This is a genomic window from Moorena sp., from assembly GCF_982860115.1.
On record NZ_CEYLVT010000009.1, the window covers coordinates 25,274 to 78,916 of the forward strand.

The window sequence follows — 53,643 nt, forward strand, 5'->3', positions numbered from 1 at the left end:
TGAAGGTTGGGAGGTTGAAGGTTGGGAGGTTGAAGGTTGGGAGGTTGAAGGTTGGGAGGTTGAAGGTTGGAAGGTTGAAGGTTGTTCGCCTTTAGCGTTCGAGTAGGGTAGGTTATCTGGGGAAGTTTGAAGCTGGAACCTGTCAACATTAAACCCTTTTGATTTTTCTCGGATCACCTCTTCTCCATTAGGAGTAGTTACCACCTCCATGAAGTCAGAAACAGTTGGTAGGTATGTTATAGTTTGGTCGAGAGTTGGGCGACAGGCTAATAATCCCTTGGTGTAGGGATGGTTTGGTTCAGAGAAAATTTTCCAGACATCACCCCTTTCCACAATTTTCCCTTGGTACATCACCGCTACGCTGTCAGCAATTTCCGCAATTACCCCTAAGTCGTGGGTAATAAAAATCATGGACATCCCTCGGGTATCCCGTAACTCCCTGAGCAAATCCAGAATGGTTGCCTGTACGGTAACATCCAGAGCAGTAGTGGGTTCATCAGCAATTAACACATCAGGGTTACAAGAAATTGCGATCGCAATCATGACCCGCTGCAATTGACCACCAGACAGTTCATGGGGATAGCGCTTTAATATTTCCCGTTTTTGCTGGTTAATGTGGCGATTAATTAGCCGTTCCCCTGGTATAGCTTGACCAGGGTTCTCCCGACGGAATTCCTCTAGAAAAGTCTCCCTCAATTGTTGATCGCTAGGGAGTAGCTTCACCTCTTGAAGACGAGCCATGGCTTGACGCCTTGCTTCTTTTTGGGAAACATCCTGGTGTTGCAGAATCGCTTCTGTCAGTTGAAACCCACAGGTATACACTGGGTTAAGGGAAGTCATCGGTTCTTGGAAAATCATCGAGATTTGACCACCCCGGTAGGACTGCTTTTGATCACGACTCAGCCCTAGTAAATCTACCTCTTTTTCATGAACTGAGGGTCGGAAGTAAATCTCGCCATTGGTCACTTTACCAGGATAGGGTATCAAACCCATGATGGCCAAAGACGTGACCGATTTCCCAGAGCCTGACTCCCCTACAATCCCTAAGGTTTGTCCTCGACGCAGTTGAAAGTCAATGCTGTCAACGGCTGTGACCTGTTTTACATCGGTTTGGAATTGGACTTTCAGATTACGGACGTCAAGAACAGTGTCAGTCATGGCATTCAAGAGGATTAAGTCAACAGAGTTAACTTAAATGATACAAAACTTGACTCTAGGGTTTACTGCCTACTCCCTACTGCCCTTCTTGATGCAGTCGCTCATGGGGGAAACCCCCAAGACCGCGCTGCATCGCTGATTAAGCCATGAGCCTGATTGACCTTTGTTTCTGGCCAAATTCATAGCAAAATAGAGCGGATTCAACAACCCCTTAACTACAGCCTTGAACCCATATATCACACGACCTCTTAGACCAGCTTTGACAACCACGACATGATTGAATGGACTCACTGGTAACTTCCTAATTAGCTCTTGAGCCAAAGCTTTCTTTTGGCCTGGTCCTCGCAAACGAAACTGGGTACCTTGGGTCGGACCATATACCATAGTAAGCCAGAGCCGAGGATGTAAGAAAAAGTATTTCCACAAGGGCGGTTTGCACCCAATTAAATCAGCTAGTTCATCGATATAAATATGATAATCAAGCAAGCTTCGGATGCGAGCAGCATTATGTTCAAACTGTTCTAAATATTTGGTTTTATCGATAGATGCCACCTTTTCCATTTCCTCAGAAGCCGGAAGAGTTCGTTGGCCAGTGCAAATCAAGGCAAAAAATCTCGCTTGCATTTCCGTAAGAGGAAACTGACTGCCAATGGCAGGACGTGCCCAGCCAATCCAAGCGATTTTGTCCCGATACTGGGGATGAAAGATATGTTTGTAAAGACTCCGGGGGTCAGTTTTTCTCAAGTGCTCAGGTAGGAAAGACACATAGTTTTTGTAGCCCGTACAAAATACCACCGCATCCACGTTTTCAAGGGTTTCCCCATCAGCCGCGATCAATGTCGAGCCACCATCTTTTACCTTTACTATTTCGCCGACCACTTGACAGCCGTGATAGACAATTGCCTTGGGTAAGGAGAAATTTTTAGTTCCATAGCTTCCCCAGAGCCCTTTTTTAGCTTTAACTTTCTGATTGAGTTTAACAGCAATGTCGTAAGTTGGCTCATTTTGGCTCAACCACTTTTTAAAGAGCAATTGGGTCAAAGTATGTCCATAGTCCCTTGGTAGACCGTATACACCCCGATGACTAGCATTATCGAGAGCAAAGGAACCCCTCTTCCTGGGTATTATCCACCCAGCTGAATTGCGAAGGCTGATCCAGCACTTGTTGGCGACACGAGATATTTCTAGGGCTATGTCTGAAGCTGACTCACCTCCCCCAACCACTAATACGGTTTTGCCCGCAAAGTTATTGGCATTACGATAGTCCTTGGAATGGGAAAACTCCACCTCAGTTAATAAGTCTTTCCACTCTGGATAATTTGATATACTGTTGTTACCAATTGCCAAAGCTACCCGTTTTGAGTGCAAAATCTCTCCAGAGGCTAATTTAATTTCCCACCCTTGATTTTCTTCAGGAGTGAGTGCTACAACTTTGGAATTGAAACGAATTTTCTCTAAAACGCCAAAATGTTTGGCATAGCTTTTCCAATAGTCAACTGCTTCGTTCTTTGTCCAGAATTTGTGCTGATTGCCATCACCTATCCAGAAGTCCGAAAACATACTAAATGCGCAAGAGGTAGTCAGCACTAAATTGTCGTAGGCATGGGCATAAACCCCGCCCACATCCTCTGCTTGCTCTAAACAGACTACCTCGCCTACTCCTTGCTCCAGTAATTCTTTGGTAGTAACTATACCAGCTGGCCCTGCTCCAATCACGATGCAATCTAACATACTATAGCAATTCTGATACTGATGAGCGACATTGCTTATCATTTTAAGGCAATAGGCAAAAGGCAATAGGCAATATTAAAGATTATCTTAAGGGAATAATCCTCAACTAGTACTGTACCTGATTACTGGATAAACGCGCTTATTTAACTTCCGATGTCCGGAGTAAGGGCAAAAACAAATGAATCCGCGAGTATAGATTCGGCAACAGCAGGATTAATCCCCAACGGTTGCAAGCAAGTTAGTTGGTCTAATACATTGAGCATACTATACCGCTGAACCTGAAACCCTTGCTCCGTTAAAAACTGCCTAACCTGATCGAAATTGTCAAAGATAGTATCTGTGTCTGAGGTGGCCGTCATCCCTCTGACTGTCTGGCTGAATTTTTGCAAACCTGGGCTATTTCCTCGGATCCTACCCAAATCTTCTTTTGTATTTAAATCAGGGGTTATCCACACACCACCATAAACCTGAAGCAACTCCCGGACATTAGCAAATACCTGCTCTTTTTGATGTAAGGTCAAGTACAGCAGTAGTCCCTCACATATTACAGTAATGGGCTTTTGGGAATCTAGATAATCTACATCGAGAGGGAATTGGCTGGGTTGACTAGTGGCATCAAGCCCAACAAAGTGCTAGTTTGAGCGATCGCCAACTAGCGGTTTCACCAGTTGCTGTTTGCGCGTTATCATCCCTGGCAAATCACTCTCGATAAACGTTGTAGAAGGGTCCCGAGACATTACCATACCCCGTGGCAGCAAGCCCGAGGCTAGTTCAATGATTTGAGTTGTTTGAAATTGAGCCATCACTTGATTGATAGCTTTATACCGACCTTCAAATAAAACGGCTACTTCAAAGGAGTTATCGGACTGTTGTTTTTGTAACTGCTCTACGAAAGCTTGAGCATTAACCAATTGCGCTAATTCTTGGGCATAAGGAATATCGGTAAACTGTCTGGCATAAGCCACTAGTAAAGCTGTGGGGCTGATTTTGTCGAAGGAACTAGTTGGCACCTGCATGATTATGAATTGGGAATTGGGAATTTAGGGAGTAGGAAAAAGGGAAAAATTGCTTTAGCAAAGGGAACAGGGAACAGCGGATCTAGGAACAGCGGATCTGGGAGTAGGGAGGTGCATCTCACTTACAAAAGTTAGATGCACGCAGTTATATCTACCCTTGACCAAATAGAAAATTACCAGGTGCTTCAGGATCTTCACTATAGAAAAATTGATCAATTAACTCGATATGTTTTTCTTTAGTAATGGAGTCATCATCCTTGAAATTGAGCCGTTTAAATACCTCATTAGCCAAATTTTCATCATGTCCTCTGGCGCGATAAAACTGTCTGTATTCCTCCAAATCTAGTTGGTCATCCCCATTACTATCAAATACGCTAAAGACGAAACCGGCGATGCCCCGTATTTCCGCTTCATAAGCGCCTTGGTCTTTAAGGATATTCTCGATATATACCAACCATTCCTCCAAAGATATCCTATTGTCACGATTGGTGTCTGCAAACTTTTGCATACTCTCCCAACGAGACATTAACTTCGATTGCAAAGAATTGTAGTTGGGTGAGCCTGGTTCCCAGCTGCCAACCTGAGAGTAGGTTTCTAGGAAGCGCTCAAAATCCGCTTGCTCAATGAAACCGTTATTGTCGGCATCATATATTGTAAATAATCTTGGTAATTTCTGCTTTTGAAATTCAGTTAACATAATTATTTTCTCCAGGGAGTAATAAATTCAAGTTTACACTATGTTTTCCGTAGGATAACTAGTGGGACACAATTAATACACCCTTGGTTACAGCAACAGCTGATGGTCAGGGTAAAAACAGCTAATCTATCCTTGCTGACAATTTCATAAACAATACTCTTTGTCAAGTCTTTGTTGATAATTTTTAATCAAATCACCAAGGTCTTGCTGTGATTTTTATTTGGGGATTTACCTTTCTCTAACAGAGGTAAAATTAACCTTGCTTAATAATGGAATGATTTTAAGAGTAAGGTGGAATGGGCATCTTGCTTGGAACTGGCATCTTGCCAGTTTAAATATATTTTCGGGCGGGCAGGATGCCCACTCCACTCATATTCATTCTAAGATTCAGCAATACCCAACATATCGACGAGATCCGAACTTGATCATAATATCAAACTCACATAGCACAATCTCAGAGCAGCATGTATACTTCATGATATACTCTGATTAAATAAAATTAGCGAGATTACATTATGTCTAATCTAGAGCAGGATGGTAAAGTTTGGCTACTAAATCACTTTTATGGGGTGGAAACTACTCCACCGGATCAAGACTATGAAGCTTTTATCAAAGCTCTTCTTATTTGTGCAAAAGGAGACGGAATTATAGAACCAGAAGAAAGAAACTGGATTGCTGGTCGTGCTGCTGTATTTGGAAAGACCGGCTACGAATTGGCAAAAACTTACCCAGCTGATGAAGATATCCTTGACGTTCTAGCTGATTCGCCTATTGCCAACAAACATAGTCGTCGTATAATTCTTTATACTGCTATTCAGGCTTGTTCTGCTGACCGAGAATATCATGAAGAGGAGCGGGCAGCAGTTTACAAAATGGCAAAACGTCTTGGGGTGGAAGAAGAGGTTGTTAAACAGATTGAGCAACTTTGTATTGAGGAAGCCCAAAGCAGAGAAAAACGTATTTCTCTCCTCTTTCCGGAAGGCATTCCTTCTTTTAAGTAACATCAACCTGATTTAAACATTTTTCCACAAGTAGCCAAGTAGGTTGGTATTTGTGGTTATTTCTATTGGTTCACCTAGTAAGTGTTCTTGATAAATGACAGAAGAGCTCATGCCAATGGTAGTCATGAAGCAAATGCTTTATGGAGGAATAATTGCTAAGTCCATACAGGCTGTAGCAGAACTTGGAATTGCTGATCTAGTTGCTCAACAACCTAAGCATGTTCAAGAATTGGCAGAAGCTACGGGAACCGATGTCTCATCACTATACCGCCTGCTGCGAGGTCTGGCTATGCTTGGGGTATTTAGGAAAATTGTAACAGGAGAGTTTACCAATACTCCTCTATCTGACTGCCTGCGCTCTGACTTTCCCGGTTCACTGCACGATCTTGCCCTTTATCTTCCTCATGATGGTAATTGGCGAGCATGGATGCACCTGATGGATGTGCTAAAAACAGGCAAAGCTTCCTTTAAACAAGCTAACGGATTAGAACTGTTTGAATACCTTAATACCCATCCAACAACTGCTGAACAGTTTAACAACTCAATGACCTCATTGTCTGTCTCTGTTGCGGCAGAATTTCCTCAGGTGTATAACTTTAAGGATTTGGGCTCAGTTGTCGATGTAGGGGGAGGTCATGGTCTTTTGCTTGCATCAATTCTCCAAGCTAATCCCAAGTTACGGGGGGTACTTTTTGATCTTCCCTCAGTTATTGAAGGAGCGCTGCCGTTTCTAGCAGAAAAAGGTGTGAGCAAGCAATGCGATCTGGTTTCAGGTAGCTTTTTTGAATCGATTCCAGCTGGTCATGATATTTACCTAATGAAGCATATTCTGCACAACTGGAGCGACGAGCAGGCAACAGAACTATTAAGTTGTTGCCGAAAAGCCATCCCTCCACATGGTAAGCTTCTCATTCTGGAAATGCTGATCCCTGCCGGTAACGATTTCCACCCTGCCAAATGGTTTGACATATCAATGATGGTATCTGTAGGAGGTAAAGAACGGACTGAGCGGGAGTTTCGCCGACTTTTGGCTCAGTCTGACTTCAAGTTGCAGCGAATTTTACCGATGGAGTCTCCAGTTGTGATCCTTGAAGCCAACCCTGGTATAACCTGACTTTTCACGGAATATTTTTTATTCAAGGAGTCAGTAAAAATATCATTAAGCTTCGCTGCACTGTATGCGATCGCTAACTAAATAACGCCGTTGCTAAAATCATAAAAGTCTCAAACGTTAGCATTAGCAAACCATTAGAGATGTGATCATGATTTGTCACTAGATTGGTGATAAGTTTTTATGATATAATTGGAAATTATATAGTAAATATGGGGTAGGGTGCTTTAGGGACGGACTCACCGTGATTTTATTAGTAGCCAGTATTGAGACAGTGCCTCCGGAAATTGTAACGGGCAAGATGCCCATTCCACCAAGATGGCCGTTCCACCCACAGGGTCAAACTGGTAGAGCTGACGGCTGATACGCGACACGCTGATAGCTGTTCGCGCAGCGTGCGCGTAGCGCATATGCTTACAAAGTACTTCACCCAATTAATAACTGCTACATCTCAAGTTTTACAATAATAATCCCTAGTTCCTTTAGCATCCAGGGAGTCTCCCAGGCGATTCAAAGCATGAACATAAGCAGCTGTGCGCATGGAAACCGCTAGTTCCTGAGAAAGTGACCAAATTGTTTCGGTTTCTTCCACCATTTTCTCTTTCAGACGCTGATGGACTTCATCGAGCTTCCAATAATGTCCACTGCGGTTTTGTAACCATTCAAAATAGCTAACAGTGACTCCTCCAGCATTAACCAATATGTCAGGAAAAACATAGATGCCTTTTTCTTCCAAACGATTGTCAGCGGTAGAGGTTACTGGTCCATTTGCTACTTCAAAGATATAGTTAGCTCTGATATTATCAACGTTTTCTTCGGTAATTTGATTTTCCAAGGCAGCAGGAATCAGCACATCCACATCTAAGGCTAAAAGGTCTTGATTAGTAATGACTTCATGCTCAACAATATTGCAAACGCTACCTCGACAGTAAACGGCTTTAATGCCTTGACTCGATGTTTTGTATTGCCGAATACTAGGAATATCTAAGCCTTTTTTGGCATAAATACCCCCTTGAGAATCACTGACAGCCACAACTTTATAACCTGCTTTAGCTAACAGTTGCGCTATCACAGCACCAGCATTACCAAATCCTTGCACCGCTACGGTGGTATTTTGAGGCAGTTGGTCAAATTTGGGCAAAATGGATTCAATCACAAAAAACGCGCCAGTAGCGGTAGCGGTATCGCGACCAATACTTCCTCCCAAGGCCAAGGGTTTACCTGTGACGACCCCTGGACTGATTTGACGGCGAATGACGCTGTATTGATCCATCATCCAACCCATAATCATGGAGTTGGTGTAAACGTCGGGAGCGAGAATATCAATATCAGGTCCAATGAAATCTGCGATCGCATCGATGTAACCACGACTTAACCGTTCCAATTCCAGCTTCGATAAGGCTTTAGGATTGAGAGTAATTCCCCCTTTACCACCCCCGAAGGGCAAATTTAAGGTGGCACATTTAAAGGTCATCCAAAAGGCTAAGGATTGGACTTCATCTAAGGAAACATTGGGATGATACCGTACTCCCCCTTTTGCTGGTCCCCTGGTGGTGTCATAGCGAACTCGATAGCCCTGAAACATCTGTAACGAGCCATCATCCATGCGGACTGGGATGGAAACGCTCAAACTAGATTTGGGATATTTTAAGCGTGCGATCGCATCTTCGGAAATTGACACATATTTCAATGATTTTTGCAATCGTTTACTGGCATCAGCAAATAATGACTCAGACATGCCCTTATTTCTCCAGCTAACTGTATTTACCATTTACCCAGTCCTGGTTATTTAATTTAATCACAAAAAAAGTGTATATTTTGTTACATTATGCTAAGCTTTACTGGTTTAGACTAAACCTCTTGCCAAACTCACGACGCTCATGATTGCACTCCTCGCCGCCCTCTCAGCTTCCGCTGCGGCAGGAATGAGAATTGCCCTGCCCCTGTTGGTGATTGGTTTACTCCACAGTGACCAACTCTGGTCGAAAGTACCGTTACTGTCACAGATTCATCCCCCAGTCTTGCTGACTATCTTGACAACTTGGTCATTGGTGGAGCTATTTGCCTCGAAAAAGCTCTTAGGACAGCGAATCTTACAACTTGTTCAGCTAGTCTTGAGTCCTCTAGTGGGGGCAATTCTTGGTATTGCTGTGACTCAGTTTGCTGAAGAACTAACGGGATTTGTCTGGGTAGTGGGTATTGTCGGCGGCTTATTAGCCTTCGTACTCCAGTTAGTTCAGGTGGGATGGTTCTACCGTTTGCGTGGCTTACCTCTGTGGGTAGTATTTCTTCAGGATTTTCTGTGCGTAGTTTTGATAATCTTAGCTTTTGATGCTCCTGAACAAGGAGGATTAATTGCTTTGCTGCTACTGTGGTTAGCGATTCGCAGTGCTAAGCATTGGTATCGTTGGTATGTTCGAGGGAAGCGTTCCCGTATAAGTGATCAAAGCCATGACCACAATCCTGACTGAAGCGGATAACTTTTAGGTGAGAATTGCTGCCCTATACTCGTGGTTGGTGAGGGTCTCTTGGGAGAGCCGTTAACTTTTTCTCACCCTCTGTTGCAAAAGCAAGACAGGCTTTAATGTCTTCGGAGGTTAGTTCAGAAAAATCGTCTATAATTTCTGCTTCTGTCATTCCCCCGGCCAGATATTCTAAAATGTCGTAGACCTTAATGCGCATGCCTCTTATGCAGGGTTTACCACTGCGTTTACCAGGCTCGATGGTGATGATGTGGCGATAGTCCATAGTTTGTTATTCTTGTGTTATTTAACTCAATGTTAAAAGAAGCGCCACAGGTCCGGTACTGATAGCTGATAGCACCTCAAGTAGCCCCTCAAGTAGCGCATATGCTTACACCTTTTTTTATAACAAAAAGCTATGAAGCCGCAATTCTAAACCCAGCATGTTGGTAGAAGTAGGGACGGAACCAGTTACGATAGAATGTCGATGCCTCTGTTCCAGTAGTCACCCAAGCACCACCAAGCATCATGTTATGTTGGGTATCAAAAAAGGGAGCAGAATAATCTTCATAGAGGCGATGGGACTTGAATCCTGGTAGCGGCTTGAAGTCATCACTCAGCCACTCCCATACATTCCCCCGCAGGTCATAGAGTCCAGCAGGACTTTTAGCAGTTTCTAACATACCCACTGGGCTAGGTGAGCCAAACTTGAGATTTAGATTGTAATCCTGTATCGCAAAGGGGTCTTGTTGGAAATTTGTGCTACTTTCATCCCTGCCAGCAGTGGCAAGATTCCACTCCGCTTCACTCATTAAACGAATTCCTTGCCCTTGAGCGCGACAGTAAGCCATGGCTTCATGGTGATTAACTTCAACGGGCCAATCGAGAGGAAGGTCAATCTCATCAAACAGCGCTCGATACTTGTAACCACTATTAGTAGGTATCCAGAATTTAGGGTGCTTGATATTATAGGTTGTCTTCCAAATCCAGGATTCTTTATCCCAGTAATCTGGATTATCGTAGCCATTATCATTAATAAACTCCAGAAATTCTCCATTGGTAATCAGATACTGACTGGCAAAAAACGGTTTAACCTCTACCGAACGATTGCCATATTCACTATCCCAGCCATAGATAGGATAATCTTCTGGTTTACCAAGTGCTACCGAACCCCCAGAAACTTGGAGCATTTCATTCTTGGAAACCTTGCCATTAGAAACAGCATAATTCCAGCTCTCAGGACGTTTAAGCCGCTCTACAGGCAGTTGTCGGATCAGCATGGAAGAGGTTTCAAAGTGGATGCGACTGTGTTCAATTCCCATCATCAGCGCCCAGAGAGGATGATTTTGATGAATTGGCAGAGTCAGAGGAGTCTTTTCGATAGTTTCTATAACCACGCTATACACTTGATCTCGATAGCGCCAAACCTCTTCCACTTTCGGCCAGTGGATATCTTTGGTTGCTTGATCGAGTTCTTCAGGAGTTTCCGGGTCCACACCAATCTCAAACAGGATTTCATAGTTAGGATTAATGGGTTTATCTAATAACCCAACCCCAAGGAATTTATTGATGTAGAAAACAGCCGAGTGACCCAAATAGAAAATCAGACGGTTTCTTAATGGGTCGGGACTGATATAGAATGTTTCTTCCCCAACCAGACTTTTCATCAGAACATCTTCGAGTTCCCATGAATTCTTAAAGTAATTGAGAATAGTTTCACGACTGCAGCTGTCAAGGCGAGGGAATTGAGTAGATTGGAGAGTATCCATGGTTTGAGTTTCAAATACTATTCTTAAACTTAGGGGTGTCTATATTCAGCAGTCAGCGGTCAGTGGTCAAGGGTCAGCGATCAGCCGTCAGCGGTCAGCGGTCAGCGGTCAGTGGTCAGCGGTCAGCGGTCAGTGGTCAGCGGTCAGCCTTTAGCTGATAACTGAGAGCTGAGAGCTGATAACTGATAACTGAGAGCTGAGAGCTGATAACTGATAACTGAGAGCTGATAGCTGATCGCTTACACGTCGATTACAAACCCTGTATCTGACACAGGAGTAAACCAAACCATTGCTTGGTATCACTCCAAGCCTGAACTGTGTTTAGTCCCCGACCTTTGAGATAGTGCTGCATCTGCTCTACATTGAATTTGCGAGAAATTTCTGTAAGGATGCTTTCTCTTGCTTGGAACTCAACCGTTAAATCCAGGCTGGCTAAGCGCACAACATGGGTTTCCTGGCAATGTAAATACATCTCAATCTGACTTTCCGATTGATTATAAATCGCCTGATGGGTAAAGCGATCGAGGTCAAAATTTCCTTGGAAACGCCAGTTCAGATGTGCTAACATATTCAGGTTAAATGCCGCAGTCACCCCCTGACGATCATTATAGGCAGCTTCCAGAATCTCCTTCGGTTTTTGTAAGTCAATGCCCAGCAAAAAGTAATCTCCTGGTGCTAGTAAACCTATCATTTTCTCAAAAAAGCGATCGCACTGTTCAGGAGCAAAATTTCCCAAGCTACTACCCAAAAAGAAAACCATCCGTCTAGGTAATGGTGTTGGAGTTAATTGGCCCAGGGCGTGTTCATAAGTTCCCACCTGACCCTGAACCTTTAACTTGGGATAATCCAGCAACAGCTGCTTGGCACTCTCCTCAAGAATCTCCCCACTGACATCAATAGGAACATAGCGCAACGGATATCCCTGACTTTCATAGGCATCCAACAACAAGCGAGTCTTGGTAGAACTGCCACTACCCAGCTCCACCAATTCGCAAGCTCCCGTCAATTGAGCCACCTCTACAGCATACTGTTGTAATATTTCTGCCTCTGTGCGGGTGGGATAATATTCCGGTAACTCGCAGATTTGCTCAAATAATTGGGAGCCTTTTTCATCGTAAAAGTAACGAGGTGGCAAAGATTTCGGCCTTTGGGTTAATCCTCGAATGATATCTTTGCCATCATCTGTTGCAGTAGGCAGGTTGGCACTCCCGAGATAGTTAATTCCTAGGCGATCCTCACTGAATCTCAGATTCTCTGTGGTCTCTTGAAAAGTGGTTGACATAATACTCTTTTAAATTTTGTTTTCCAAAAACAGTACATTTATACTGCTTAAGACATGTTCTAATTAGCACCGGTTAAGAGTACCATAATTTTTACCAGTTTTGAATCGCTCTTACTTTGGACAGCGAACCCAGGGAGCTATACTTTGTCGATTGTTCCTGAGGGCAGGGCAAACCCATCTAAAATTAATCTAAATTATTTTGACAAATAACTTATAGTGTGATAATAGCAATCCAGGTTAACTTTAGCACCAAATATGAGATAATGAATTGATAACTAATTTTTAGAAGTTGAGTTGTCTGACAAATGAAAAACGGCGTCTTAATGCAAAGCGCGAGTGGGTGAAACCCCCGTAAGACATAACCGCATAATGGGGGAACCTTGTATTGATGCACTTCAAATTAGATAGATTAATCACGAAAAATAAAAATAGATGACATTAACAAATGATAGTTTTACCGATGGTTTTTATGATTCATTAGGCACCCTGGAGAGACTGCAAAAATCTGCGATCGCATACTTATTCTCAGATCCAAGACTACAGATAGTCAAACTCAACGACCAAGAATATAGGGATGGCCAAATTGCCTATCGCAGTCAGCAGAACGAACAAGAGATGATGCTTGACGCGACACTTCAGGCTATAGACGAGAAGATGTCTTCACAAGAAGATTACAGCATCCTTAGCATCGGTTGTGGGAGTGGATTGTTTGAAAAACCTTTTTTGGAAAAACTTCTTTCTCTAAACAAAACTATCCATTTCGTCGGCATTGATCCCAACGAAACAGAATGTGTGAAAGCACAAGAATGGTGTGGTCAAATCAGGATATATAACATCCATAAATTTAATTTTACAATTAATAATGTTGGATTTGAAGATTTTAAATCACGTCAAAAATTTGATATCATACTGTTAATTCATTCCCTTTACTACTTTTCTGACATTAAAACCTTATTTCGGAAAATTTACGAACTTATCCGGGAAGGAGGCATGGGAATTTTAGGGGTAGCTAAAAGACAGTTACTGAATGAACTTTTTACCATGCAAATCAGCGATTATACGGAAATTATCCCTGGTTTAGCGATGATGTAAAGCAACTACTAACTGAATGCAATTTACCGTTTTTCCAAGAAAAAAATGATTTTACAATAAACATTACAGAATGTTTTCAAAAAGAGTCTGAATTCGGGAAACAGTTACTGAATTTTATAGTTGGTGCCAACACAGCATACTTTTCCCCCTTACAATTGCGACTGCTGCTAGACTACTTCGGCACTTGTGCGCAAAAAATGGAGGGGGGAGAAATAATGCTTCCACACTCCGGAATTTTATTTTATCTTGAAAAAGAAAGAGTATCCGCTTAAAGTGGTAAAATTCTAACGAGACGGTGTGCCGCTCCACCATCCCGCCTTAAGTTAGTTAGTAGCCAAAATAAAACATATCCTACATCTGAAACAGCCATGAAACAAAACAGTGACAATCTGAATCCTTCTCAAGACTACTATCAAAAAAGTAATCTAGATCTAGACGCTTGGTTTAAAACTACTTTGATAGATTACGAAGAGCTTGTTAATAATCCTCGTTTTTTACAAATAATCGATTCATTTGGAATTGATACAATAAAACTTTTGGATATAGGTTGTGGAACAGGAGTTTTTCCTAATTTATTAGATAAAAGAATTGATAGTGAACTCAAGCTATCATCTGATTTGCTAGATGTTTCAGACTATTGTCTGAATCAATGTAGTTCAGTATTTAATCAATTAAAACACTTCGAGGCAAAGGGCACGTTTGCATCATCTACAGAAACTATTCAAACAGCAATTCCAAAAACTAGCTACTACGATCTTGTTTGGGCAATTCATTCATTTTATACTGTAGACATTAATAAAATTCAGGATATCCTACAGCATATTAGGACATTGCTCAAACCCAGTGGTGTTTTTTTGATGTATCAAGCAAGTTCAGATTCTTGTTACAATCAATTCTATGATTTTTATATAGAAAATTACGAACATCCGAATAATTGTCAAAGATTTGTAACAGCAGAAGATATCCAAAAAGCCTTAGATGTAATTGAAGTAAAGTATGATGTAATTGATTTTTATTATCACCATAAAATTGATGGTGAAGATCGGGATTTGCTAGAAGTTTATTTAAAAAAATGTATTCTTAATAGTTCGGTTGATGTTCTTTCTTTATTTAAAGAAAAAATCCTAGAGTATTTTAAGCCAGAAACTAATCAATTTAGCTTTAAACAAAAAACAAATTTGATCATTTTTCAAAAACCATAATTCATTATTGGATTGTGCAAAAATTTTTTTTAACAAAATTAAAATCATGAAAATTGAAACCATTAAAATTCATCAATTAACCATTCACGAGCATCATTTGGACATTATCTATGGTGCAGATAACTTCAACTTTTCAACTAAAGTTTTTTACCATGATGTATCCTTCAGTTTACTGGCCAGCAAATATTCTCAAGCAGTAATTAATCAAATCGCTGCTTATATTGCCTTATTCGAGGGGATGAAACTGAGTTCACTATTTCCCAAATACTATGATATTAACCTTGTCGCTGAAAATTTAAGTCAGCCAGTGTTAGAGCTATTTGCCAAGATATATCAAGGAGTCTTTGGTCAACATTGGTATGAAAACAATATAACCGACTACCCTGGTCCTGAACTTATCTATTCACAAGCTAGCTTAAGCAATAGCAAACCCACCTCTATATTTGGCGATAACTCTACCGTACTTGCAGGCTGTGGTGGTGGTAAAGATAGTATTGTAGCGATGAAAATGCTACAAGAAGCAGATGTTGCCTTTGCTTCCATGCAATACTCCCACAGTGTTTATGGCAAAGCCGATATCCAACACAATTTAATTTCTGGAGTCCTAGAACATGTAACCCCCATTAAAAAGCATAAAATTTCTATCTACGATGACTTTATTGACTATCCCTTTCTTCAGCTATATTGCCCAGATAATTCAGGAATTACCGTTCCAGAAACTCCTGTCTCTATCTTTGAATCCTTACCTCTAATGCTGAATGAGGGATATAAGTACTTGGCACTAGCCCATGAAAAAAGTGCCAATACTGGTAATTTATTCTGGGAAAAACTAGGTAAAGAAGTTAACCATCAATGGGGCAAAGGCTACGAAGCCGAAAAAGAGTTGAATGAATTCATTCAAGCAAATCTCTTATCTAATTTTTCGTATTTCGGTATTTTGCAGCCCATCTATGACTTCCGCATCTTCAAAAATCTAGCCAAATATCCCGAGGTGCTGCCTAAAATCCACTCCTGCAATATTCAAAAACCTTGGTGTAAGAAATGTCCCAAGTGTGCTTATGTATGGCTAGGTTTGATGGCTGTCTTCGAGCCAGCATCTGTAGATGCAGTCTTTGGCTCCAATTTGTTTGATGATGATGACTTACTACCTATTTTCAGAGAAATGATCGGACTAGCTGAACATACACCCTTTGAATGTATTGGTGAAATAGATGAAAGTCGATTAGCAATGAAACAGTGTTTAGAAAAAGGTTTGTCTGGCAAAGCCCTAGAGATATTCAAACATGAAGTTTTAGTAGACAGTTCAATTGATTGGCAAAAACTTGAACAAAAGTATGACCGAGTATATGACACGGAACATGCTATTCCCGATTGGATATTTAGTAAGATTAGAGGGCAACTTTAAGTTTAAAAGCCAAGGAGCAACTGATCAGACCAACTCCTATTGGGAGCAGTCGAGGGGGACGATTACTTGCCTCCCCCTCAATTAAATCTGGACTTGCCGGTTGCCCTTGTAACCTGAAGAAATTTACAACAACCCAGCAAAATGTAGCGGTCCAGTACCACTAATCAACTCCAACAGTAAAGCAATAAACCCAATCATAGCCAGACGACCATTCCAAACTTCTGCTGCTGTAGTCATGCCCCACTCCCACCGCTCGGGAGGGTAAATTTTTACTGTCTCTGGGGGACGAATCACTTCGGAGAGTTCACGGCTGGGTGATTCGAGAGCGTCAACTACCAAATTTGTCAAAGACTCAATAAACAGGGGATGGGTATTGAGGGCTGGTACCCGCTCAAACTGCTTAATCCCTGATTCTTCTGCTATTTCTCGATACTCAATGTCGATTTCCTGGAGGGTTTCGATATGTTCCGAGACAAAACTAATCGGGACTACCAGCAAATCTTGAGTATTCTTAGCTCCGAGTTCTTGCAACGCATCCTCGGTGTAGGGTTGGAGCCATTCTACCGGACCAACCCGACTTTGATAGGCCAGAGTATGGGGATTGGAGCGGTTGAGGGTTTTCATAATTAAGGCAGTGCAATCCTCAATTTCTCGCTGGTAGGGGTCTCCAGCTTCTGTAACGTAGCTGATGGGTACACCGTGAGCACTGAAAAAGATATGAACTTGATCGGGATTGGAAAACTTATCGAGTTCCTGAGTAATTAAGTCAGCCATGGCTTGGAGGTATTGTGGCTGCTGGTACCAGGAGGGAATGACTGTGTGTTCAATCTTGCTCAGGTCTGGGTCTTCTGTCCACAGATTTTCTAGCAGACGGAAGCTAGAACCACTGGTGCTGATGGAAAACTGGGGATAAAGCGGTAAAATGACTAAGCGTTCGATCCCATCGGCTTTGATGGTTGCGATCGCTTCTTCTGTGAAAGGATGCCAGTAACGCATTCCTACATAGACACTGACCTCTTGCCCTTTCGTTTGCAAATGTTCCTGGAGGGCTTGAGCCTGGGCGTCTGTAATCTTCCGTAGAGGGGAACCACCGCCAATTTGCTTGTAGTTCTCCTGGGAGATCTTAGCACGCTTAGTGGAGATTAGCCAAGCCAGGGGTTTTTGCAGCCACGGAAAAGGCAGGCGAATAATTTCCGGGTCAGAAAACAGGTTGAATAGAAAGGGACGAACATCCTTTAACTGATCTGGCCCACCTAGATTAAGCAATAATACCCCAACACGACCCATAGTTAACACAGCTTCCCATAACTTTCATATTTGTTACTGATTTTAACAATATATTTTTTAACTTAAATTTGCAACAAGAAACACAGATCTTTACTAAGGAGTGAGTAGTGGCAACAGTTCTTAGAGCTTGGAGTTATCAGTACCAATGGCTGTATGATAGTATTTCTCGGATCGCGGCTTTGAGCGTCGGTGGAGAGAGACGATTCCGCCAGCTACCGTTACAGGGCTTAACAATTCATTCAGGAACCAAAGTGCTAGATCTCTGTTGCGGTAGTGGTCAGGCTACCCAGTTCTTGGTGGAATTGTCTGAGCATGTCACAGGCTTAGATATTTCTCCACTATCCCTAGAGCGAGCACAACGGAATGTTCCCCAAGCCAACTATGTAGAGGGGTTGGCTGAACAGATGCCCTTTCCAGATGCTCAATTTGATCTAGTTCACACCAGCGCCGCACTCCATGAAATGACCCCTGAGGTGTTGCAGCAGATTATTCAGGAGGTTCACCGGGTGCTTAAACCAGGAGGAGTGTTTACCCTGGTGGATTTGCACAAGCCAACTAATGTTTTGTTTTGGCCAGGGTTAGCGGTATTTATGTGGTTGTTTGAGACCCAGACAGCTTGGCAATTACTGGAGACTGACTTGGTCAAGGGGCTTGAGCAAGTGGGGTTTAAGGTATGTGATCGCTCTTTGCACGCAGGTGGTAGTTTACAGGTGATTCAGGTGACGAAAGGGTAAAGGCCTAAGGAAACGCCAAGGACGAACAATTTTAAACTTTTAACCTTCAACCTTCAACCTTAAACCTTCAACTTTAAACCTTCAACCTTGGCCTTAAGGCCGTAGGCCACGCTGCGCGAACGGCCACGCTACGCGAACAACCTGCCCTACACCCAACGCCAAAGGCGAACAACCAAATAACCTTCAACCATACAGCCCAGCTACATATTCCCCATAACCGTTGTAAGGTAGGGTGGGTCGTTTTTCCCAGGATAAGTTGGGACCGCTACTGATGAATTTTTCTGTAGCTTGTGACCATCTTGGGTGAGGCTTATTGGGGTTAACATTTGCCTCAAAGTCATATTCATAGGAATTGATAGTATTCCAGTAGGTAGCTGGCTGATTAGCTAAAAACTCGACTTTGACTATAGATTTTGCTCCTTTAAAACCATATTTCCAGGGCACTACCATGCGAATAGGAGCACCATGCTGCTTGGGTAATAGATGACCGTAAATGCCAATAGCAAAAAATGCTAGTTCGTTAGCCATTTCCTCAACACTTAGACCTTCCGTATAAGGCCAAGGTAAGGAACCAAGGTGTATACCTGGACCAGTAGTAATTTTGCGGTCATAATAGGAGGTAAATCGCACAAATTTAGCCTCTGAAGTAGGTTCTACTGCTTTCATGAGCGCTTTCATGGGAAATCCGATCCACGGTAGCACCATTGACCAAGCTTCTACACAGCGGAAGCGATAGATCCGCTCTTCGATCGGAAATTTAGTTTGCAGATCATCTAGGTCATAGGTTTGGGGATTTTTGACTAATCCCGTCACCTCTAGCTTCCAGTCTTTGGTTGGTAAATTTTGGGCTGCTTGCCAGATCGATTTACTGCCGCCAAATTCATAAAAATTGTTGTACTGTCCAGCAAGCTCCTGATCAGTGATGGGTCTGTCAACACTGGCAAAAGCTGGATTGGTTGCTAAGGATTTGAACTTGGGTTGATTTAGGGTTTCCGAAAGAGCTTTGTCTGAGGCAGAAGAGGAAGCTTGACAACCAACAATTGAGAGCATTCCAGTGCCTAGGCTAGCACCAACTAAATTTTTGAGAAAGCGACGTCGGTTAGAATAAGCCGTTTCTGAGGTGACTTGTTGCTCTGGCAGTTCCCAGGACTTTGGTACACGAATGATGGTCATAAAGTAAGTGATATTGTTTACGGTGAACTTTTAGCAGTCAGCCTAAACAGGCTAGTCGAGCTTATAGTTGACAAGGTAGCTTTTCAAGTAGTGCCTTGACTGATAGCGTGGGTTAAAACCTTAATTTATGCTTCTGCCAAGTATCGTTAATAACTAGAGTTAAAATTACTACCACTTATTTTTTTTTCTAAGGATGTATTCGGATGCCAGATTAATGTCAAGACTACTAAAATAAAAATAAATAAATAAAATAAGGTAAATAAAAAACCAGGAGAAAGCTGATGATCCGTAAAACACTAGTTATAGTAGGAATCGGCTGGATAGTTGTGGGATTGGTACCTCTTGCCTATGCTCAGTCAGGAGCGCAGTCTAGTGAGCCAAGCGGTTCAGTAACCCTGTCTGGTGACACCCTCCGCCAAGTTAATGGTCGCACGGTCTCAGACGATTATGGCACCTTTTTCCCAACATCACTAGAGCTGGAGGAAAAGGAAGGCTTAGGTAACAATTTACAGCCTAAGTTCAAGGTTGGCTCAAGTGACAATGTAGACATAGTTTTTGGGGATACCATCCAGCAAGAAGAACTGGATGTGTTTCCTCAATCCCCAACTAATCGCAATACTCAAAAAGTCCAGTTGGCGGTTCCACTTAGAGAATAAAGGTTGACTAAAGGTTTGTTCTAAGCACTGATAGCTAAACGGTTACTCAACCTCTGGTTCACCAGTTCAGTAGCCAGGCTAATTGCAGCCTTCATGCTAGTAGCGTTAGCAATGCCAAGACCAGCAATATCAAACGCTGTGCCATGATCAGGAGAAGTGCGCACAAACGGTAAACCGATGGTAGTATTGATCGCTCGGTCAAATGCCATAAGTTTGACAGGAATTAAGCCCTGGTCATGATACAGTGCCAAATAAGCATCATGAGCATCATCAGCGTACTGCTGGTGGTTGCCGTACCAAGCCTGACCAGGTTTTACCCAAAGCGTGTCAGGAGGTATTGGTCCATCTAATTGGATAGTCGGGCGTTGCTGGCGCTCTTTCTCTAGCCAGGGAATCAGCCAATCTTGTTCTTCACAACCTAGCTGACCCTGCTCACCACTATGAGGATTTAACCCAGAAATCCCGATTCGAGGTTTCTTGATACCAAAATCACTAGCCAAGCAGGCGATTAGTAAGTCTAGTTTACTCCCCATCAATAATGGCGTTAAGGTGTTTGGTACTTGACTTAAGGGAATATGTGTGGTAGCTAAAAGTGTACGTAGCACCCAACCGCTATGGGGCGATCGCGCTACGAACAACATCCCAAATTGTTTGACACCAGAGTAGTGGGCTAGCACTTCAGTTTGACCAGGATAATCATGTCCTGCGGCTTTCCAGAGAGACTTGGCAATGGGTGCGGTCACAATACCATCAAACTCACCACGTTGGGTGAGTGCGATCGCATTTTCGAGATACACAAAACTAAGAGCACCACTAGCAGCATTACCAACACCTGGGGTTATTTGAGGCCGTTGTCCATAATCCAACTCAATGTCAATTATTGATAATGTCTCTGGGGAAGCTAAAGTAGCTACATCTTCAATGCCCTGCTGACGTAGTTGGGTGTAAGCCGCATTTAAGAGGTACCGACTGCCAATCACCGTTATCTCACAATTCCTAGTGACTTGGTAATCTGCCAATGCCTTGAGGACAACTTCTGGTCCAATGCCTGCCGGATCTCCCAAGGTCACCGCTAACCGAGGAAGCCTTGGTGGTGAGTTAAGTTTTCCTGTCAAAGACATGTTCTGATGGTTTGTTGACAAGTCTGACATCATTCCTGAACACTCCCGGATCCTAACCCCTTTGCTGAAATAGTCTTGCTCAGGATTTCCATAGGATTGCTATATTCTGGCACCCTAGTCATGATACCTTGTAACAAAAGTACATAGGAGATCATAAAACAATGGGTACAGAAATTTTCAATGCAGCATTTTTGTCCTTCACCCTGATTCTGGTGGGTTTGGGCTTAGGCTTCTTATTACTCAAAATCCAGGGAGTGTCAGAATAGTTTCTAGTGAATGGGTTATGGGGTAACTGCTATGGGGTTTGCTCAAGAATTCTTTCACAGTTTTCTTCCAAATCCATGACTGATGCTGTCGCCCGCCTCAACCCATTCTCCCACACCCCTCACCGTGGGCAAAGCCTATTGAATACCAGAAACATGAGAGATAGACAAAATTTCTGATAGAATCTTATAGAAACTTAAAGATTCCTTACTAAAATTACTATAATGAACTTGTTGGTCGTCGGTGCAACTGGCACCTTAGGAAGACAGGTGGTTCGTCGTGCACTGGACGAGGATCATCAGGTACGCTGTCTTGTACGCAGTCCACGAAAAGCCTCTTTCCTTAAAGAATGGGGAGCTGAACTAGTACAAGGGGACCTTTGTGTTCCAGAAACCCTGCCAAAAGCTCTGGAAGGGATCACAGCTGTCATTGATGCGGCAACATCGAGACCAACAGATTCTCTGACCATCAGACAGGTAGACTGGGAAGGTAAAGTTGCCCTAATTCAAGCTTCTGTGGCTGCTGGTATAGAAAGATATGTCTTTTTCTCAATTCTGGGAAGTGAGAATTTTCCTCATGTCCCACTGATGGAAATAAAGCACTGTACAGAACTATTTCTGGCAGAATCAGGATTGCCACACACAATCTTGAAAGCAAGTGGCTTTATGCAAGGCTTAATTGGTCAGTATGCGATCCCGATTTTGGATGGACAGGCGGTTTGGATAACTGGAGAAACCTCTCCCATCGCCTATATGAACACCCAGGATATTGCTAAGTTTGGCATTCGTGCTCTTGAAGTTCCAGAAACAGTAAATCAGACATTCCCGGTTGTGGGAACCAGAGCCTTTAGTACCTACGAAATAATTAACCTGTGTGAGCGGTTGTCCGGTAAAGATGCTAAAATAGCCCGACTCCCAATAAATTTTTTGCGGGGTATGCGGCGATTCGTAAGATTTTTTCAGTGGGGCTGGAATGTGGCAGATCGGCTTGCCTTTACTGAGGTGCTAGTGAGCGGGAAACCTCTGGATGCACCGATGGAGAAGGTATACGAGGTCTTTGGCCTAGATCCTAAGGAAACCACAACTTTGGAAGAATATCTACAAGAATACTTTAACCGGATTATGAATAAGCTCAAAGAAATCGATTACGAGAAGGCTAAAAAGAAGTCTAAGAAGAGGACTCCTTTTAAATCTAAATCCTAGATATTTCCTGGAAAATCGATAAGCGCGAGGTTTTGGGGAGCCAGTGCAGCAAAAGTGCTTCTCTACCGGGCTTCCAAGGTGCGGATGCCAGCCTGAGCACACAGCCGGTCCCCATAGCGCGACTGGATCAAGACAGTACCTGATTAAATCACAATTGTCCATGATGTTCGGTGATAATTTAATCCAAGTAGTTCAAGACGGGGACTGGTGAGTATACCAAAAGCAGGCATTATCTACAACGACCTTAAACCAATGGCTTGTAGCGTTGCTGAAGAGTTGCACAACCAATTGAGGACTGCGGGTTGGGAAGTGTGTATGGCTACAGGGGTTGGGGGAATTCTGGGTTATTCGAGTCCTGAATCACCAGTGTGTCATACACCAATGGACAAACTAGCCCCCCCTGGTTTTGATGACCAGATGGCTTTCGCTATTGTATTGGGGGGAGATGGTACAGTACTAGCGGCTTTTCGCCAAGTGGCTCCCCAAGGGATCCCTGTGCTAACCGTGAATACAGGTCACATGGGTTTCTTGACAGAGACCTATGTCAATCAGTTGCCTTCTGTCTTGGAACAGGTCATGGCACAAGAGTATGTTATAGAAGAACGGTCGATGCTTTCTGTGCAGATCCTGCGAGATGAGAGGATTTGGTGGGAGGCACTTTGTTTAAATGAAATGGTATTGCACCGGGAACCGTTGACGAGTATGTGCCATTTTGAGGTACAAATAGGACATCACGCACCAGTGGATATTGCCGCTGATGGTATAATTGTATCAACACCCACTGGCTCTACTGCCTATTCTCTAAGTGCTGGAGGACCAGTATTAACTCCTGAGGTGCCGGTGTTGCAACTGTTGCCCATCTGTCCCCATTCTTTGGCATCTCGGGCATTAGTCTTTGCCGACACAGAACAATTAACCATTTTTCCCGCTACTCCCAATTCGATGGTGATGGTAGTTGATGGCAATGGTGGTTGCTACGTAATACCAGAGGATAAAATAAAAGTTAAGCGATCGCCTTACTCCGCTCGATTTATCCGTTTGCAAGCACCAGAGTTTTTCAGAGTTTTGCGAGAAAAGTTGGGGTGGGGATTGCCACACATTGCTAAACCGACCTCTGTGGAGTTGCCTTAGAGCTTACATCCATGTAACCAGAAAATGTAGTTTCTGGTTGTGTCTGGTGATTTCCGATATCCATGTGGATGTAATCGGTGAAACGCAACTTCGGATCAGGGGGGCTTGTGCAACGTTTGCCCCGGTAAGATAGGAGTATCCACCAGCAACTGGCTATTCACGGTCGGTACTTAGGCAATCAACCCAAACTATTCTATGTCTGCTTTGAATCGCAATACTCGTCGTCGGCTCAATAAATTACAACAGACTTCCAGTGTGTGGGAGGGAGACCGCCGTCCCCTGTCAGTTATTGGTAACAATCATCAACAGCCGGATGGTGAGGGTCATAATGATTGCATTCTTTGGGTGGATGGCTCGGAAGGCATCGTCAGGGCAATGGATTTAGTATCACCAACCATGGGACCAGAAGCGATTGTTCGTGCCCTTATGCAAGCCATGGAACATCCCCAAAGCCCCGCCAGACCAGCACGACCCTCAAAGATTGTTGTTCGTAACCGAGAAATTCAGTTCTTTTTGCGAGGTGTCCTTCAAGGGTTAGACATTGGCATTGATTATGTACCCAATTTACCCTTGATTGACGAACTGTTTCGGGGATTTGAGGAAATGGCGGCTACTCGACAACCCCAGCTACCACCTAAGTATGCTGACCTACTTATAGAAAAAGCCTATGAAATTTGGCATGAAGCTGCTTGGGAAGTAGTGGCTGATCATCAGATTATCTCAATTGAATTAAATCGCTGGGATGTGGAAACCCTATACGTCTCAGTAATGGGTATGCTGGGTATGGAGTACGGGGTACTACTATATCGCTCCTGGGATTCCCTGAAACGCTTCCGATCATCAGTGCTGGCAGATGACTCCTGGGAAAAGATGGAACAAGCTTTCTTAGGGCAAGATTGCTTGTTTTTAACCTTCGGGCGGTTTGGGGATGATACCGAAGATGAGGATGAAGAGGATGATATTGATTTAGCTGATTTGCCAGTATCAGAGATTGTACCTGGCTTTGGTACAGTCCATCCCTTGGAAGGAATGCGACCTTATATTTATGAAGAAGAAGCGATCGCAATTTATGTTGCCCTAGAAGCGATTCAGCGATTTGTTCACGATTACCATGAACAATTAGATGACGAAAACTTACCCAAGATTGGTAAGCGTTACCGTGTCCCAGTACCCCTAGAAGCAAAATCTACTGTTAACGTTAAAGTTAACACTCATCCTGACCTGGCGGATGAGTTGTTAGAGATGGCAATTGAGTCCGAGGAAGATGATTTTGATTCAGAGTCGATGACTATACCCTTACGGGATGACCTTGTGCCAAAGGATGCTTTCCTCAAGCTGGGCATGATGTCTTGGGAAGCAATAGAATCTATTCGCTCTGGTGTCAAATCCTATCAGTCTCAGAATATCAAAGCAATCGGGGAAGGCATGCCAGTTATTTTGATTCAAACCACCCGACCAAAGGCACAAGTGTTGATAGAGCAGATCGAGACCGCTGGTGGACTCAAAGGGATTTGCTTTAATTCAGGGGAAGACCCCTTTGAAGGCACACGGTACGACCTCGGCATTATCCAAACAGAAAACAGCAGTCTTTATTTGTTAGGAGAGTTTTCTGAAACCGATACCAACCATGCTGCTGCCCGCCAGCAGTGGGAGGAGGGTTGTGAAAATCAGGGATATTGTGGTTTAGTTATTGCCAGAGGTCTAGCAGGAGCATCTCGGGGTAATCCCAAGCCTCGTGACATGATGGCATTGTTTGAAGCGCGATCGCTTTCCACTACAGATTTGGGAATAGCAATCCTCAAGGCAGAACCCTCAATAACTGAGCCTCCCTTCTGAGCTTATGATTGAGAGAATGATTGAGAGACTCCCCACCCAGAAGCCTGATCCGATCACGGGATAAGTAGACCAACAACACCACCATCCCCTGGGATTACTTCACCAATTTTACATGCATTTACCTGCTGTGAATTAAACGATGTTAGGGTTTGCTCAACCTGCTGTTGAGGAACAATCAGCACAAAACCAATCCCCATATTATAGGTATCAAACATTGCCTGAGGACTAACCTGACCTGTGTGAGCTAGCCACTCAAAAATTGGTGGAATCACCCAGCTGTTGGGATAAATCTGGACGGATTGTCCAGCACCCAGGCAACGAGGGAGGTTTTCTGGGATACCGCCGCCGGTAATGTGAGCCATACCGTGAATCTCGATACCAGCCCTACGAGCATCAAGCACAGGTTTCACGTAAATCTGTGTTGGTGTCAACAATTCCTCCCCTAAGCTTTTACCAGCTAACAATTCCGGAGTTATATCCCAGGAAAGAGCGTTGTCTGGGGAATCCTGAACAATTTTCCGGATCAGACTAAAACCATTGCTGTGGACGCCCTGACTGGCCAAACCAATGGCCACATCTCCAATTTGCACTTGGGAACCGTCCAACATCCGGCTCTTTTCCACAATTCCTACACAAAATCCTGCTAGGTCATACTCGGCGAGTTCGTAGAAACCAGGCATTTCTGCAGTTTCCCCTCCTAGTAAAGCACACCCAGCCAGACGACAACCTTGGGCAATACCGGCAACAACCTGAGTAAGTTGTTGTTGATTGAGCTTGCCAGTTGCTAAATAATCCAAGAAAAACAGGGGTTCCGCACCAACAGTCAAGACATCGTTGACGCACATGGCTACCAAATCAATGCCAACGGTGTCATGGCGGTTAAGGTCTTGAGCCAATTTGAGTTTAGTACCAACTCCATCAGTTCCAGATACCAACACTGGCTCAGTATATCCCACTGGCAGCTGAAAGCAACCACTAAAGCCACCCAGTCCACCTAATACTTCCGAACGGTGGGTACTTTTTACCAGGCTACGGATTTGCTTAACAAATCCTCGACCTGCTTCAATATCAACACCAGCGTCTCGATAATCCATGGGAACACACAAATGCTTTTGAGCTAGAAATGCAGGATGTATTTTACCAAAAATCCTGGGTTTAAAGCCCCGTCCTTCTAGGACGGCTTTTATTTGTCTTGCATTTGACACTTTTATACAATCGTGTTAGTATAAATATCTATCGAAAGAGGTCGAGATTCGGTGATTATTCTAGAGTTTAAAGCCAAAGGCAGAGAGTCCCAATATTCAGCCATAGACGAAGCCATCCGGACGGTTAAGTTTATCCGAAATAGCTGTATTCGTTTGTGGTTAGACAATAAGGGGACGGGAAAAAGTGACCTTAGCAGGTATTCTAAAATCCTGGCTAAAGAGTTCTCTTTTGCTAATGAATTAAATTCTACTGCCCGTCAGGCTGCGTCTGAAAGGGCATGGTCATCGATTGTTCGCTTCTACGATAATTGCCAGAAAAAAGTTCCAGGTAAGAAAGGTTTTCCAAAGTTTCAAAAGCGTGCTCGCTCTGTCGAATATAAGAAATCAGGATGGAAATTATCTCCTGACAAGAAATCGATAACGTTCACGGACAAGAAAGGGATAGGAAAACTTAAGCTCAAGGGCACCTGGGACTTGTGGCGCTTCGACAAGAAGCAAATTAACCGGGTTCGGATAGTCAAGCGAGCTGATGGGTACTACGTTCAATTTTGCGTTGCTGTTAACGTAAAAGAGGAAATAGAACACACAGGTGAGATGATTGGATTAGATGTAGGACTTAAAGAGTTCTACACAGATTCTAATGGCCATTCCGAGCCAAATCCCCGATTCTATAGGAAAGGGGAGAAACGTTTAAAGTTTTATCAACGCCGGGTTTACCGAAAAAAGAAAGGCTCATCCAATCGCAAAAAAGCGGTTAATAGGTTAGGCAGGCAACACCTTAAAATAAGTAGGCAGCGTGAGGAACATGCAAAGAGACTTGCACGTTGCGTAATCCGTTCGCGTAGCGTCGGCTTCGCCGAATCTAACGATTTGGTCGCCTACGAAGATTTAAGAGTTAAGAATCTAGTAAAAAATCACTGTCTCGCCAAGTCTATTAATGACGCAGGTTGGTATCAATTCAGGAAATGGTTAGAGCATTTTGGAGTTAAGTTTGGTCGGATAACTGTTGCAGTAAATCCTGCCTATACTAGCCAGAGTTGCTCTGATTGCGGCGAGGTTGTCAAAAAGTCCCTATCTACTAGAACCCACACCTGTAAATGTGGTTGCCAGTTAGATAGAGATCACAATGCCGCTATTAATATCCGAAACAGAGCTATAAGTACGACGGGGCACGTCGGAACTTGGGTTATCGACCCGTTCGCGTAGCGTCGGGTTCCCCGAAACGCTTCAGGAGATTTAGCCTCTACTCTTTCTGGTTCCGGCCTGATTGAGCAAGCTGGGTCGTTGATTGAAGAATCCCCGCTCCGTGATTGACGGGGAGTGTCAAAGCGTAGCGTCGATCAAGACCTAGGGGGCAAATAGGGTGAGATCAGTAGTGTGTTGAGGAAGGTCGTGGTAAGCGCCGTGGTAAGCGCCGTGGTAAACGCTGTGGTAAGCGCCCTTATTTACCAGAATTGCTTGCACCTAGTCTGTATTCAAGTTTACTTTATGGAGTAAATTTGTTGAAGCTGATTCATTAGTTATTTCACAGATCTTGATGGGATTGATAAGAATTAACTATTCTTGGAGTTACTTCACAAAAATTTCACAAAAGCTCTAACCACTAATATAACTTAGTTTGTGGTCAATCTACAACCGTAAATTTTGACAAGTTCTTGGTAACAGCTTAATAAAATGGGGATTCCACCATCAGAAACTTCATGGTAGTCTGTTTCAGGTTTTTAGTTAAATCACTAATAACCATTTGTGAGGAAATAACCATTTGTGAGGAGTTAATGGGCAAGTTGAAGTTATGTTACTGCCTTTGTTGCAGCACCATAATGCCTAAAACTGCCAATTATCTTAGACTACAGACCTATGAATCAAAAAATTTGGGGTGGCATCACCGTTTCTGTGCTAACAACAGTTCTCGGTGCAACAATATCAATTCCTGTCTCATCCGCTGAGACAGTTACTCAGACTGTGACAGGAAATTCTGATGCCCAACTGGCAGAAGAATTGCCATCTAGCGCAACTGCAGCAATAGAAAAACTACCAGCTCAGCCAACACCAGAGTTTCAAGTGGCTGAGTTTCCAGAGCAACTGAGAACTGCTAAACCTGATGAAATCATTACCAATATTTATGCTTATGAACTTGCAGGACGTCAGGCAGCTACACTGTATGTCCGTAGTATTCCTGTTCTGACTTTCCTAGGTTCACAGGAAATCAATGCTGACCCTACCAAAGACATAGTTGCTACTGAGGTTGAAAAGATAGCAACTCCGTCTTCTGTTGCCCCAGGCAACGCTACGATATCGGATGCTAATGGGTCAGACAATGACTCAATCCGGCGGGCTCAAGTGGTTGCTGCTCGGATCAATGAACTTCATGGCAACAATGTCAATGCTGAGTCAATCACTGTCCGTTGGAATGGTTCCTACAAAAGCTACAGCATCCAAGTCAATGGGGAAGAATTAGTCCAAGTTGATGAGAATACAATTCTGCCAGATACCACCAAAGACCTGGCTGAAGATGCTCTACAAGCTACTAATCGATTGCGACGGCTGATCGGTTACGCTCCCCCTCTCAAAGAAATTGCGGACTTACCGCCAGCACCAAAACCACGAACAGTACAGAAAGTAGCTAGGAGTACCACTCGTCGGCGAGTAAGAAGTCAGATGAGGGGTATGGCTTCATGGTATGGTCCGGGTTTCCATGGCCGCCGCACTGCCAGTGGTGAGCGATTTAATCAATACGCCCTGACTGCTGCTCATCGTACCTTGCGGTTTGGGACTAGGGTGCGGGTGACTAACATGAGAAATGGTCGCTCCGTCATTGTGCGAATTAATGACCGTGGACCCCACACCAGAAATCGCGTCATTGACCTTTCCAGAGCAGCAGCCCGAGTGATCGGACTTGAAAGATCCGGTACTGCTGCTGTGCGTCTAGAAGTTTTATATTAACTTCAATCTTCAACGGCAATGGGTAATGGTTAATGGGTAATGGCTAATTGTAATCTAATTCCCAATTACCAATTCCCCATTACCAAATCTGAGAAAAAATTTGTTGCAGGTAGACACGATAATTAGTATTAGTATCATCTGTGTCTCTGCTTAAAGTAAGCATTCAGCTAATGCCCTAGGCTGAATGCTTATTGTTTAAGTGGATAGCCTAAGCCCAACTAAACTGTGAGGTTTCTAATTTATCTATTGAACGGAAAATAGGTAGGGGCGTTCAGGCACAAAAGAGAGGGTTGTGGCATTTTTACCGCTTACTCAAAAATCGGCAATTTAAATGGGCAACAGTTTAATTATTGTTTCAGCAACTTCAACTTTAACTAAAATTTAAAAATCTCTCACTTCATTACTCTCTTAGGTTTGAGCTATTTTTAAAACAAAAATACTTAGCTCAGTTGGAGTATTTTTGTAGTAGTAAACTTGAATTTATTATTCTAAACTTTATAATAGTCTTTGGTTAGTAGTGTAATATTAAACAAGTTTACTTTAAGCGAGTAAATCCAGAGGTGCGACCCGTGATGGCGACCAATCCCTTGACCGTAGGTCACGCGGGGCGCGTTCGCCATCACGGAAAGCGCACCTATGCAATTTTGAGTGCTAAATCAATCTGAATTAGCACCAAAATGCCTGGAATCATAATGTTTAATCTACCCTAACTATGACTCAAAAAAGTTGGAGTTGCATCACCGGTTCTTTGATAACAACAGTTTTGGGTACGTTGTTATCAACTGATATTTCATCAGCTAAGGGCTTTGACTACACTGTTAAAGATAGCCCTGACTTACCACTGATGACAGAGGTGAAATCTGCCACAATTCCAGATGCTGAAAATCTCTCCAGTCAGCAAGTTCAGATGTTTGATTTTGCTGAGTTTCCAGATAAATTTAGAATTCTCCCTACTTTAACGTTACCAGCTAAGGCCGTAGGCCACGCTGCGCGAACGGAGCTAATCACTACTGTTCGCGCAGCGTGGCCTACGGCCTTGGAGATTCCAAAGTCAGAAGAGAAGATAGCTTCTCCGGATTCTAATCTCCAAGAAAACGCTATGCTGATTGGCTATGCTTCTCCTCTCAAAAAAAGCAGTGCTTCACCACAGACACTGCAATTACTAACAGTACCAACGATTGCAAGCCGTCGCCGTCGCCGAGTGCGATGGAGTGTAAGGGGGATAGCTTCTTGGTATGGTTCAGCTTTTCATGGCAGGCGCACTGCTAGTGGCGAAAGATTTAATCAATATGCTCTGACTGCTGCCCATCGTAGCTTGCGCTTTGGGACTAGAGTCAAAGTGACTAATCTCAGAAATGGTCGCTCTGTCATTGTGCGGATTAATGACCGTGGACCTTATGTCAGGGGTAGGATTATTGATTTGTCCAGAGGAGCTGCCAGAATAATTGGATTGGTAAGGTCTGGCACTGGGTCTGTGCGTATAGAGATTCTTTATTAAATTGATTAGTGATTAGTCAATAGAAATCTCCAGGAATTCCTTGGCAACTCCTGGAGATTTCTATTTATTAAAACTATGTTGCTAACATCAATAGGAATCTAAACTCTAAAGTCTTATGCACCTGTATACAACAACTGCTGGATTACACTGCTACTTACAACGTCAAGGTCTTGGCAAGGAAGTGGGTCTGGTAACCACTATGGGAGCCTTGCACAAGGGTCACTTAAGCTTAATTGAGCGGGCAAGACGAGAAAATTCCCTGGTCATTGTCAGCATTTTTGTGAATCCTCTTCAGTTTGCACCGACAGAGGATTTTCAGGAGTACCCCCGTGGATTGGCTCAGGATCAAGAACTTTGCCAACAGATTGGAGTTGATGCAATTTTTGCTCCCACTGTGGATCAGTTGTATGGTGACAATCCAATGCCCACTGCGGACAAGGGTGATGAATTGACTCAAGTGATTCCACCCAAAGCCATGACCTCTGTCCTATGTGCTGTCTCTCGTCCTGGTTTTTTTCAGGGTGTGGCAACTGTCGTGCTCAAGCTGTTTAATCTGGTACGACCAAACAGAGCCTATTTTGGTCAAAAGGATGCCCAACAGTTGGCAATCATCCAGCGTATGGTAGCAGATTTAAAGTTACCAGTGACCATTGTTCCTTGTCCGATTGTGCGGGAAAAGTCGGGACTGGCGTGTAGTTCTCGCAATCAATACCTGACACCAGAGCAAAAAGCCCAAGCATCATTACTCTATAAAGGGTTGCGTAGTGCTCAGAAAGCGTTTCAAGATGGATTATGCGATCGCATCAATCTGATTGAGAGGGTTAGGTCAGAATTAGCTGCAACCCAGGATATCCAGGTCGAGTATGTGGAATTAGTACATCCTGTTACTCTGACTCCCCTCGAACAGGTTGAAGAGCAAGGATTATTAGCGATCGCAGTTCACTTAGGTACAACTCGTTTAATTGACAATATACTCCTGTCCCACCGTAAACCAATTGTGGCCATTGATGGTCCGGCTGGAGCTGGAAAATCTACCGTTAGCCGTTTGGTGGCTAAAGCATTAGGATTGATGTATCTTGATACTGGTGCCATGTACCGGGCTGTGACATGGCGGGTGCTCAAAGCAGGTATTGACTTGGAGGATGAGCCTGCGATCGCAGAATTAGTCAGTAAAATTACAATTAATCTGACTAATAATCAACCAGGAGAGTCTGGGATTCAGGTGTGGGTTGATCGAGAAGAAGTTACCCAGGTAATTCGTTCACAGTCCGTTACTGCCAAAGTTTCTACGGTTGCTGCCCTGAGTTCAGTACGCCGTGAGTTACTCAAACAACAACAACGCTGGGGTCGTCAAGGAGGTGTAGTGGCTGAAGGTCGTGACATTGGCACCCATGTCTTTCCCAATGCAGAAGTCAAACTATTCTTAACCGCTTCTGTCCAAGAAAGGGCACGCCGCCGTCAGCAAGACCTGAAAAACCGGGGGCAAGAGGTGAGCTTAGAACAGCTGGAGCAGGAGATTCAACAGCGCGACCTAAAGGACAGCACCCGTGCTGTAGCCCCCTTGCGCAAGGCAGCTGATGCTATTGAAGTACAAACCGATGGTATGAGTATTGCAGAAGTTACCGATTATCTTGTCAATATCTATTATCAGCAATTGTCACCGGATAGCTGACCGCTAATGTTCAACAGACAATTAAACAGACAATTAGGCAACAGTTAGCCACCAGTCTATAAGATGATGGTTAGTTAAAGATGATGATTTACTTTCCTGGTATTTTGGCAGGAGCAAAGGAGACCAATTTTGGCAAAACGTGAGGGCTTATTCTGGTCGCGCAGTACATGGATTATAATTGCTGCTCTTCTAAGTTGTATGGCTGCCTACAGCTTGAAAACAGGTCGATGGGCTAACCAAAATATTGCTGCACTAATCACTAGGCAAATGCCACAGCAGCAAACTGACTCAAAGAAAGTTGAAACGTTAACTAAGCAGCCAGATGAAGGTTTGCAGCAAGGTATTGCTAAATGGGCAGAGCAAGAGAGAGGCAAGCAGATTAACTATGTTCCTCCCCAATTTCGGGGAAAATATATCGAGGACGTTGAGCTTAAAACTCCACAGAAAGTCATTGCCTTGACCTTTGACGATGGTCCTTGGCCGAAGATGACCAACGATGTGCTACACATCCTTAAAAAATATAATGTTAAGGCAACTTTCTTCGTCGTAGGGAGAAATGTTTATCTATATCCAGAAGAGCTTAAGAAAATTGTGGACCATGGTCATGCCCTTGGCAACCATAGTTGGAACCATGCTTATTATTATCATAATCCTTTAGCAGCTGCTAAGGAAATTGATAACACCACAGCACGAATTTACAAAACTATTAACGTTAAGACCTCTTTGTTTAGACCCCCTGGGGGGATCATGAACAATGGCTTAGTGGCTTACGCTCGAAAAAAAAATTACGTGATTGTAAAATGGTCAGCTGACTCAGAGGATTATTCGGTAAACCAACGTCGGTTGACCTATAATGTGCTCCGCAGAGCGAAACCGGGAGGAATTGTATTACTACACGATGGTGGCGGCAATCGTTCCAAGACGATACGAGCTTTACCGGTAATTATTACTGAATTGAGAAAGCAGGGTTACCAGTTTGTGACCGTACCAGAATTGTTGGCAATGGCACAAAAAGAGTTGGAGATGGCACAAAAAGAACAGAAGTGATATCTAATTTTTTATCAACGGTTAACCGTTAGCTTTTGACAGTCAAGGGTCAACGTTAAACCCATAAATAGGTAATCAGTTATAATCCACTTGAGCTTAACCTAACCTTGAAGGCTTTGATGGTTAACCTTGGTATCCTTTATTCTTAATTTTACCGCCAAAATGGCGACATAGTTTTCTGAAATTTAGTTATCCTATTTGATAAGTTATCTACCCAAATGAACCTAGCAAACCGAGATTGAAATCTTGAACTAAGACAATACTGTTAACTCTTGAGAAGTTAACAGTTAACTTATCATGACTTACCCAAAGTTCATGACTTACCCAAAACTCGGAACCAAACGCGCTTATGTAGTTATAGTGTAGTTATCTAGTAGCTTGCCTTAATAACAAACCCTAGACGTAGATTGAATACGTAAGTCCTGTGTTGTTATGGTCTACAGATTTCCTTGTGGTTGTAGGGTCACGACTATGTCCGATAAATTCATCAGTGATGAGTCTAATCACATTGGGTATTCTGCTTACTGTATCGAAGAGTATATTAAGCAAGTTGACACTCCCCGCTAATCGCGAGACGGGGATTCTTCACTCAACGAGCCAGCTTGCTGAACCTGATTCGCCGTAGGCGACGCTTCGCGAACGGAACCAAGAACAGTAGAGGCCGATTCTCCTGAAGCGTTTGGATTAATAATCCAGGTTCCGGTGTGCCCCACCGTACCCAAGGCTCTGTTGAGAATATTAATCGCAGCGTTGTGGTCACGGTCTAATTCACAGCCACATTCGCAGGCGTGAGTCCTAGTTGACAGTGATTTTTTGACCACTTCGCCGCATTCAGAGCAATTTTGACTTGTATAAGCAGGGTTTACCGCAACGGTTACTCTGCTAAATTTCCTGCCAAAATGCTCTAACCATTTTCTAAATTGATACCAACCTGCGTCATTAATAGATTTAGCAAGACAGTGATTTTTTACTAAATTCTTAACTCTCAAATCTTCATAGGCGACCAGGTCGTTAGACCGAATTACGCAACGCGCCAGTCTCTTAGCGTGTTCTTCACGTTGCCTACTTATTTTGAGGTGCTGTCTGCCTAATCTATTGACAGCTTTTTTACGATTGGATGAGCCTTTCTTTTTCCGGGAAACCCGGCGCTGATAAAACTTTAATCGCTTTTCCCCAAATCTGTAAAACCGAGGATTGGGCTGCGTGTTGCCCATAGAGTCGGTATAGAACTCTTTTAGCCCTACATCCAACCCAATAGTCGAATGACTTGGTTCTAGTTGTTCACTTACATCAACTGAGATGCAGAACTGAACATAGTAACCATCAGCCCTTTTGACTATACGGACTCGCTTAATTAGTTTTTGTTCGCGTAGCGTCGGCTTTGCCGAATCGAAGCGCCATAAGTCCCATGTACCCTTGAGTTTTAGCTTTCCGATTCCCTTTTTATCACTGAATACGATCGATTTTTTGTCAGGAGAAAGTTTCCATCCTGACTGCTTGTACTCAACCGACCTACAGTGTTTCTTGAACTTAGGAAAGCCTTTCTTTCCAGGTACTTTCTTTTTACAATTTTCAAGGAAGCGAGATATCGATGACCACGCCCTTTCTGCCGCAGCTTGTCGGGCTGTCGAGTTTAACTCATTAGCAAACGGGAAGTTCTTGGCTAGTATTTTGGAGTATTTACTAAGGTCATACTTGCCAGTTCCCTTCTTATCCATCCACAAGCGGATGCAGCTATTCCGGATAAATTTGACTGTCCGAATTGCCTGATCAATAGCCTGATATTGAATGGGTTTTCCGTACGCTTTAAATTCTAGTATGATCATTGACCTGCGGTCACGCTACGCGAACGAATCTCGACCTCTCCTCGATATATTATTACGCTAACACTATCAGTGTAAATCGTCAAGTCAAGACAGAATCTTTTTCTCACGGCGACTAAAGTCGCTACCTGACTTTCATCCCGGAGACGAAACCTTACCTGACTTTCATCCCGGAGACGAAACCTTAGAATAGTGCAGCCTTACAACAAAACCTGTCACCTTTTATGCATAGCCTACCAACTTGCTTTGGCTGCACTATTCTTGCGGTAACTTCTGACCCGGTTTAAAAACGCGGGGCTTTCAGTCTTGGGAATTCCGTAATCGTGATTGGGTAAGGGAGATGATGATTCGTGGTCAAGCGTCTGTGAATGAATTTTGCCTCGAAAAGATTGACCTAGAACAGGTGAAAGGTTGAAGGTTGAACGCGCTTCGCAGCAAAGCGGGACGCGCGTTCAACCTTCAACTGCTTTAGCCTACTGTGGAAGAAACTAACTCCCGTTCTTCTACCACATCAGGATTGGCTTGAGGAGTATCCACCTCAGAAGGTGGTACCACTTGCCAGAATTTGGGCAGATATTCAGACCAGTTGTCCAGAATCATGTGGGCTTTCGGGCTTCCAGTCCGAGTGGCATGGTCTTGAATTAAGCCTTTCAACTGCTGCTCTCCAGCCGCTGAAATCACCCGTTGAATCTTGACATCCTGGTTCACTTTGGCGGGAAAACTCTCCTCTTCATCTAGGAAGTAGGCTAAACCACCAGTCATACCAGCACCTACATTGCGTCCCACTTTTCCTAAGACTACAATTACACCACCGGTCATGTATTCACAGCAGTGATCACCAGCTGCCTCAATCACAGCATACCCCTTGGAGTTGCGCACACCAAACCGCTCACCAGCACCGCCATGGGCAAATAATGTTCCGCCAGTGGCACCGTAGAGGCAGGTGTTACCTACAATGACATTGTTAGCTGGGTCGTAGGTGGCATCAGTGGGTGGTTTGATAATAATTTCACCACCATGCATCCCTTTACCTACATAGTCATTCGCTTCACCAGTTAAAATCAGGGTCATACTAGGCAGGTTAAAGGCACCAAAGCTTTGACCGGCAGCCCCCTTGAAGTTGAGAGTAATGTGTCCATCAAAACCAGTGTTACCATACTGCTTGGCAATTACCCCAGCAATTCGAGCTCCTACAGTACGGTCAGTGTTCACGATGTCCACATCTTTAGTCACGGACCCATGATTTTGAATAGCATTCGTCAGGTCAGCGTCAGCCAGCAGTTGATCATCTAGCACTGCTCCGTTGCTGTGTACATCTTTATGGTTGAGCCAACTGCGGTTTGTGCGAGTATCAGGCAGCTGAGTCAGACAATCTAGATTCAGCATAGATGTCTTAGTCAACTCAAGGTCCTCCCGGACTTTGAGTAGATCAGCCCGACCAATGATATCCTTTAAGGAACGGTAACCTAGTTTGGCAAGAAGCGATCGCACTTCCTCAGCCACAAAGTAGAAGAAGTTGACCACGTGGCCTGGAATCCCGCTAAAGCGCTGGCGCAAGCGTTCTTGCTGAGTAGCAACCCCTACAGGACATTGATTGGTATGGCAAATCCGTGCCATAATGCAACCTTCAGCAATCATCGATACCGAACCGAAACCGTACTCTTCTCCTCCCATCAAGGCAGCCATCAGTACGTCCCAACCAGTTTTTAAGCCACCATCTACCCGCAACAAAACGCGATCGCGTAGTTGGTTTTCCATCAAGATCCGATGTACTTCAGTTACTCCCAGTTCCCAAGGCGTTCCAGCGTGCTTAATCGAACTCAGGGGAGATGCTCCAGTACCCCCATCATGACCAGAAATTTGGATTACATCCGCATTCGCTTTAGCTACCCCAGCCGCAACAGTTCCAATCCCAATTTCTGCCACCAACTTCACAGATACCTTAGCTTGAGGGTTAATCTGATGCAAATCAAAAATCAGCTGCGCTAGGTCTTCAATAGAATAGATATCATGATGGGGTGGTGGGGAAATTAGGGTTACCCCTGGCTTAGAACGCCGCAGCTTAGCAATGTAGGGACTGACCTTCTTACCCGGTAACTGACCCCCTTCCCCTGGCTTAGCACCTTGAGCAATCTTAATTTCTAACTGCTTCCCACTCATCAGGTACTCTGGTGTTACTCCAAAGCGACCAGATGCTACTTGCTTAACCGCAGACGAAGCAACATCCCCATTACGTAACCCCTTTAAGTGAGGTAGAGTTGGAGAATGACCAGTCTGATCCACATCATTCAGAATGCTGAAGCGCACTGGGTCTTCTCCTCCTTCACCACTGTTGGATTTACCGCCAATCCGGTTCATCGCAATAGCTAGAGTTTCGTGAGCTTCTCGGGATAGAGAGCCTAGGGACATCGCGCCAGTACAGAAACGCTTGACAATTTCCTCAACAGCTTCTACTTCCTCAATCGGAATAGTAGGTTGGTCGCTGTTGAAGTCCAACAAATCTCGTAGTGCAGTTGCTGGACGCTCTTCCAACAGTTTGCGATACACATCGTAGTGGTCGTAAGCTTCTTTGTTAGCGTCAAGGCTTGAAGGTTTAACCTGCAACTTGCTAACTTCCAACTCTTTGTGATTTTTACCGTTACCGTTGTTAGAGGATTGGTCACGGACGAAAGAGGAAACCGCCTTGTGTAGGGCTTTAGACATTTCAGGGCTGTTCATGTGATACTCGCCCCGAGGACGGTAATTGATAAAGCCAAAGTTTTCCAGTTTCTTAGCAGTCAGGGGGAAAGCCCGCTTGTGAAACTCCATCACTTCCTGAGCTAAATCAGCAATATTCAAACCTCCCAGCCGAGATGTAGTTCCCTTAAAGGCTACTGCCAATAAATCCCGACCAATGCCAATTGCTTCAAAAATCTGAGCGCCATGGTAAGACGATAATAGGGAAATTCCCATCTTAGATAGGATTTTCAATAAACCTGCTTCTACCGCCTTGCGATAATTTTTCTGAGCTTGGTCTATAGTCAGGCTTTCCAGTTTCCCCTGGGCCATCAATTTCTGAGTCTTAGAATTAGCCCACCAATTCCGTACCGATTCCCAAGCCAAATAAGGACAAACTGCTGATGCACCATAACCAATTAAGCAAGCATAGTGATGAGTACTCCAGCATTGAGCCGTTTCCACAATAATAGATGCCTTCATCCTTAATCCTTGAGAGATCAGGTGGTGGTGAACCGCACCTACAGCCAACATCGGTGGAATATAGGAGTAGTTTTCAGAAAGCCCTCCAGCAGTTTTATCACTCAAAATCAGAATCTTTTTGCCAGCCCTTACCGACTCAGCGGCTTGGTCACAAAGACGATTCACCGCTACGTCTAGCCCCCCCGGACCAGTAGCAATTTCAAATAAAGTAGAGAGTTCAGCCGTCTCAAACCCTGACCCTTTCACCGCTGCCAACTCCGCCTCATTGAGGACTGGGGTTTCCAGGTTTAACAACTGGGCGTACTCCGGCTTAGCTTCTAAGATATTCCCGCGCTCACCCAGCTCTATACTCAACGACATCACCAAACTTTCCCGCAGAGGGTCAATGGGTGGGTTAGTGACCTGGGCAAAGCGTTGTTTAAAATAGTCATAGAGTAGCCGAGGCTTATTGGAGAGTACCGCCAAGGGAATATCATCTCCCATACAGAAGGTAGGTTCTTTCCCCTGGGTGCTCATCGGCTGGATGATCATCTCCACATCCTCAGCAGTGTAGCCAAAAGCTGTCTGCTGACGCAGTAACTCAGCAGCCTCTTGTTCAGGAGCCTCAGTAAAGGGTTGGGGTTCCAATTTTACACGATACTGCTTCAGCCACTGACCATAGGGTTGTTGAGCTGCCACCCGTTGCTTGATATCCCAGTTTTTTAGAATTTCGTTGCTTTCCAGGTCAACAGCAATCATTTGCCCTGGTCCGAGTCTGCCCTTTTCCACAATCTCGGATTCTGGCAAGTCCACTACCCCCACTTCTGATGCCACCACCACATAGCCATCCCGGGTAATGCTATAACGAGCCGGTCGTAATCCATTCCGGTCTAGGCTGGCTCCCACTGTTTTCCCATCACTGAATACTAATAGCGCTGGACCATCCCAAGCTTCCTGAATTCCACTGTAGTATTCATAAAAATCAACAATTTCCGGATAGTTATCCAAATCCGGCTGATTTTGGTAAGCCTCCGGCACCATGATCATTAATCCGGTCAGAGGACTGCGTCCAGATTGCACCAGTAATTCAAATACATTATCTAGGATGGCTGAGTCACTGTTTTCTGGATTGATAATAGGCTTGATCTCATCTAAGGAGTTATTTGGTTTAAGGTTGGTTTGAGAACCTTCAACCTTCAACCCTTTTTCCCAAACTGGATGAGCCAAGTCAGCCTCCCGGGCTATCATCCAGTTGACATTGCCCAACAGAGTATTAATCTCACCATTATGTCCCAACAAGCGCATCGGTTGAGCGAGGGGCCACTTGGGCATAGTATTCGTGCTAAAGCGTCGATGATAGACAGCAAACCCACTCTGGTAATCAGGATTTTTTAAGTCTAAATAAAACTCTCCAAGTACCTCTGAGCGCACCATGCCTTTGTAGACAATCGTGCGACTGGAAAAGGAGCAAAAATACCAATCCTCAGGCACTCGGATGGTACTCTGAGATTTTAGTGCCTTAGCAATGCGACAGCGAGTTTTGAACAGCAAACGCTCCAGTTCATCTCCTATCTCCCCTTCAGAGGCTACGATCAACTGTTCCATATGGGGTTGATTGGCTTTCGCTTGGATACCCAGGATCTCTGAGCGTACTGGTACCACACGCCAGCCTAATACCTTTAAGCCTTCTTGAGCAAGGACTTCCTCAACAATTGACTTCCCTTGCCTAACCAACGTCTCATCTTGAGGCAAGAATACCATCCCAACTCCCAACTGCTCCGTAGGAGGCTGGTCAATTCCTTGTTCGGTCAACCATTTTTCCAACAGTTTCCAGGGAATAGCAGTCAATAAGCCTGCACCATCCCCTGAATCTTGGTCAGCACTACACCCTCCCCGGTGTTCTAAACAACCCAGTGCCACTAGAGCTTGTTCAATCAATTTATGGGTAGCGATACCCTGCCCAGACGCAATAAAGCCAACCCCACAGGCATCTCGTTCCTCCACCAACCAACGTTGACCTGGATAGGGTATCCTTTTGTGATACTGTTGTAGATCTTCCTGGTTTTTCTGGTTATCGATATTATTCATCCAATTATTATTCACGGTGTTTAGTGATGCTTTCATTACAGATTGAGGACTATTAACCTAGTAGCAGTGACCTATAGACTGCTACTAGGCTGGAAAAATCAACAATGATTGACCATCAATGGTGAGCCAGAAGTTGGTTGGGTCTAATCCCGATTCCCTGGGTGAAACAATCTATCAAGCTTTTTTCCCTTAGACACTCCTATCCTGAGTATCCAATGAAATCTGGTCAGCTGCTGACAAAAAAGCTACATCCTCCGACACAGAGCAACCGATGTAGTTAACCATTACAGGTTTTACCAGTAGCAACACGTAAGCGTGCTTCAACAATGGCATGCAACTAACCACCTAGCTGATGACCAAAGTGACCAGGGTTCCATGACGCTGGCATAAATCCTAGAAACTTACATATATAGGTGGATAGTCATGATATAAGAAATAGGTTAGGGATAGCAATACCTAATTTCTCCATAAACCTACTGAAAATTTTACTCTCGAAGAAATTGGTGGATTTACCGTAGCAGTGATCCATACCATTGAGCGAAACTCAAAATAGCTTTCTTAACGACTCTTTTCCACTGACAGGACTTGATTTTGTCACAGTAGCCTTCATCACAGTATTAGTTTAGACCAGGTGGCATCTCCTCCCTAAATGCCTAGGTATTAGGCTCATAGTCTTAGGTATTAGAACAGGGGGAGTTGAGAGCCTCCGTGCTTGACCCGGAGCGCTTCTTATTTTTTTAGAACCCCCTTAGCCTAAATGCCTAGAGCCTAAATACCTAGAACTGTAAGCATTCAGCCGTCAGCGGTCAGCCGTGAGCCTTTGGCTCACGCTGCGCGAACAGCTTTCGGTAATTCAGATTAAACGAATGCTTAGCTGTTTGATTCAAAAGCTGTTCGGTGTAGCGTGCTCATAGCCCATAAGCACATCAACTAGCGTGCCCATAGCCCATAAGCTGTTCGCGTAGCGTGCGCGTAGCGCTTAAGCTAATGGCTGATAGCTGAATGCTTACCTAGAACTTAGTTGAAGAGTATGTGAAATTAGACCTTCTGTATAGTTTGTGTTGACTGATTTAGGTTATGAAAGGATAGCTTTCAGCCAAATCAGTCCTTTGAGGAAACAGGCTACTAGCAGCAACAAATGCTCAATGGAACCCTTTGATGGCGACTAGAGTAACACCAAAGACCAGAATTGATACTACAAAAGTGTGGACTCAGATCTCCAAGCTAGCCATTACCCTCTTGCTCGTAATTCTATTCCCAGCATCCGTAGCTACGGCAAATAGGCGAGTTGGAGCAATTGAACCCCTAATCTTAAATAGCTTTAAAGAGTTATTGAACCAGTTGCCCCCAGCAGCTGAAGATACCCCTGTCCTAGTTCAAGGTTTATCCCAAACAACCCAGGAGAACATCCTAGTTTTAAAGGGCAAGAAACTATTGGAAGAGCTACCCCCCATGCCTGATAACACCTTAGAGGTGGAGTTGCTCTCTGTCCCACCCCAGGTGATCCGACAAGGGGTTCAAGTGTATTTAAATGGTCAACAGATCAACTTACCTTGGCAGCAATGGTTAGTGGGAACCTCAGTACGGACTGGCATCAGTGATGTAGGAGCGATGCAAACCTTGGGCATAGAAATGCTCAACAGTAAAGATTATACCAAGCAACCGATCCGGTGGTTTTCTAAACCCCGGAGTACATCAGTAGTCTTCCCCAGCCAAGTTAGTGGTGCTTATCGATATCTAGATATTACCGATTTTGCCAAAACAGCAGGTTGGCAGTTGCAAGTTCAGGGGGATAAGCTTTATATCTCTTCCATGCCAGCCAGGGTGAAGACTATCCGCCAGGGACGTCAGCCTTGGGGTAATCGTATTGTTCTTGATTTAGACCGCCCAACCTTCTGGCAAGTCAATGAGCGACCCACTGAAGCTGTTATTACAGTAGCTGCCTCAGCCGACCCGTCACTAGTCAGGGGTTTTAATGCTCTAGAGGCTGCCAAGATCCAAAAACCATTAGATGTAGCTCCCATTTCCGTGGGCGCTCCTATGGATAAACCAGTGATCCGCTTAGAAAGCCATCAGAACCAAACTAGGGTCCGGGTGGATTTCCCCAAAGGTAAACGTCTGCGAGTTTTTACCTTGCCTAACCCGTTTCGATTGGTCATTGATTTGCGACCCGATGCCATGGTCAAGAAAGATATTCTCTGGGCACCTGGCATTCAGTGGCGTCAGCAGTTGATTAGTCTCAAAGATACTAGTTTCCCAGTGGTGTGGCTGGAGGTTGATCCCAAATCTCAGCGATTGCGCCTCAGACCGATTGGCAGTAATGCTACGACCCAAGTGGGAACAGCCCCACTAATTAAAGCTGCTCAGTGGTGGCAAGCATCTGCTGCGATTAATGCTGGTTTTTTCAACCGTAACAACCAATTGCCCTTAGGAGCAATTCGCCGTGACAGTCGATGGTTATCCGGTCCAATTTTGAACCGGGGAGCGATCGCTTGGAATGATCGCGGTCACGTTAAACTGGGACGACTCAGCCTCAGCGAAACCTTAGTTACGTCACACCGAAAGCGTTTGCCAGTACTATTCCTCAACAGTGGTTATGTCAAAGCTGGCATTGCCCGCTACACTCGCGCCTTTGGACCAACCTACACTCCCTTAATTGATCATGAAATCATCGTAGTTGTCCAGAACAACTCGGTCACCGATCTGTTGCCTGGAGGACTTGCGGGTCAGCAAGCCTTTCCTATCCCCGACCATGGCTATCTAGTTACCCTTAGAGCCAACAGCACAGCTGTTAATGATCTGAGTATTGGTACCCAAGTGCGAATTGAGGGGAGTACGTTTCCCGCTGACTTCAATGGCTACCCCCATATTCTCGGTGGTGGACCACTGCTAGTACAAGATCGAAAAATTGTTTTAGATGGCAAATCGGAACAATTTAGTGATGCCTTTATTCAGCAGTCTGCTCCACGCAGTGCTATCGGAACCACTGCTAATGGCACATTGATTATTGCTGCTTTTCACCATAGTCATACTCGACGTGGCCCAACGTTAAGGGAAACAGCTCAGTTGATGCAAAAATTGGGAGCTATTAATGCCCTCAATCTCGACGGGGGTAGCTCAACTGGACTTTATCTAGGTGGTCAACTCCTAGATCGGTCTCCCTATACAGCAGCACCAGTTAACAATGGTCTGGGCATCTTTTTTACACCTGTTCCCTAATAGTTTAAGAATTATGAAGTATTAAGTATGAAGGAAGTATGAAGTGATCAGATTTATTAAGATTTTTAGAAATCACGAATCCCTTAACTATAGGTTTATTCAGCTTAAACTTAGGTGAATAAACCTATATAAGAGTGTAAAGAGTTTATATAAATTTAGGTGTTCGACTAATCTAACATTAAAAATTTAGTTATAGTTTGCTAAGTTTAGTGATAGTCAATTACCCTTGATTTTGTATAACCTAGAATTAGTAACCAATTACTAAACTTTCCCAAAATCACTTAGCTAGACGTTTTCAGGAGCAAAACCATGGTTCAGTCAAAAGAAATGTCTCAAGTTTCGGCAATTACCCTACAGTCATCTCGAGTACCTGAAGGCGTTGCCGCTACAGAACTCAGACCTTGGGGGTCTTTCACTGTCTTAGAAGAAGGACGGGGATACAAAATCAAGCGCATTGAAGTTAAGCCTGGTCATCGCTTAAGTTTACAGATGCACTACCATAGGAGCGAACACTGGATTGTTGTCAGTGGTACAGCTAAAGTTATTTGTGGCGATAAAGAAGAAATTATTCATCAAAATCAATCAACCTATGTTCCCCAAGGCCATGCTCATCGCCTAGAGAATCCTGGTGTTATTCCCCTCGTTTTAATTGAAGTTCAGAATGGAGAATACCTCGGAGAAGATGACATTATTCGCTTTGAAGATGACTATGCCCGTAGCAAACCAGAAGGCAAATAGATTGAGTCATTAGTTGTAAGTTTTTAGTTAGTAGTCATTAGTCATTAGTTGTAAGTCTTTAGGATGCCAAAAAAAAAGCCTTTTGGTAGTGGCAAATTAAATGACTAATGATTAATGACTATTCCTTTTTGAGGTAACATTAGCTGGTGCTAGTTGTTGCGTATAGTTAGTATCGTTAATGATTAAACTGAGTAAAGCTGCTGCGAGTGAGATTAGACGTGTACAGTCCAAGCGTCAAAAGCCAGATGCCAAATTACGTCTAGGTGTCCGCGAAGGTGGGTGTGCTGATTTTTACTACACTATTGACTTTGAGCAAGTGATCAATTCTGAGGATCAGGTCTATGAGTGTGATGGCATCAGTGTTATAGTAGACCCCGAAAGCCTAAAAACTATCAATGGCTTAACTCTAGATTACTCAGAAGACCTGATGGGAGGAGGATTTCGCTTCCATAACCCTAACGCTTCAGAAAGCTGCGGCTGCGGTAATTCCTTTCGTATAGACCCATCCAAGGCTCCAGATTGACACCAGAGTGTTATTATTGGTATAATTAGCATTGGTTTGTTTGTAGTTGATTAAGCTAAATCAACCAATGTTTATTAAGCCGTAACTCATGCCCACCATTCAGCAGCTCATTAGTAACGAGCGCTTCAAAGCTAAGAAGAAAACTAAGTCCCCAGCGCTGAAACAATGTCCCCAGCGCCGTGGTGTTTGTACTAGGGTGTTCACAACTACACCCAAAAAACCAAACTCCGCCTTACGAAAGGTGGCAAGGGTTCGTCTGACTTCAGGATTTGAAGTAACAGCCTATATTCCCGGTATTGGTCATAACCTACAAGAACACTCCGTCGTGATGATCAGAGGCGGTCGTGTGAAGGACTTACCTGGAGTGCGATATCACATTATTCGGGGTACCCTTGATACGGCAGGAGTTAAGGATCGGCGTCAAGGTCGCTCTAAGTATGGGACAAAGCGCCCTAAGTAAACTTACGAGAATTGACCCCTCTTCTACAGTAAGAGACTTTCAGCAGTAGAGTTGCTGTGTTTTCACCCACACCCATCTAAACCCCAAGGGGACTTCCGTTATAGCCCTTAGACAAGCGCGGAAAACGGGGCGTATAAAGTGATCCCGCAGGTGACCCACACAGCCCCTTGGGAATTGGAGAGTAGAACTGTTGCCCTTCCTTGATCATTTGAGCATTATTAATAATTAATGCGCTCGAAAGAGTAGCGGTTTGTGCGCAAGCTGAAAAGCCTCTGAATCAAGCATAAACCAAAAATTTAAAAAGTAAGCCCAATAGTTTTATTGGAGGGTTTAGAGGCTGTTTGGCTCAGCCATTAAGAGTGTAAAATTCTTAAGAATCCCAGCGACCTAGGAGCCGCTACGCGAACGCTATAATCTACGGGCTTTGCCCGACGCGGGGCGGGTTCGGTTTAGCTACGGGAGTGTCAAAAGCTAACTGTATCACCAGGGTTAATCACACCAGGGTTAATCACACTAGGGTTAATCACAGGAGTGTAGTTGTTTGCCTTGGGTAATTTTTAAGAGTACACTGTATTTTTGATTTTTTCTTAAGCTTACTTATGTCTCGTCGCTCAGTTGTTAAAAAGCGTCCTGTCCCCCCTGACCCACTTTACAACAGTCGCCTGATTTGTATGTTGGGGTGTAGACTGATGCGTCATGGCAAGAAATCTCTTGCCTACCGAATTATCTATGACGCAATGAAAATCATTGAAGAAAGAACTGGATCTGATCCCATAGAAACCTTTGAAAAAGCTGTGCGTAACCTGACGCCTCTAGTAGAAGTCAAGGCTCGCCGGGTTGGTGGGGCAACCTATCAGGTTCCTATGGAAGTAAAGGCTGAGCGAGGGACTACTCTAGCCCTACGCTGGCTGATTAAATTCTCCAGAAGTCGCTCCGGTCGCAGCATGGCTAGCAAATTGGCTAATGAGCTGATGGATGCTGCCAATGAAACGGGAAATGCGATTCGCAAGCGTGAAGAAACCCATAGAATGGCAGAGGCAAATAAAGCTTTTGCCCACTATCGGTACTAATTATCCTAAAAAGCCTATAACAAGAACCTGGTAGCTATAGGATAATGTCCACAAATGCCTAAAAAAACTTAAAAAAAGTATAAAATTGTAAATAGATAGCTACCTGGTGAGGAAATGGTGGCACCAGACAAAGGAGGTAACCGTGGCACGCACCATCCCGCTTGAGAAAACACGCAATATCGGCATTGCAGCTCATATTGATGCGGGCAAAACAACAACAACTGAACGAATCCTGTTTTATTCCGGAATTGTTCACAAAATTGGTGAAGTCCATGAAGGTACAGCTGTAACTGATTGGATGGACCAAGAGCGGGAGCGGGGAATCACGATCACTGCTGCTGCGATTAGCACCAACTGGCGAGAGCATCGGATTAATATTATCGATACTCCCGGTCACGTTGACTTCACCATTGAAGTGGAGCGCTCCATGCGGGTATTGGATGGTGTGATTGCTGTGTTTTGCTCTGTAGGTGGTGTCCAGCCTCAGTCTGAAACCGTCTGGCGGCAAGCAGACCGCTATCAGGTACCTCGAATTGCGTTTGTTAATAAAATGGACCGCACAGGAGCAAACTTCTTCAAGGTCTATGAGCAAGTTCGTGACCGATTGCGCTCCAATGCTGTTCCCATCCAAATCCCGATTGGTAGTGAAAGCGAATTTAGAGGCATTGTTGACTTGGTGCGGATGCGAGCCAAGATATACACCAATGACCTGGGAACTGACATCGAAGATACAGAAATTCCTGAAGAGGTCAAAGAGCAAGCCGAAGAATACCGTGCCAAACTAGTGGAATCGGTGGCTGAAACTGATGAGGCGTTAATTGAGAAGTACCTTGAAGGAGAGGAAATCACGGCAGAGGAAATTCGTGAAGCCCTGCGCAAAGGAACCATTGAGGGCAGAATCGTTCCTATGTTGTGTGGCTCTGCATTCAAGAACAAAGGGGTTCAGCTGCTGTTGGATGCGGTTATTGATTACCTACCAGCTCCGATTGATGTTCCGCCAATTCAAGGTACTATGCCTAAGGGTGAAACCGTCGAGCGGGTGGCTGATGACGAAGCTCCTATGTCAGCTCTGGCATTCAAGATTATGGCAGACCCCTATGGTCGCCTAACTTTCCTGCGGGTATACTCTGGGGTACTCAAGAAGGGGAGCTATATCCTCAATTCCACTAAGGGTAAGAAGGAACGGATATCTCGGTTGATTGTCTTAAAGGCTGATGACCGCATTGAAGTAGAGGAGTTGCGGGCTGGAGACTTGGGTGCTGCCGTTGGTTTAAAGCATACTATCACTGGGGATACTATTTGTGACGAACAGTCTCCGATTATTTTGGAATCCCTCTTTATTCCAGAACCAGTGATCTCGGTGGCAGTAGAGCCAAAAACCAAGCAGGATATGGAGAAGCTATCCAAAGCCCTCCAAGCCCTATCTGAAGAAGACCCTACCTTCCGGGTCAGCATTGACCCAGAAACCAACCAAACCGTGATTGCGGGCATGGGTGAGCTGCACTTGGAAATCCTGGTAGACCGGATGCTGCGAGAGTTTAAGGTAGAAGCGAATGTGGGCGCTCCCCAGGTAGCCTATCGAGAGACGATTCGTAAATCAGTCCAGGCGGAAGGTAAATTTATCCGTCAAAGTGGCGGTAAAGGTCAGTATGGTCACGTTATTGTTGAATTGGAACCAGGAGATACTGGTAGTGGTTTTGAATTTGTCTCCAAGATCGTAGGTGGTTCTGTACCGAGAGAGTACATCTCTCCTGCTGAACAGGGGATGAAGGAAGCCTGTGAATCGGGAATTCTAGCAGGGTATCCAGTGATCGACGTCAAAGTTACCCTAGTAGATGGGTCTTATCACGACGTAGACTCTTCAGAAATGGCATTTAAGATTGCTGGTTCTATGGCCATGCGGAATGCTGTGATGAAGGCTGCGCCAGTACTCCTAGAGCCTATGATGAAAGTTGAGGTGGAAGTGCCGGAAGACTTCCTTGGGGATGTCATGGGTGACCTCAACTCCCGCCGTGGCCAGATTGAAGGTATGGGTTCTGAAGACGGCATTGCCAAAGTAACTGCTAAAGTTCCATTAGCAGAGATGTTTGGTTATGCTACGGATATCCGGTCTAAGACCCAAGGTCGGGGTATTTTCTCTATGGAGTTTAAAACCTATGATGAAGTACCTCGCAATGTGGCAGAAGCCATCATTGCTAAGAATCAAGGGAACGCATAACAAAAAAAAGGAACATGTAATTCATGGCACGCGAAAAGTTTGAAAGGAATAAACCCCACGTCAACATTGGCACGATTGGTCACGTAGACCACGGCAAGACGACCCTAACTGCTGCGATTACTATGACATTGGCGGCTCAAGGGAAGGCAAAAGCGAGGAACTACGAGGAGATTGATGCAGCTCCTGAGGAAAAAGCACGGGGGATTACCATCAATACTGCTCATGTGGAGTACGAAACCGAAAATCGCCACTATGCCCACGTAGATTGCCCAGGCCACGCTGACTATGTGAAAAACATGATCACGGGTGCGGCGCAAATGGATGGGGCAATTCTGGTGGTTTCTGCCGCTGACGGTGCCATGCCACAAACTAAAGAACATATCCTCCTAGCTCGGCAGGTGGGAGTTCCTAACATCGTGGTTTTCTTAAATAAGAAAGACCAAGTAGATGATGAAGAACTCCTAGAGCTAGTAGAACTGGAAATTCGGGAACTGTTGAGCGAATACGACTTTGACGGGGACAATATCCCGATTGTGGCTGGGTCAGCCTTAATGGCTGTAAACGCCCTGACCGAGAATCCAAGCATTGCCAAAGGTGACAATGAGTGGACTGATGTGGTGCTATCACTGATGGAGAATGTAGACTCATACATTCCCACACCAGAGCGGGATGTGGATAAGCCATTCCTGATGGCAGTGGAAGATGTCTTCTCCATCACTGGTCGGGGAACTGTTGCCACCGGTCGAATCGAGCGGGGTAAGGTTAAAGTTGGTGAGACGGTAGAAATCATCGGGCTTAAAGAGACCCGTAACACCACAGTAACTGGTGTGGAAATGTTCCAGAAGACCCTAGACGAAGGGATGGCTGGAGACAATGTTGGGCTACTGCTGCGGGGTATCCAAAAAGAGAACATTGAGCGGGGTATGGTACTTGCCAAGCCCGGTTCAATCACCCCTCACACCAAGTTTGAATCTGAGGTATATGTCCTGAAGAAAGAAGAAGGTGGACGTCATACTCCCTTCTTCTCTGGCTATCGCCCTCAGTTCTATGTACGAACCACTGATGTGACTGGCACTATTGATGCCTTTACTGCTGACGATGGCTCTACAGCTGAGATGGTGATGCCAGGCGATCGCATCAAAATGACGGTGAGCCTGATTAACCCCATTGCGATTGAACAAGGAATGCGCTTTGCTATCCGTGAAGGTGGTCGCACCATCGGCTCAGGTGTGGTCAGTAAGATTCTCGAATAGCAGTACTCTAATATAGAGTAGGAGCAGGGAAGCTCTAGCTTCTCTGCTCTTTATTCATGTTTATTTACGCTAACAAAAGAACCTAGAAAATTAAAAAAATGGCAACTATTCAACAGCAGAAAATTCGGATTCGACTAAAAGCCTTTGATAGACGCTTGCTGGACACGTCCTGTGAGAAGATTGTAGATACAGCAAACCGCACAAATGCTACAGCTATTGGCCCGATTCCCTTACCCACTCGACGTCGTATTTACTGTGTTTTGCGATCGCCTCACGTTGATAAAGATTCTCGGGAACACTTTGAAACACGCACCCACCAACGGATTATTGATATTTATCAGCCTTCTTCAAAGACTATTGATGCTCTGATGAAATTGGATTTGCCTGCTGGAGTTGATATTGAAGTTAAACTTTGAGTATTTAAAGTCCCGGTAATCATTGATAAAATAAGATGATTGATAGCCTTTGGTTGATTGTTAATGGAAAATTGACAATCAACCAAAAATTATAAGTATTAAACTAGAATTAAAATCATAACTTATTAACTTGTCGTCTAAATAAACTAGAAAAGATATAAGGGGAAAACCCCACCAGGCTTCAGCAGTAAGATAGTGAGCCAAATATTCCACAAAAGCCTGGTCAAAGGTATTGTTATTGCTGCTCCCTGCGGGGGATACAAGTAAGTCATAAAGCAGACTGGATAAGGAAAGTAGCCCTCATGCTCTTGAGGGAATAGGGCAGTTTGTGAGTTTGTGACCTCACGGGGTGACAACAAAGCTCAAACCTAGATAGGTTTTAGGTTTTAGGTTTTAGGTTTTAGGTTTTGGGAAAATTACAGCGACTCGTGTTGTTGTATTTCCCAGCAGTTGAAGCAATTTTCAGCAATCCAACTGCATAGATAGTTTTAATCAACTACTACGCCATGACGATATTCGCGCTTCACCTAACCCCTAAAACCTAACCCCTGTAAGATTTTAAATTAGCTTGTCACTCCGTGAGGTATGTGAGGGTAAGAAAAGAGTAATTTTTGAAGCATCACCTGAAAAAAGGTCAAAGAATCGGTGTTGCTGATCCAAGAAATGGTTTCCTAAAAATAAAACCATGCAATGCCTCTGCATGTCATATTTATTGATGCATTGATGCAGTGATTAGTGATTTTTAAAGTATAAACAAATTTACCTTTCTGGTTAAGCATTCTACTACTGACGCAACACCAAAGAATTACCTATAATGAAAATTTAGTTACACCTCTTGATGTTCAGCAACGAGCTTAACGGAGAACAAAATGCGATCGCTAGCCACGTAGAAGGCGCAATTTTGGTACTTGCTCCGGTTGGTACAGGCAAAACTCGTGTTTTAGCAGAGCGGGTTTTATGTGCAATTAATCAGGGTATCTCTCCTCAACGAATTCTATGCCTGACCTTTACCAATCGAGCTGCCAAAGAAATGAGCGGGCGGTTATCTCAGTATTGTCCAGAACAACTACAACACCTAACAATTAAGACTTTTCATGGTTTGTGTGCCTCCATACTACGCATGGAAGCTCGTCAGATTGGACTGCCAACAGATTTCGTGATTTATGACGATAATGATTGTCTCGAATTGGTTAAGGAAGTTTTCCATGTATTGACAGATAGAGATGCCCAGCAGTTGTTTTCTAGCTTAGTTAAGTGCAAAATTCAGGCTGAAAACTGTCAATTATCTCTAGATAATCTGGTTGAAAATCTATATGCCCCATTAGGTAATAACTACGCTCAACGTGCTGCTCAGTATCAAACTATCCTTCAAAAGCGTCATGCCTTAGACTTTGCGGATCTGATATTTTATGTTCGTCTCATGGTACACCATGAACCAGAGATTAGCCAACGTTGGGCAGATAAGTTTGATTTTGTTCAAGTTGACGAAGTTCAAGATACCCATCTGTCAGAGTATGGTATTGTCAAGCACTTGGCTGCCAACAGTGGTAATTTAGGGATGATTGGAGATTTAGATCAGACGATTTATGAATGGCGAGGCTCTGAACCAGAGAAGGTAGTTAAACAATTTTATCATGATTTTAATCCTACAACTTATTCTTTAACCAGGAACTATCGAGCAACAAAAGTCCTGCTTAATGCTGCTTCTGGATTTGCCGATTCCTTTGAAAATCGACAAACAAACATTACACCAGCCCCTGAGTGTAAAGATGGTGAGTTGATTCAATTCCATTTAGCAAATAATGAGTGGAAAGAAGCAGAGTGGATTGGTGAACAAATCCAGCAACTAGCAAGTAAGCAAAAGGATTTTTTTTATAGTCGAGTAGCAGTTCTTGCTCGTAACCATAAACGCACAGAGATTATCAGTCAGATATTGGAGTGCATGGGTATTCCTTGTATTACAGTTGAGCGATTCCAATTTTTCATGCGACAGGAAGTCAAAGATGCTCTTGCTTACCTACGTCTGATTATAAATCCTTTTGATGCAGGGGCATTGCGTCGGATGTTGCTACGTCCAAGTCGTGGAATTGGTGATGGGACGATTAAAGCTGTTATTGAAGAAGGCAAAAATTGTGGCTTTAGTTTAACTGACATGGTATCAAGCCGCACATTTACAGATGGAGATCCTTTTAGTGAACTTTTAAGCGCCTATTCATCTGGAGTCGTAACAGTTTTTGACGTGGAAACAACAGGGTTTTCAGTGAGTCAAGATCAAGTGGTGGAAATTGCAGCAATTCGTCTAGTTGATGGGAAACCACAAGCTAGATTTCACGCTTATATTACTAATACCGTTAGCGTTGGTGACTCGGAAAGAATACACGGACATAGCGATCGCTTCTTGGCAGAAAATGGTAGAAATGCTAAGGATGTATTTGGTGAGTTCTTCAAGTTTGTCGGGGATTCTCTGCTAGTTGGACACAATGTGGGCTTTGATATTAAGATGGTGGCAGCTCAAGCTCAAAAAGCTGGTGTTAGTTATCCAAAAAAGCTGCAATGGGAGGACACCCTAGAACTAGCGAATCGTTTCATTGAATCTGAACGCTACAGTTTGGAAGTTTTGGCAGAGCATCTCAATCTTACCCACCTACCTAGCCATAAAGCAATGGATGATGTGGAAACGACGATTGATTTGTTGGCGCTACTCATACCTTTGGTTGAACGAAGAGCAGATTATCGTCAAGCTTTAGTGTACCGTTATGGTGAGGTATTTGAAGGACTTGCTGAACAGGTAGAGCACTGGCGCGATGTTAGCCAATCATTAAGACCTTCAGATTTGCTGGATAAAATATTGGTAGAATCTGGACTATACAATTATTATCAATCTGAAAAGAAACGCCTGCAAAATATCCCTGAGGGGGCGACGAAATAATCTAAAACGCAGACTCTATAAGTAATCTAGCCCT

40 protein-coding genes and 2 pseudogenes are annotated in these 53,643 nt (G+C 44.1%); 27 read left to right on the forward strand and 15 right to left on the reverse strand.

What is annotated here, in order from left to right; all coding sequences use genetic code 11:
• The 5 genes from AC4II3_RS02915 to AC4II3_RS02935 form a co-directional block, all read right to left on the reverse strand.
• Positions 1-1,158 (reverse strand): ATP-binding cassette domain-containing protein (locus tag AC4II3_RS02915; protein WP_488010686.1); only part of this gene is annotated, 1,158 nt, incomplete at its 3' end.
• Positions 1,159-1,227: 69 nt separating this feature from the next.
• Positions 1,228-2,889 carry a flavin-containing monooxygenase gene (locus AC4II3_RS02920; protein ID WP_488010684.1) on the reverse strand — a complete coding sequence of 554 codons (1,662 nt, stop codon included), beginning with the start codon at positions 2,887-2,889 and terminating at the stop codon, positions 1,228-1,230.
• 143 nt (positions 2,890-3,032) lie between these two features.
• On the reverse strand, positions 3,033-3,410 hold the full coding sequence (locus tag AC4II3_RS02925) for a hypothetical protein (protein WP_488010682.1): 378 nt from the start codon (positions 3,408-3,410) through the stop codon (positions 3,033-3,035).
• A gap of 111 nt (positions 3,411-3,521) precedes the next feature.
• Positions 3,522-3,905 carry a hypothetical protein gene (locus AC4II3_RS02930; RefSeq protein ID WP_488010680.1) on the reverse strand — a complete coding sequence of 128 codons (384 nt, stop codon included), beginning with the start codon at positions 3,903-3,905 and terminating at the stop codon, positions 3,522-3,524.
• Positions 3,906-4,056: 151 nt separating this feature from the next.
• A complete protein-coding gene (locus AC4II3_RS02935; RefSeq protein WP_488010678.1) occupies positions 4,057-4,602 on the reverse strand; it encodes an EF-hand domain-containing protein in 546 nt (181 codons plus the stop codon).
• Between the two features lie 515 nt (positions 4,603-5,117).
• Here AC4II3_RS02935 and AC4II3_RS02940 point away from each other — a divergent pair.
• Both AC4II3_RS02940 and AC4II3_RS02945 read left to right on the forward strand, forming a co-directional pair.
• The gene (locus AC4II3_RS02940; RefSeq protein ID WP_488010676.1) at positions 5,118-5,603 is read left to right on the forward strand and encodes a tellurite resistance TerB family protein; all 486 of its coding nucleotides are present in this window, start codon (positions 5,118-5,120) and stop codon (positions 5,601-5,603) included.
• Between the two features lie 94 nt (positions 5,604-5,697).
• Positions 5,698-6,717, forward strand: coding sequence for a methyltransferase (locus AC4II3_RS02945; RefSeq protein WP_488010674.1), 1,020 nt, complete (start codon positions 5,698-5,700; stop codon positions 6,715-6,717).
• A 448-nt stretch (positions 6,718-7,165) separates the two neighbouring features.
• Here AC4II3_RS02945 and AC4II3_RS02950 read toward each other — a convergent pair whose 3' ends face one another.
• On the reverse strand, positions 7,166-8,452 hold the full coding sequence (locus AC4II3_RS02950; RefSeq protein WP_488010690.1) for a Glu/Leu/Phe/Val family dehydrogenase: 1,287 nt from the start codon (positions 8,450-8,452) through the stop codon (positions 7,166-7,168).
• A 142-nt stretch (positions 8,453-8,594) separates the two neighbouring features.
• On the opposite strand from AC4II3_RS02950, the gene AC4II3_RS02955 reads away from it, so the two are divergent.
• The gene (locus AC4II3_RS02955; protein WP_488010672.1) at positions 8,595-9,185 is read left to right on the forward strand and encodes a DUF4126 domain-containing protein; all 591 of its coding nucleotides are present in this window, start codon (positions 8,595-8,597) and stop codon (positions 9,183-9,185) included.
• A gap of 31 nt (positions 9,186-9,216) precedes the next feature.
• Here the strand turns inward: AC4II3_RS02955 and AC4II3_RS02960 are convergent, their stop codons facing one another.
• Complete coding sequence (locus AC4II3_RS02960; RefSeq protein ID WP_488010670.1) at positions 9,217-9,462, reverse strand: DUF433 domain-containing protein; 246 nt, start codon at positions 9,460-9,462, stop codon at positions 9,217-9,219.
• A 130-nt stretch (positions 9,463-9,592) separates the two neighbouring features.
• Positions 9,593-10,945, reverse strand: coding sequence for a 5-histidylcysteine sulfoxide synthase (gene ovoA / locus AC4II3_RS02965; RefSeq protein WP_488010668.1), 1,353 nt, complete (start codon positions 10,943-10,945; stop codon positions 9,593-9,595).
• Between the two features lie 35 nt (positions 10,946-10,980).
• Here ovoA and AC4II3_RS02970 point away from each other — a divergent pair, with 35 nt between their 5' ends.
• Positions 10,981-11,103 (forward strand): hypothetical protein, encoded by a 123-nt coding sequence (locus AC4II3_RS02970; protein ID WP_488010666.1) that lies wholly within the window; start codon positions 10,981-10,983, stop codon positions 11,101-11,103.
• A gap of 92 nt (positions 11,104-11,195) precedes the next feature.
• Here the strand turns inward: AC4II3_RS02970 and egtD are convergent, their stop codons facing one another.
• Entirely contained in the window at positions 11,196-12,227 is a 1,032-nt protein-coding gene (gene egtD / locus AC4II3_RS02975) for an L-histidine N(alpha)-methyltransferase (RefSeq protein WP_488010664.1), read from the reverse strand.
• A gap of 432 nt (positions 12,228-12,659) precedes the next feature.
• On the opposite strand from egtD, the gene AC4II3_RS02980 reads away from it, so the two are divergent.
• The 3 genes from AC4II3_RS02980 (at position 12,660) to AC4II3_RS02990 (ending at position 15,926) form a co-directional block, all read left to right on the forward strand.
• Positions 12,660-13,319 carry a class I SAM-dependent methyltransferase gene (locus AC4II3_RS02980; RefSeq protein ID WP_488010662.1) on the forward strand — a complete coding sequence of 220 codons (660 nt, stop codon included), beginning with the start codon at positions 12,660-12,662 and terminating at the stop codon, positions 13,317-13,319.
• Positions 13,320-13,687: 368 nt separating this feature from the next.
• Positions 13,688-14,521 (forward strand): methyltransferase domain-containing protein, encoded by an 834-nt coding sequence (locus AC4II3_RS02985; RefSeq protein WP_488010660.1) that lies wholly within the window; start codon positions 13,688-13,690, stop codon positions 14,519-14,521.
• Between the two features lie 46 nt (positions 14,522-14,567).
• Entirely contained in the window at positions 14,568-15,926 is a 1,359-nt protein-coding gene (locus AC4II3_RS02990) for a MurL C-terminal domain-containing protein (protein ID WP_488010658.1), read from the forward strand.
• 123 nt (positions 15,927-16,049) lie between these two features.
• On the opposite strand, the gene hemH is transcribed toward AC4II3_RS02990, so the two are convergent.
• Entirely contained in the window at positions 16,050-17,213 is a 1,164-nt protein-coding gene (hemH, locus tag AC4II3_RS02995) for a ferrochelatase (protein ID WP_488010656.1), read from the reverse strand.
• 107 nt (positions 17,214-17,320) lie between these two features.
• Here hemH and AC4II3_RS03000 point away from each other — a divergent pair, with 107 nt between their 5' ends.
• The gene (locus AC4II3_RS03000) at positions 17,321-17,947 is read left to right on the forward strand and encodes a class I SAM-dependent methyltransferase (RefSeq protein ID WP_293059218.1); all 627 of its coding nucleotides are present in this window, start codon (positions 17,321-17,323) and stop codon (positions 17,945-17,947) included.
• 183 nt (positions 17,948-18,130) lie between these two features.
• Here the strand turns inward: AC4II3_RS03000 and msrP are convergent, their stop codons facing one another.
• On the reverse strand, positions 18,131-19,120 hold the full coding sequence (gene msrP, locus AC4II3_RS03005) for a protein-methionine-sulfoxide reductase catalytic subunit MsrP (RefSeq protein WP_488014709.1): 990 nt from the start codon (positions 19,118-19,120) through the stop codon (positions 18,131-18,133).
• 281 nt (positions 19,121-19,401) lie between these two features.
• Here msrP and AC4II3_RS03010 point away from each other — a divergent pair, with 281 nt between their 5' ends.
• Complete coding sequence (locus AC4II3_RS03010) at positions 19,402-19,776, forward strand: hypothetical protein (RefSeq protein ID WP_488014711.1); 375 nt, start codon at positions 19,402-19,404, stop codon at positions 19,774-19,776.
• A gap of 20 nt (positions 19,777-19,796) precedes the next feature.
• On the opposite strand, the gene pdxA is transcribed toward AC4II3_RS03010, so the two are convergent.
• Positions 19,797-20,897, reverse strand: coding sequence for a 4-hydroxythreonine-4-phosphate dehydrogenase PdxA (pdxA, locus tag AC4II3_RS03015; RefSeq protein WP_488014713.1), 1,101 nt, complete (start codon positions 20,895-20,897; stop codon positions 19,797-19,799).
• Between the two features lie 161 nt (positions 20,898-21,058).
• Here pdxA and petM point away from each other — a divergent pair, with 161 nt between their 5' ends.
• From petM to AC4II3_RS03035, 4 genes are all read left to right on the forward strand, one after another.
• On the forward strand, positions 21,059-21,163 hold the full coding sequence (gene petM, locus AC4II3_RS03020) for a cytochrome b6-f complex subunit PetM (RefSeq protein WP_063747919.1): 105 nt from the start codon (positions 21,059-21,061) through the stop codon (positions 21,161-21,163).
• A gap of 222 nt (positions 21,164-21,385) precedes the next feature.
• Positions 21,386-22,363, forward strand: coding sequence for an SDR family oxidoreductase (locus AC4II3_RS03025; RefSeq protein ID WP_488014715.1), 978 nt, complete (start codon positions 21,386-21,388; stop codon positions 22,361-22,363).
• Between the two features lie 213 nt (positions 22,364-22,576).
• The gene (locus tag AC4II3_RS03030; protein WP_488014721.1) at positions 22,577-23,494 is read left to right on the forward strand and encodes an NAD(+) kinase; all 918 of its coding nucleotides are present in this window, start codon (positions 22,577-22,579) and stop codon (positions 23,492-23,494) included.
• A 195-nt stretch (positions 23,495-23,689) separates the two neighbouring features.
• Complete coding sequence (locus AC4II3_RS03035) at positions 23,690-25,330, forward strand: DUF6930 domain-containing protein (RefSeq protein ID WP_488014717.1); 1,641 nt, start codon at positions 23,690-23,692, stop codon at positions 25,328-25,330.
• A 53-nt stretch (positions 25,331-25,383) separates the two neighbouring features.
• On the opposite strand, the gene purM is transcribed toward AC4II3_RS03035, so the two are convergent.
• Complete coding sequence (purM, locus tag AC4II3_RS03040) at positions 25,384-26,424, reverse strand: phosphoribosylformylglycinamidine cyclo-ligase (protein ID WP_488014723.1); 1,041 nt, start codon at positions 26,422-26,424, stop codon at positions 25,384-25,386.
• A gap of 162 nt (positions 26,425-26,586) precedes the next feature.
• Between purM and AC4II3_RS03045 the strand changes: the two are divergent.
• The 5 genes and pseudogenes from AC4II3_RS03045 (at position 26,587) to AC4II3_RS03065 (ending at position 33,695) form a co-directional block, all read left to right on the forward strand.
• Positions 26,587-27,849: pseudogene (locus AC4II3_RS03045) on the forward strand (RNA-guided endonuclease InsQ/TnpB family protein).
• 543 nt (positions 27,850-28,392) lie between these two features.
• On the forward strand, positions 28,393-29,478 hold the full coding sequence (locus AC4II3_RS03050) for a septal ring lytic transglycosylase RlpA family protein (RefSeq protein WP_488009275.1): 1,086 nt from the start codon (positions 28,393-28,395) through the stop codon (positions 29,476-29,478).
• A 1,054-nt stretch (positions 29,479-30,532) separates the two neighbouring features.
• A pseudogene (locus tag AC4II3_RS03055) lies at positions 30,533-30,976 on the forward strand (septal ring lytic transglycosylase RlpA family protein); the annotation flags it as partial.
• A 115-nt stretch (positions 30,977-31,091) separates the two neighbouring features.
• Entirely contained in the window at positions 31,092-32,648 is a 1,557-nt protein-coding gene (locus tag AC4II3_RS03060) for a bifunctional pantoate--beta-alanine ligase/(d)CMP kinase (protein ID WP_488009273.1), read from the forward strand.
• A 129-nt stretch (positions 32,649-32,777) separates the two neighbouring features.
• Positions 32,778-33,695 (forward strand): polysaccharide deacetylase family protein, encoded by a 918-nt coding sequence (locus AC4II3_RS03065; RefSeq protein ID WP_488009271.1) that lies wholly within the window; start codon positions 32,778-32,780, stop codon positions 33,693-33,695.
• 563 nt (positions 33,696-34,258) lie between these two features.
• Here the strand turns inward: AC4II3_RS03065 and AC4II3_RS03070 are convergent.
• Together AC4II3_RS03070 and AC4II3_RS03075 are read right to left on the reverse strand one after the other, a co-directional pair.
• On the reverse strand, positions 34,259-35,521 hold the full coding sequence (locus AC4II3_RS03070; RefSeq protein WP_488009269.1) for an RNA-guided endonuclease InsQ/TnpB family protein: 1,263 nt from the start codon (positions 35,519-35,521) through the stop codon (positions 34,259-34,261).
• Between the two features lie 465 nt (positions 35,522-35,986).
• On the reverse strand, positions 35,987-40,783 hold the full coding sequence (locus AC4II3_RS03075; RefSeq protein ID WP_488009277.1) for a glutamate synthase-related protein: 4,797 nt from the start codon (positions 40,781-40,783) through the stop codon (positions 35,987-35,989).
• Between the two features lie 1,158 nt (positions 40,784-41,941).
• Here AC4II3_RS03075 and AC4II3_RS03080 point away from each other — a divergent pair.
• From AC4II3_RS03080 to AC4II3_RS03120, 9 genes are all read left to right on the forward strand, one after another.
• Positions 41,942-44,002, forward strand: a complete 2,061-nt coding sequence (locus AC4II3_RS03080) for a phosphodiester glycosidase family protein (RefSeq protein ID WP_488009267.1) — start codon at positions 41,942-41,944, stop codon at positions 44,000-44,002.
• Positions 44,003-44,311: 309 nt separating this feature from the next.
• Positions 44,312-44,740: a cupin domain-containing protein gene (locus AC4II3_RS03085; protein ID WP_488009265.1), complete on the forward strand. Its 429-nt coding sequence runs from the start codon at positions 44,312-44,314 to the stop codon at positions 44,738-44,740.
• A gap of 178 nt (positions 44,741-44,918) precedes the next feature.
• Positions 44,919-45,263 (forward strand): HesB/IscA family protein, encoded by a 345-nt coding sequence (locus AC4II3_RS03090; protein WP_488009263.1) that lies wholly within the window; start codon positions 44,919-44,921, stop codon positions 45,261-45,263.
• An 88-nt stretch (positions 45,264-45,351) separates the two neighbouring features.
• Positions 45,352-45,723 (forward strand): 30S ribosomal protein S12, encoded by a 372-nt coding sequence (gene rpsL, locus AC4II3_RS03095; protein WP_008179640.1) that lies wholly within the window; start codon positions 45,352-45,354, stop codon positions 45,721-45,723.
• A gap of 599 nt (positions 45,724-46,322) precedes the next feature.
• Positions 46,323-46,793: a 30S ribosomal protein S7 gene (rpsG, locus tag AC4II3_RS03100; protein ID WP_488009261.1), complete on the forward strand. Its 471-nt coding sequence runs from the start codon at positions 46,323-46,325 to the stop codon at positions 46,791-46,793.
• A gap of 142 nt (positions 46,794-46,935) precedes the next feature.
• Complete coding sequence (fusA, locus tag AC4II3_RS03105; RefSeq protein ID WP_488009259.1) at positions 46,936-49,011, forward strand: elongation factor G; 2,076 nt, start codon at positions 46,936-46,938, stop codon at positions 49,009-49,011.
• 23 nt (positions 49,012-49,034) lie between these two features.
• A complete protein-coding gene (gene tuf, locus AC4II3_RS03110) occupies positions 49,035-50,264 on the forward strand; it encodes an elongation factor Tu (protein ID WP_488009257.1) in 1,230 nt (409 codons plus the stop codon).
• Positions 50,265-50,362: 98 nt separating this feature from the next.
• Positions 50,363-50,680 carry a 30S ribosomal protein S10 gene (gene rpsJ / locus AC4II3_RS03115; protein ID WP_008179644.1) on the forward strand — a complete coding sequence of 106 codons (318 nt, stop codon included), beginning with the start codon at positions 50,363-50,365 and terminating at the stop codon, positions 50,678-50,680.
• Between the two features lie 838 nt (positions 50,681-51,518).
• Positions 51,519-53,609 carry a UvrD-helicase domain-containing protein gene (locus AC4II3_RS03120; protein ID WP_488009254.1) on the forward strand — a complete coding sequence of 697 codons (2,091 nt, stop codon included), beginning with the start codon at positions 51,519-51,521 and terminating at the stop codon, positions 53,607-53,609.
• Positions 53,610-53,643 lie beyond the last annotated feature (34 nt).

What these genes read in the sequence shown, in the direction of transcription:
- AC4II3_RS02920 (WP_488010684.1), bottom strand. Translation starts at nt 2,889, where the DNA reads ATGTTAGATTGCATCGTGATTGGAGCAGGGCCAGCTGGTATAGTTACT.
- AC4II3_RS02930 (WP_488010680.1), bottom strand. Translation starts at nt 3,905, where the DNA reads ATGCAGGTGCCAACTAGTTCCTTCGACAAAATCAGCCCCACAGCTTTA.
- AC4II3_RS02935 (WP_488010678.1), bottom strand. Translation starts at nt 4,602, where the DNA reads ATGTTAACTGAATTTCAAAAGCAGAAATTACCAAGATTATTTACAATA.
- AC4II3_RS02940 (WP_488010676.1), top strand. Translation starts at nt 5,118, where the DNA reads ATGTCTAATCTAGAGCAGGATGGTAAAGTTTGGCTACTAAATCACTTT.
- AC4II3_RS02945 (WP_488010674.1), top strand. Translation starts at nt 5,698, where the DNA reads ATGACAGAAGAGCTCATGCCAATGGTAGTCATGAAGCAAATGCTTTAT.
- AC4II3_RS02950 (WP_488010690.1), bottom strand. Translation starts at nt 8,452, where the DNA reads ATGTCTGAGTCATTATTTGCTGATGCCAGTAAACGATTGCAAAAATCA.
- AC4II3_RS02955 (WP_488010672.1), top strand. Translation starts at nt 8,595, where the DNA reads ATGATTGCACTCCTCGCCGCCCTCTCAGCTTCCGCTGCGGCAGGAATG.
- AC4II3_RS02960 (WP_488010670.1), bottom strand. Translation starts at nt 9,462, where the DNA reads ATGGACTATCGCCACATCATCACCATCGAGCCTGGTAAACGCAGTGGT.
- ovoA (WP_488010668.1), bottom strand. Translation starts at nt 10,945, where the DNA reads ATGGATACTCTCCAATCTACTCAATTCCCTCGCCTTGACAGCTGCAGT.
- egtD (WP_488010664.1), bottom strand. Translation starts at nt 12,227, where the DNA reads ATGTCAACCACTTTTCAAGAGACCACAGAGAATCTGAGATTCAGTGAG.
- AC4II3_RS02980 (WP_488010662.1), top strand. Translation starts at nt 12,660, where the DNA reads ATGACATTAACAAATGATAGTTTTACCGATGGTTTTTATGATTCATTA.
- AC4II3_RS02985 (WP_488010660.1), top strand. Translation starts at nt 13,688, where the DNA reads ATGAAACAAAACAGTGACAATCTGAATCCTTCTCAAGACTACTATCAA.
- AC4II3_RS02990 (WP_488010658.1), top strand. Translation starts at nt 14,568, where the DNA reads ATGAAAATTGAAACCATTAAAATTCATCAATTAACCATTCACGAGCAT.
- hemH (WP_488010656.1), bottom strand. Translation starts at nt 17,213, where the DNA reads ATGGGTCGTGTTGGGGTATTATTGCTTAATCTAGGTGGGCCAGATCAG.
- msrP (WP_488014709.1), bottom strand. Translation starts at nt 19,120, where the DNA reads ATGACCATCATTCGTGTACCAAAGTCCTGGGAACTGCCAGAGCAACAA.
- AC4II3_RS03010 (WP_488014711.1), top strand. Translation starts at nt 19,402, where the DNA reads ATGATCCGTAAAACACTAGTTATAGTAGGAATCGGCTGGATAGTTGTG.
- pdxA (WP_488014713.1), bottom strand. Translation starts at nt 20,897, where the DNA reads ATGTCTTTGACAGGAAAACTTAACTCACCACCAAGGCTTCCTCGGTTA.
- petM (WP_063747919.1), top strand. Translation starts at nt 21,059, where the DNA reads ATGGGTACAGAAATTTTCAATGCAGCATTTTTGTCCTTCACCCTGATT.
- AC4II3_RS03025 (WP_488014715.1), top strand. Translation starts at nt 21,386, where the DNA reads ATGAACTTGTTGGTCGTCGGTGCAACTGGCACCTTAGGAAGACAGGTG.
- AC4II3_RS03035 (WP_488014717.1), top strand. Translation starts at nt 23,690, where the DNA reads ATGTCTGCTTTGAATCGCAATACTCGTCGTCGGCTCAATAAATTACAA.
- purM (WP_488014723.1), bottom strand. Translation starts at nt 26,424, where the DNA reads ATGGATTATCGAGACGCTGGTGTTGATATTGAAGCAGGTCGAGGATTT.
- AC4II3_RS03050 (WP_488009275.1), top strand. Translation starts at nt 28,393, where the DNA reads ATGAATCAAAAAATTTGGGGTGGCATCACCGTTTCTGTGCTAACAACA.
- AC4II3_RS03060 (WP_488009273.1), top strand. Translation starts at nt 31,092, where the DNA reads ATGCACCTGTATACAACAACTGCTGGATTACACTGCTACTTACAACGT.
- AC4II3_RS03070 (WP_488009269.1), bottom strand. Translation starts at nt 35,521, where the DNA reads ATGATCATACTAGAATTTAAAGCGTACGGAAAACCCATTCAATATCAG.
- AC4II3_RS03075 (WP_488009277.1), bottom strand. Translation starts at nt 40,783, where the DNA reads ATGAATAATATCGATAACCAGAAAAACCAGGAAGATCTACAACAGTAT.
- AC4II3_RS03080 (WP_488009267.1), top strand. Translation starts at nt 41,942, where the DNA reads ATGGCGACTAGAGTAACACCAAAGACCAGAATTGATACTACAAAAGTG.
- AC4II3_RS03085 (WP_488009265.1), top strand. Translation starts at nt 44,312, where the DNA reads ATGGTTCAGTCAAAAGAAATGTCTCAAGTTTCGGCAATTACCCTACAG.
- AC4II3_RS03090 (WP_488009263.1), top strand. Translation starts at nt 44,919, where the DNA reads ATGATTAAACTGAGTAAAGCTGCTGCGAGTGAGATTAGACGTGTACAG.
- rpsL (WP_008179640.1), top strand. Translation starts at nt 45,352, where the DNA reads ATGCCCACCATTCAGCAGCTCATTAGTAACGAGCGCTTCAAAGCTAAG.
- rpsG (WP_488009261.1), top strand. Translation starts at nt 46,323, where the DNA reads ATGTCTCGTCGCTCAGTTGTTAAAAAGCGTCCTGTCCCCCCTGACCCA.
- tuf (WP_488009257.1), top strand. Translation starts at nt 49,035, where the DNA reads ATGGCACGCGAAAAGTTTGAAAGGAATAAACCCCACGTCAACATTGGC.
- rpsJ (WP_008179644.1), top strand. Translation starts at nt 50,363, where the DNA reads ATGGCAACTATTCAACAGCAGAAAATTCGGATTCGACTAAAAGCCTTT.
- AC4II3_RS03120 (WP_488009254.1), top strand. Translation starts at nt 51,519, where the DNA reads ATGTTCAGCAACGAGCTTAACGGAGAACAAAATGCGATCGCTAGCCAC.